This is a genomic window from Bradyrhizobium sp. LB8.2, assembly GCF_040548035.1.
GTDB lineage: Bacteria > Pseudomonadota > Alphaproteobacteria > Rhizobiales > Xanthobacteraceae > Bradyrhizobium.
Window position 1 is genome coordinate 55,968 of sequence record NZ_JBEPQV010000002.1, and the last position, 57,671, is coordinate 113,638.

The window sequence follows — 57,671 nt, forward strand, 5'->3', positions numbered from 1 at the left end:
ACAATCCGTTTGCCGATTCGATGAAGCGTACAGTTGCCTCTCGATCAATCAGCCGCGGGCTGGCCAGGGTCGAACCCGCCGTCTCCAACACGCTGATCGCGTTTGCCGCGAAAGCCGGACTAACCGCACTCGATGGCAACAGCAAGAATAGTCCGTATGCGGCGGCTCTCGTAAAGTACATCGCAAAGCCGGGGCTCGACTTGCGCAGGGCCTTCGGCTTCGTCCGCGATGATGTCTTGCAAGCCACGGGCAACCGACAGGAGCCCTATGTCTACGGCTCGCTGGGCGGCGAAGACGTTGCACTTGTTCCCGCTGCCAAGGCTGATGAGCCGGTGCAAGCAGCCAATCCCCAGGCAGAAATTCGTCGCGATTACGAATTGGCCTTGCAGCTACGCAACAAGCCCGCTCTGAACGCGTTCCTCGACCAGCATCCGGACGGATACTATGCAAATCTGGCGAAGCTGCAGCTTAATCAGATCGATGCTGAGGACGCACGCGTCGCGGCAACAGCGAAGGCGCAGCAGGCTGAACAGCAGAAAACTCGACTGATGTCGCAGGGCGCCCAGCGTGCCGACCAGGAGAAGGCGGCCGCGGATCTGAAGGCTGCGGAAGAGGCCCGAATTGCCGCCGAGAAGGCGAAGCAGGCGGCGCAGGAGCAGGCCACCGAGGCGGAACGGAAACGGACTGCGTCCGAATCTACAATCGTCGCTGCTCTCTCCGGGAATAAGCCGGCTGTTGGGAGTGCCTTCGCGGATAATCCTACAGCCGCTGCACCCGCTGACGACAATACGCAGCCAAAGCTTGCCGCACTCAGCGCCGAGCCGCGCCAGACCGATATCGCAAAAGCCGATATCACCAAGTCCGTACAAAGCGAATTGAACCGCGTCGGCTGCTTCATCGGTACCATAGATGGCCAATGGAATGCGGCCTCACAGCGCTCGTTGGCTCTGTTCAACCGGCACGCGGGAACGAAATTTGATGCCAAGCTCGCAAGTCTCGACGCGCTTGACGCAATCAAACTCAAGCCAACCCGGGTCTGTCCCGTGATCTGCGATCATGGCTACAAGGCTAACGGCGACCAGTGCGTCAGGATCACGTGTGCCGAGGGCTCGTTCCTCAACGATGACAACGAATGCGAGAAGCGGCGCGGAAAGAAGCCAGTTGCCAAGCGCAACACGGACGAAGGTTCGTCACGTGCCGATCGTTCGGCGCGCCAAAGATCTGAGCCCATGGCAGACGTTCCGCGGCGACAAGCCACTGCGAAGGCAAGTGGCGGAGGCGGCAGCGGCCAGGTTGTTTGTGACCAATATTTGTGCCGTCAGGTCCGTCGCGGCTGCCACCTCGACTACCGTGGCGGGGGAGGCCCCGGTGGCAACACCGGGAATGTCGAGGTATGCAATTAGCAAGGCGCGAGTTCGCCACGCCAATAGGAAGCCGTATCGAGGATATGGCGAACAATTGAGTGCAACATCGGGTCGGCCCAAGTCCACGTCCGATCTGGTCGACGCGGAGCGACCTTCGTGGTGGCGTGTGAGCTCGAACAGAAGGACGCCACCTCCTTTCCAGGGGCGACGCTCTTTACGAAGCGGCTAGCGCCCGGCATGAAGCCGACGGCGGTCTATCTTCCGCCAAAGCACGTAACCACTGCCACCAAGCTCGATGTCGTAATCTGGCTGCATGGCTTCTACGTCAAAGACCACGAATTCCTGTTTCACAACGATCCAGCGCGGCTCCGCGAACAAGTTCGGGATTCCGGCAAGGACGTCGTGCTCGTAGCGCCTTTTCTGGGCTATGAATATGCCGTTGGCGACACCTTTGCTGGAAATTACAGCGTCAAGGATCTGGCAACGTCGAACTGGGGGGAACGCTACCTCGAGGAAATTCTTGGAGCCCTGGCCCAGTTCCTGGGAGGCACTTCGACGTCCATTCCTCAACTCCAAATTGGCAAGCTCATCATCGCATGCCACTCCGGCGGTGGTAACGGCATGCGCAATCTGGTCGGAACGCTCGGAAAGTATCAGGCGGAGCTGACTGCTTGTTGGGGATTTGACTGTCTTTACGGCGCCAAGGCGCGGCCAGACGATGCGACCTTCTGGTATCAGTGGCTGGCTGGACAGAGCGGCCCTGCGCTTGAGATCGTGTATGGTCCGTCAACGCTGCCGCAGTCCGTGAAGTTGGATCTGATGGGACGCGGGCTGGCGATCTCCGACGGCAATCAAGCGCATCCTCAGCGCCCGGCCCTCAAGAACCTCCGCGTGACCGTAGGTCACTACGATCAGTTCCCGGCATTCGGTCAGATGGTCAGAGTCGCCGATCTGGACGAAGCTTTCGTGGATCGGTTCATGCTACCTCAGGTCGCCGACCAACCACGGTTGCATCAGAAGCCTGCGCCGGCGAGTGGTGAGTTCCTCCAACACGCGATTTCCAATGCTCGCAGCGCGTTTCCCTTCCCCAGCGACATTCATTACATGATCGCCCGCGGCGGCTTCTTCAGCCGGCTCAGCAAGCTTTGAGCTGGGCGACTCGTCCGGACGAGTTCACCTGATGGAATAGGGTTTGACGTCGAACGACCAATTGTTCGGCAACAGCTTTCCGCTGGCGTTGTCCAGCACGCGCAGCTCACTGGTCCAGGCCGATAGATAGCTCAACGCGTCGGCCTGACCTTCCAGCTTGCGGGGCATGTCCGGCAAATCGAGCAATTGCACGCGCTGCTCGCTCAGGATGGCGATCATGACTGCGGACCCCGTCGGCGGTGCGACGACATATTCAAAACCACGCTGCCGCGCCGCCGGAGCAGGGACGACAAATTCGACACCCGGCTTGACGAGATTAATATTGCGTTCGTTCGATTGCGCCAATAGCTCGGGCGTCGGAAAGATCTGGGACATCCGCCCTTCCGCGTCGACGTCGACCAAAATGAGATATCCAGGCTTCCTGGCGGTGACGCCGAACGAGACCTTGCCGCCGACGTTGACGGTCTGACTCGGCAGGATCTGAAGGGACACACTCGCGGTATTGGTCTGCCTGCGCACCGCTTGTACGGGCCAAAGCCAACGTGCGTACGTCGTGCCGACATGCAACGAGCCCGTCGGCAACGGTGCTGCGGACGCAGCTCCGCTACCCGCCAGTAGCAGCAGGAATGCGAGCCATGGTCGCTCCTGGCGGATCGGCTGCAATGACGGCATGGCCTGCCCCCTAAGAGTCAGGGAGCACTGAAGAAGCCGATCGAGGCGATTCGCGCGTCCGCGGGCAAGTAACGCTCGAGACTCCTGATCACCTGCCCCGAGGCGCGACGCCGGTTGAACTGCACTAGGGCTGTCTCAAGATCGACCATGCGTTGCTGCGAGGTCACCGCAACGATCTGTTCCGCACCGAACGGCTCGCCGACCCTGAGCGGTAGGCGCAAACTCGCCGATCGGGCCAACGCCGCATCAGCACCCACCGGATACAACAATTGGATGGTGCCATCGCCGGACACATTGAACAGCAGCACCGCCCTTGATGCCACATCAGACAGGTCAACTTCGATGGTCTGGCCAGCACGTTGTTGGCGATCGTCTGGCCAAATACGCATCACCTGCGGCGACCGGGTCGCAATGCGCTTGAGTTCACGAATTGCCGCAGTCCGATCAATCACCGTCGGCAGGCTGGCAACGTCCATCCCATAGGCGACCACATCACCCCAAGCAATCACGTCGTGCGACACTGGATCCCAGATCAGGTCGGGATTATCCGTCGGTTGAACAGCCTGCACGGGAACATCTTTTGGCTTCACGCTTACAAAATAACTCGTCTTGCCGTCGAGCGCCGCCAGCCGGATTGGTGCAGCGAGGCGGAGGGGCCCCGGCGCGTCGCCAGTCGAAAGTTCCTTGGTCGCCCCGGCAAGGGTCGGAACGGCTGGTGCCTTGGCCGTGACAACCGACGGTGCGGGCGCCTGTCCCTCGACGGGCACGGGTACCCCGGCTCCGGCGAGACCCGAGGCCGCTCTCGCGGCCGGCCCCTGAATCAGCACGACACCGCGCGTCAATCCGAAGGCGACGTCGGTATCCGGCGTCTGAGCTGGCGATGATATGGTCACGATGTTCTGGCGCTGGTCCGAGAGCTGATAGACCACCTGCCGAACATTGCTGAAAAGCTCCTTAAGCGTCACCTTCCCATCGTGGTTGATGTCCGCGCTGCCTTCCACCGCACGCGCGACCGCATAGCTCAGAGCCCCGCGTAGGCCATCGATGCCAGGGATGCGGACTTCCGGCGCCTTGGTGTAGCGGTCCACCGCAGCCAGAAACGCCGTGTGGTCAAGGTCAAGTTCAGACTTCGGATCGTTGCTGTCCGACACCGGCTTCAGTTCATCGACCAGCAACGTGTAGCGCGGGACCTGCCGGAAGCTCATCTCAGCGGCACGCGGATCGATATCGCGCACCATACCGCCGCCGTGGCAGGTATCAGCCACGAAGATCACCCTCGCTCCGCGCAGCTCGAACTGCCGGATGAAATGGTTGAACTCGCTGCCCAGAACACGCTCAGCGGACCCGGTTGGCGTGATTTCAAAGCCTGGCAGCAGGAACACGTTCTCCATCCCGTCCGGCTCCGCGCCCTTGAGGCGCTCCGGCTCCTGGGTGCCATGACCGGCGATCGACAGAAAGATGAGGTCGTTGTTCTTGGTCCGCTCCACCAGTGCACTAATCTCGCGCAGGACGCCTGCCCTATCGGCCTGGGCGTTAGTCAGTTCGATGACGTCGTCAACCCCCATGGATTTCAGGCTAGTCACGATGTCCGTGGCGTCAGCGACCGCACCCTTCAATTTGCGCACGTGCTGGTAGTCGTCGATCCCGATCACGAGCGCGCGCACTGCCGCCCCGTCTGGATTGCTGATCGACAAATCTCCTGCCGCATGGGCCTGCGGGATTGTCAGTCCGATCAACGCAGCGAGCCCGACGGTGGCGCATAGCCGCCCGATCCCGCAATCAAGTCCTCTGGGCATCCGCATCGTGATCCACCTCGACATCATGCCTACCCATTTTGTAGCTCTGGCGACACGCTGGGTTCAGCGCCTTTTGCTTGCCGTTTTGCGGCCCGCCGGCGGTTGTTCGGTCTCCTGATAGGCGTCCGCTGAAACCGTCGTCTGATCATCCGCGAACGCCCGAAAGCGGACCGGAACATAGCCGCGCGCGAGCAGGCTCGCCAACGGATAGACGTTGCGACAGACGCGGCCGTTGCAGCCACCGGTCGAGGACTCCATCACCTCGGCCTTGCGATCGGGAGTGAACCGCAGGAACAGCATCACATGCGAGCCCGGCTTGTTCAGCGCATCACCGGGCCTCAGGTCCCAAGGATTTGCCACGGGCGCTGCGATCGCGGGGATGGCGGCAGTCGTGTAGTGGACGGAGAGCCCCCACGCGGCGCTGACGAATGCCGAACAGTCGACGCCAGCCACATCCGGCCGTGGCGCATTGCGAGTGCACACATTGCCAGCCAGCGTTCCGCTCTCGATCCGCTGCCGGAAGTTCGCGAGCGAACCGTGGCAGCCCCAGCAATAGGGTACGCCGCGCACCTCCTGGTTCACTTTTCCCTGCAGATACCACGGCCGACGAACACGGCTGAAGCCACTGCATTGGCTATCGGGATCGTTGCCGTAGTTCGCCTGCGTCAATTTCCACTGGATGCCCTCGAACGCAAACGCGGTCTCGATCGCCTGCTGGCGATTGGACGGCCTCACGGCGGCCGAAGCGTCAAATTTGACGTCGGATTGTGGTGCCGGCGCTGTTGTCGTTCGCGACGGCCGCACGTCGATAATCGAGGCATTGGTCAGAGGTCGGAACCCGACGCCCACCACTTCGATACCGTCCGGCTTGGTTCGCAGGAAATAGACGTCGCCATCACCCGAAACCGTGACGAACCGTCTGGTCAGCGGCGTATTTTCCAGAGGAAGCTCATAGATTCCCTCGAGACGCCCATTCGCGGCATAGCGTGCGACGAACGTGGAGGCGCTCTGTCCCGATGGCGGAACGTCCTCGGCCAGCACGTAGAAGCGGTCGCTGTTGTCGATCTCGAGAAACTCCACCGTGCCGAGTTGGTTGCGCACGCGCAGGCCGAGTTGGCCGATGGTCTCGTTGGTGACCATGGTCTGGATCTCGACCCGTACGCTGGCATTGCCCTTGTCAGGAATGATATCGGCGATCACCGAGCCCTTGCTTCGGGAAGCCACATATTGCCGGTCGGGCTGCCGAGCCATCTTGATGATGGCCGCGCGGGTGTTCTGACCGAGCAGGTCTGCCGCGCTGCCGGGCGCCTGCGATCCCATCTGGGCGAAAGCGGAGACGGCGACCTGGTCGTCCGCGCCGCGGCTCGATACCTCCTCAAGCTGGATCACGTCACCACCGAGTCCGCGGGTGGATTGCCCCGGCGCTGCCTTCAGCGTCCGTACGCCGCCGTCCCAAACCATTATGTCGTCATCGTGGACGACGAGATCAGTCGGCTGGACGTCTTCAGGCATCTTGAGGACGTCAGGATAGGAATTTGGCTGTTTCGGGTCAAACTGGAGGATGCGACCGTTGATCTGATCGAGCACAAAAAGGTTGCCCTGCCCGTTTGCGCTGAGTGCTTGCGGTCCCGCGAGTTCCACGTCCTCGCTGGCCGGGACGATGCCGACCATGGAAGCAGCCGAACCGCCGGCAAAGCTGCGTACGACAGTATCGTCGGCGTGCGCCTTGGTTCCGAAAAGGCCAGCGCCAACGATGAAGACCCAGATCCAATGATTTGGACGAAGCATGTTCGCCTCAATGTACCCCGAACCGATCGCCGCGTCGGATCGACTAATCCGAGATGCCGTTGATGCGGCGCGTCAATTAGTGGTGAGCAATCTCAATCACGTTCAACTCTATCACTGGACGGTGATCGTCCGAAATTTCCTCAGCTTGCGGTGGAAAACCATGGCCCGGAATAGATTTGAGCAAGTGAACGAAGTCCAGTCCGACGCGATCACGCTACTCCTGAAACGCGACAATGACGGCGCCTCCGGATCGATCGTGCTGCCTGCCGCCGCGAGCCAGGGACGGCTGACCGCCGATCAGGTCAGCGCGCAATTGCCGGCTCAGGATGCTTTTCGCGGCGCGATCCGGCTGGCAAACGACGTCAAGCTCGCGCTCGTGGTGTGCGATCCAGACGGGGTCTGGAAGCCCGAGTGGGGCGATCTTTATCAGCCGATCGATTGACCCGCATCGGATGGAGCCAGCATATGCTGCGACGCCGCATAGAGACCAGATTGCCGAACGGACCCTCCACCCGACTGTCGTTCCGGATACGGGCCCTGATGGTCGCGCTGCTGGTTGCGACAGGCTCGCCGGCACGCGCCAACGACTCGGCTGCGGAATTATCGATCGGTGGGCTCCAGTTGGTACGCACCAATGACGTGGCCATGGAGAGCGAGAACCTTCGTATCGCGCTCGACAGGATCAGCGTTCGCTACCAATTCGCCAACGTCACCGCCAAGCCAGTCACGCTTACTGTTGCCTTTCCGCTGCCCGACATCGACCTGTCGGAGGCTGAGAACGTTGCACTGCCGTCAAATGATCCGATCAACTTCGTCGACTTCGAGACCAAGGTCGACGGCAACCCGGCGCCGCTGACCGTCGATCAGCGCGCCATGGTTGGCAACAGGGATGTCAGTGCCCTGCTCCGCGAACTCAAGTTGCCGCTGCTGCCGATTGGTGGCCGCGAGATCCGGGTGACCGATCTACCGGCGGCGACCCGGACCCGGCTCGTGGACGACGGACTTCTGGTGCCTGCCGGAATGAGCGACAACGGTCGCCAGCAATATGCGCCGGGTTGGGTTATCAAGACCTCGGCTGTGCGCCAGCAGGTGTTTCCGCCCATGCGCGCCGTCACGGTCGAACACCAGTACCGGCCGAGCGTCGGCTCCAGTCCTGACACCATTCTGCGCTCGAGGCTGCGCCGCAGCAGCGCACTCGGTCAGGAAGTCGCGCGTTACCGGAAAGAATACTGCGTCCAGGATACATTCCTCGCCGAGCTCGATAAGCGTGCGGGCGGTAACCAGACCAATAGCGCGAATCTGCAGGAGCGGCGCATATCGTACGTGCTCAAGACCGGCGCGAATTGGGCTGGGCCGATCCGGTCATTCAAGCTGATTATCGACCCAGGCGGCAGCGACCGTTTGGTGAGCTTCTGTCCTGGGCGGCTAAAGGCCTCGTCGGCTACTGGAAACATGCTTGAATATACGGCAAGCGACTTCAAGCCGGATGCCGACCTGAAAATCCTGGTGATCGGAACATTCTGAGCGTGCCGGTCAATTGGTGAGCAGCACGTAGCGCGCGGCCGCGATGACAGTCACCTTGTTGCGCTGAGCCTCGCTTAGCGCCTGCAGGAAGAACGTGTCGGCCGCCATCGGTCGCGGCTGGCGCAATGAGTCCAGAACCTGCGGGACCGCCACGACCAACAGCAATTGCGGACCGCTCGCGCGCGCTGTCGGGAGCGTAAACGAAAGTGAGTCGATGCCCGGCTTCAGAAGATAAGACAGGCTCTGGACTTCGCCGCGATCCGACACCATGAGCAGCTCCACCACGCGGTTGGCAAAGTTCTCAATGGTCCCATTGAGGGTTTCACCGCCCTTCAGCTCTGTCGCTGACAAGGTGATGCGTGGCATTCGCGCCTGATCGCTCCCGACCTGATTCAAGAACTTAACGGCTGGGCATTGCGCTTGGGTCACTTGCCTGACGCCGACCGAAGCTTCGAAACCCTGATCACGCCGAAACGCTTTGTCGAAGGTGTCGAATGGGGCGGTCGAGGCACCGAACCCTTCGATGACAGCGGCATTTGGGCTCACGGCAATCGGCAAGACGAAGAAGCAGTCACCGCCGGAATATTGGGCCACGTATTTGCGGATGCGCTCAGCGCGCCCGGACCCATCGAGTGCCCCAGACTGCGTCGCCGTCGGCTGCGCGGACAGCTTCTCCGGCTCTTGGCGTCCGGGCTGTGGTCCAGCGGGCTCGATCTTCGGCGGCGCCATTGTTCCGGCGAGTTTCGGAGGTGGCGGCAAAACCGCGCGGCCTGGCGCTGACCAGACCAGCTTGTAGAAGGCATATCCACCGCCGACCAGCAGCAACAGAGCCGCGACGCCTGCCCCCAGCCGTAGGCTGCGCGGACTCCGCGCGGTCGACGGCATACGGTCCTGCGGCGCCGGCGCCGCGCTTTCCGGCCGCCGTAGCGGATCGAAGCCAAATAAAGGCGCGGCCGGCGTCTGGGCCGAACCGGTTGGCGTCCAGCTGTTGACCTCCCCCATAGTCGGGCGCAATGCCGGATCAGGCTGCAGCATCCGCTCCAGCAAAGGCCGAATGCGCATATCCACCGCGCCGAGATCGGGCACTCGCCGGCGCTTCTCCACCAGTTGAAACTGGCTGCCGCCCATGTCGAGTTTCTGTCCGGTCAGTGCATGGAACAGCACAAGCCCGAGGCTGTAGACATCGGATTTCGCCGTCACGTCATTGCCGTACAACCCTACTTGCTCCGGCGATGCGTAGTTGTCCTTGCCAGCGAAGCCCGAGCCGATGATGGTCTTGTCACCCATCTGGGTCGACCGGGCGATGCCGAAGTCGATGATCTTGGCCCGCCTGACGTCGTCGAGCGGAACGATGATGTTGTCCGGAGACACGTCGCGATGGATGATGCCGTGCTCATGGGCGGCCTCCAGTCCCGATGCGACACGCTGCATCAGCCTGATCAGCGCCTCGAAGGTCAACGGCCCATCATCGAGCATGTTCGAGAGCGAGCGGCCATTCACGAACTCCATCGCGAGATAAGGTCGCTGCAGCACCGGCTCCACGGTAAACAGGAAGTAGCGAACGATCGCGTCATGCGGAAGATTGTGGAGTGCCGCGGCCTCTCGACGGAACAGCGCGAGCGCGGCCTCGTTATCAACCACGTCGGGCAGTAGCATTTTCACCGCAACAGGCGATCCAGTTTGGATCTCACGGCATTTGTAGACCTCACCCATGCCGCCTGCGCCGATCACCGCTTCGATCTCGTAAATGCCGTTGAGACGGGTGCCGGGCGGCACGCCGTGATAGGACGATCGGAACGGATCGTTAGGAGTCATGGTTGCGGCTCCCGATTGAGCGGAGATCTTGTCGTCTCCTGAGATCGTGGCGTCAGCAGTCGCACGATCACAATCGTCAAATTGTCAAGCCCGCCACGAACAAGAGCCAGCGCGAGCATGTCATCGCAAGCCGCCTGGGCGCGTCGCGTAGCCGCGTGCTGCAGGATCTCGTCGTCCTGCACGTGCCTGGTCAGGCCATCGCTGCAGATCACGAAGATATCCTCCGGCTCGGCCGGGCCTGTCACCACCTCAAATTCCGGATCATCGGCGACACCGACGGCACGCGTAATGGCATTGCTCGGCCAATCATTCACGTCTTCGCGCGACAGCGCACCTTCTGCGATCAGCTCCTCCAGTTCGCTGTGATCATGCGACACCTGGCGAATTGCGCCGCGACTGATAAGGTAGACCCGGCTGTCACCCGCCCATATGCAGGCATAGTAGCTATCGCGAACGAGCAGAACCGCCGCTGTGGTCCCGACGGTCGCACCCTGTCGTTCATGACTAAGCGCCAGTATCTGCTGGTTTGCGCTGAAAAGCCGCTCCTCGCATTCCGCCAGCAGTTCTGCGGCTGATTCTGGCGTGCCGATCGCGTCAAGCGACTGCACTACGATGCGACTGGCGAGATCACCGGCCTCGTGCCCCCCCATACCGTCGGCGACCGCCCACAGGCCAACGTCAGTTCGTACCAAACATGAATCCTCGTTCCGCTCCCGCACCCGTCCGGCATGGGTGACGCTACCAACATCGAACAAGGACGGAATATGCACCATCGCGCGTCATCCATTCCCCGATGCCGCGAGGCCGAGACCACCAGTCAGCAGCGTGACGTAGTGAAACGGATCTGGCAATCCGCGACAACTCAGCGCCATTGGCGGGAAGCCTTCCCCTCCGGCGGTCCACCAGAAGCTAGCCGCGGCGTAGACCTGTGGGTTGGCAGCGCAAAGTGCTGCAAACGACCCCGCGAAGGCTTCGACCGCCGAAGCCCTCCCCATTGCCGCAGTACCAAGCGACGTGACCGGCGGATCGCCGGCGATGGTCTCCTGCAGTCGTGGCACCGCAAGCCGATCCAATGCATCGGAGATCTGCTCGAAGGTTGCGGCCCGATCCAGGGTCGAAAGCAGGAACGCCTCCACTTGCCCGAACCATTCGTCCTGCGGATCAATGCTCGGCGGCGGCAGCGAGACGGCCTCGCCGGTCACCGCATGCAGGGTCAAGGGATAGTATCTCCCCACCCCATCGAGCGAGGGCATGATCGCACCCGCCACTGTCGTGCCGCAGATCGCGGCGCCGAGCCAAAACCGCCAGACCGGCGCGGTCAGAAAGGCCTGCTGCCATCCTGGGCCAAGCTGGTGGCGACTTGCTGACAGCGCAGCCTGTACCCATGGCTCCCAGGCTTCCAGGAAGCTGCGCGGGGTCGCGATCGCGATGAAATCGCGCTTCGCACCGATTTTGCCGAATATCCCGCAACGCATGGTCATATCCCGGTCGGGCAACGAAACTCGCGCAGCACTGACAGGTTCAGCGGGTTGCGCAACGATCCAGTCGAAATTTGATAGTTGAGCTCGCGCCCGGCGACGATGAAACTCGCGCTGGCCGTTTCCGCTTTCACCACTAACGAGCCTGCCTCCAGCATCCGAAACAACGACCAGGGACCAATGCGCTCAAGCACGGATGGCGGGCCGGTGTCGTTACTGACTGAAATTGCCGTTCGCGGCGCTGGGCCCGGCCATAGGACGGTAGTCGGCGAGTTGCTCTGCGGCTGTGGCGGTGGCGTAGGTTGCGGGCCGCCGAACAAGGACGAAGGGGCCGATCCGGGAATGGTTGGGCTCGCAATCGTGGTGCCACCGATCTCGGTCTTAACTGTCACGCCTGGCCCCGGTGCCCCAGGGGGTCGGATCGCGAATGAAACGGCGGGCACACCGCCGCCCGTCTGGAAGAACGCATCCCGGATATAAGCCGCATTCTGGAATTGTTTGAGCGTGTCGGGCGAGAACGACCGACCAACGGGGCTCTCCTTTCGCCAAGCCCAGTCCGACCGCGACGTGTCGGCATAAGGTGCCAGGTACTGGGTGAAGAACCTGTCCATAACGCCATTCGGACTAAACAATTTGGCAAAATCCGCGAGCGGAACTTCCTGGCCGCTGCCGCGGATAAACGGGTAGCGGTTAGTCACGGTCTGTTGGCAGACCGGCGTGACCTGATCGCGCAACGTTTGCAGGATTTGCCCGGCGGTCGAAGCCGCGATGCTGCCTTCGAACTCCGCGGCTGCTGCTCGCAGCATGTCGGAGAATGGCGGCGGCATGCGCGAGGCATTGTTGCGGAGCGCTGCGACCTGGGTCTGAAGCGCGGCTGTGGCCTGTGCGGCCAGTTGGGGATTCTCGATGATTAGCGTCAGGTTCTGCGCGATGTCGTTCAGGTTCGCGACGGTCGAGTCGATCGGCCGGCGGGTGCTCTCGCCTTCGAGCGCCGCGTGGTAAGGTTTGAACTGCGCCTCGATCATCGCGCCAGGCGGTCCATCCTGGGCATTCGTGAAGAGTGCTGGCGCCGGTGCGGCAGCTGGAGCCGAAGCGCTCGCCGGCTTCGCCCGTTCCTTGGTCAGCACCGTCTCGTCGCGCACCGATTCCAGAATTTGCCGCATCGGCGAGGTCGGCGCCGAAAGCGCCCGCAGCACCTCATATTTCGGCTTGTCGGCGAGCAGCTTCTTCAGGCGCAGGCTCCCGAGCGCCGTTCGCCAGGTCGTCACGAAATCGTTGGAATAGATGCTGAGCAGATCGCCGGCCAGATTGTCGTACTGCTGGTCGATGGCCGACTGCTGGCCGGCATCTCCCAAAACCCATCGCTCCCGCTTCATCCGCTCTGACAATCCGGACAGCCGGGCAACGAACTTCTGATGGAAGCCGTTATACGTGAAAAATTCAGGTACCCGTACGGCGTCCAAAGGCTGCCCCGTCGTGGTTTCGAACACGACACCCATATCGGGGCCGCCATGGCGGCTGGCGATCCAGTCGCCGGCGATCGATGCGCGAGCCTCTGATTTCAGAAACTCGTAGGCTCGTTGCGACACGCTCAGGCGCGCCAAGGAGCTTTGGGCCTGCTTGATCAACCGGCCGTCGAGTTCGACCAGCGGCTGCTGTTCGGTCTCGAGGTCGAACATTGCCACGAGGTTCTCGTCGAGCAGACGCCGCCCTTCCGCGTTGGTGGCGCCAGGATAGAGGTTATCCGCCCAGTCACGTTGCATCCAGGAGCGGATCAGCTCGCGGTCCGGCGACTGCAGGCCGCCGACCATCAGATAGACCTTGAGCGCCTCATAGACGAAAGCAGGCTCGTTTATGCGCGCATTGAGCTGCTCCTCCAGGCGATACAGCAGGCGCGGCCGGAACATGCGCTCAAGCGCGGTATGATAGGCCGCTTTCGAGGGCGACAGCAGCCGGGCGTGCTGACTGAGCCCGTAGCGAGCCGACAGAGGCACCGACTCGCCGCGCGATCCGTAGCCTGCGGGGGCGTTGCGGAGGCGGTAGAGTAGCGGCAGCACCTTGTCGAGATCGTGATCGGCAATCAACGTCTGCTTGATAAGTGGCGCGCCGGCGACTGCATACTCGCTATCCGCCTGCAGGCTTTGCTCGATCAAATCGGAATTCCGCTTGTAGCTCATCAGCCAAGCTGCGATCAGTCCGATCGAGACCAGACCGATCAATGACAGGGCCGCGGCCTTCAGGATCAGCGCGCGGCGCACCGCGGCACGGTCGGTCGAGACCCAGTCGGCCTCGCCGATGATGACCTTGGAAATCAGATCGGCGAGGAAGAAGCTCTTGCCCGTGCCCGAATAGGATCCGGAACTGACCTCCTCAGCGCCGAACGTGCGTGCCAGCGACCCGATCAATTGATCGATCGGCGTGCCCTGCTGCGTACCCGAGGTAAAGTAGAAGCCGCGCAGGTTCGCGTTCACGTGATAGCGCGTCGGCTCGAAGATCAGGTTGAGAAAATCGTGGATCTGGGGCTTGAGCCGCGCCATCTGTGCCGGAAAGCCGAACAATTGCACGCGGTGCTGGGGCGTCGGCTCGTCCTGCAGACGGTCGAGCGTCTCCTCGCTCAGGCGCTCCAGCAGACGATCGAACTCGACCGGGATCTGCCCCACGAGATTCTGGGTTTTGTCGGCGGTCTGGAACGTGGCACCCCAGACCTGGCGGCGGCCGGCCTCCCCGAGATAGGCGAAATACTCGGTGAAGCCGGCAACGAGATCCGCTTTGGTAAATAGCGCGTAGACCGGGAAGCTGACCTTGAGCCTCTGATGCAGCTCGAGCAGGCGCATCCTGATGGCATCGGCATGAAGTGCGAGCTCCTGCTTCGGCAGCGTCAGGATGTCTTCGATACTGATGGCGACAAGGACGCCGTTGATCGGTTGGCGCGACCGGCTTTTCTTTAGGATGTCCAGGAACGCCAGCCAGCTGTCCTTGTCGGCCTTGCTGTTGGAGTCCTGGGTGGTGTAGCGGCCGGCGGTATCGATCAGCACCGCCTCCTCTGTAAACCACCAATCGCAGTAGCGGGTACCGCCGACCCCTGCGATCGCCGCGGGCGTCGCCCCCCGTGCGAGCGGAAATTTGAGCCCGGAATTGACCAGCGCCGTGGTCTTGCCGGCGCCGGGCGGACCGATGATGACATACCAGGGGAGATCGTAGAGATAGCCCGACTTGTTGCCGCTGGCGGTCTTCAGCGTCGCGAGCGCATCCTTCATGCGCTCCTTGAGCACCGGTTCATCGCTGACGGGCTGGTCTGCACCGGCGATGCCATCGGCAATCTCCTTGGCACCCTTGCGCCGCTTGAACAGATTGAGGCCAACGATGCCTGCCACGGCCGTGGTGAGCAGCAGAATAGCGATCTGCCGGACGATATGGTTCTCCAGCGGCCGCCAATCGCCGAACGCGATGAAGGGACCGGCGAAATAGATCACCGCTCCGAGCGAGCTGAGCCCGACTCCGTAGAGAACGATGCGGAGAATGTCCTTGGCAACCATCTAACCGTACCCGTCGCAAACCACCTGATCCGGCGGTGTGTGCCTATTCGCTGCGTTCGATAAAGATCTCGACGCGCCGGTTCTTGGCGCGTCCCTCGGGCGTTGTGTTGCTGGCGATTGGCGCATCTGCTCCTTTGCCCTCGACGTCGACGCGCGAACCATCGGTCAAACCAGGTTTCAGTGCCGCGGCAACCGCCTTGGCGCGCTCGACTGACAACTCGAAATTGGTCGGGAAGCGGACTGTGCGGATCGGCGAACTGTCAGTATGGCCGACGACCCGGATCCGTCCCGGCTCCTTGTCGAGGGTTGCTGCGACGCGGAGTGCGATCGGCTTGAAGCCATCGAGGATGGTCGCCTGGCCCGACGCAAACAAGGCTAGGTCGCAGACCCTGATCACGATGAAGCTGGGGGTCTGGTCCGCCGTCATGGCACAGGCGGTGTTCTCCTTCGCGAGCGCATTGCGGATGCGTTGCAACTGGGTAATGCGATCCGGCGGCGGCGGAGGCGGCGGCGGTGGGGGTGGTGCAACGACCTGACGCTTGAGCTCGATCGGGCCGGCCGGATGGAGCGCGAGCGCCACCTCGGCAGCATTCTCTGCCCGCCCAGCGAGGAGCGTCCGCAGAACGAAATAGGACCCGGTCAGCAGCGCGGCAACGACGGCTGCCACGAGCCAGACCGGAACACGCAGACGCTGCCGGCGTCCCGCCAGCGCCTGCCCGCGCCAGTTGGGCGACAGGTCGCTCATCGTTTTCGGTCGGACCCGGCGCAGCAATTCATAGAGGTTGCGCTGGATCAGTTGCAGGTTCGCAAGTCCGCCCCCTGACGACCGGTGGATGCCCTGAAAACCAAGCGCAAGGCAGGTGTGCTGAAGTTCGAGGACCGGATAGTTGACCAGTGGATCAACCTTCAAATGGTCGAGGATCTCAAAGAAACGGACGCCGCCGACACGCTCGCCGAAGAACCGGCTCAGCATCGAATATTGCGTCCAGACGTGACGCTCTTCGGTTGGGATGTGCTGCACGATATCGTCGGCAGTGGCACACAGGATGTATTTCGCTGTGTTGGTCTGGTGCTCGGAAATGCCCGCTGAACGGATGTCCTTCTCAAAGAATTTGATCGCGTCTGCGACCTGCTCCATCAGGCTGGCGAATGACGCTCGCATGAGCGCCACCCGCAATCGACCGAGCAGTTGCAGCAACGGGCCCGCAGCGCGCATCACCGGATTGGCATTTGGCGCGACCAGATCGTCAACGCGCAACGGCGGCCCTGGCGGCAACATGGGTTGCGGCACGTGGCCTTGCGCGGGTGTCGAGATCCATTCCTCGGCTGGATGGCTGGCCGGCGCGGAGGCGTAGTTCGAGCCCTGTGGAACGGGCGAAAAGGATGATGGTGGCGCTGGCGCGCCGGGAGAGGGTACGGGTGATGGCGAATAGGCCGGGCGTGCTGCAGGCCCCTCGCCCGGCGGAGGCTGAGAGGTCGGCGCCGGCGGCAACTTCCCGCCGGGATTGGGACGGATGATCGTCCGTTCGCCCCGACCGAAAGGATTGACCGGCTTGTCCTTGTCGCTCATGGCCTGTCTTCCAGGATAGCCCAAAGATACAGCTCAAGCTCGGGCCAGTCGCCGGAAAAGTGCATTCCGATCGACGCAGCCGTACTGAACTCGGGCCACAGCGGCGACTTGCGGTCGAGATAGAAATAGACGTGATCCGTGATGGCCCGGATATGCGGCGGCGGCGTCGGCAAATGCGCCAGCGTCAGGCCCGGCAGGTTTGCGTGCACGATCTCGTTCATCTTGGTGTTCGGCCCGACCTTGAACAGGTGCGGGAAATCGTTCTGGATCTCCACAAGCGGCCGCCGTGCGGCAACCTCCAGCACCAGGGTCGCATTTCGGAATAGCGCTCGATCGCGGATCGGCGATACGAACGCATTCTGTGCGCGCTCGATGATCTCCAGGCGGATCGCCCGCCGGCCCAGCCGCGCGCTCAAGAAGTCCTGGATGTCGCTGACCAAGGGTGTGAAAACGTTCTCGATATCGTCGTGATTGTACGCCGGATAGTTGCGCGCCCGCCGTTCCGCCGTGGAAAACGTCGCAAGTTCACCCGCGAACCTCAGCAATTCCTCGTACAGGCGCTCGGGGTGCACGCTGCCGGAGCGCTGGAAATGAGTCAGCACGGGAATGGTACGGTTCAGCACTTGCAGGACCAGATAGTCGACACTCTGCAACCCACCACCGGATGACGGATCGACCGCATAACGCGCCAGCTCGTCGAGTTTAGTCTCAACCCAGCCGATGATGCGGTTGAGCCAGCCATCGATGATTGGATGCGCGGCGCAGACCAGCATCGGCGGCACGAACTTGTCGTCGAACAGGATGTTCTTGTCGCGCACCTCGAGAATGCGCGCGATGCCGAGGCCCATGTATCCGGGCTTGCTCGTCTTGCGCAGTTCGAACGACAAGCGCGGATAAGCGATGTCGATCTCTTCCTCGATGCGTAGCGCCGAGGTCGAGTCAATGAAGGTTTCCGAAGTACGGACATAGCGACTGGCGCTGTCGGTGCGGTCCTCGTCGACCTCGCGGGTGTTTGGCGCCGCGACCGGCATCATCAGCCAGACGATCTGGCCTGCGGCCGTCTCCGGCACATCGATCGATTCGGGTATTGGGCTGTCCGCAGGGATATCGAAGGGCGTACCGTCCGGCATGACGCCGGACGCATTGCGCACCGCGAATTTGCTCTGTTCGGTAAGATCCTTATCGATCTCTAGCTGGGCAAAGCCCCAGGGGTATGGTGTCGTGTAGCGAACGCGCTTTTCCAGCAAGTGTTCGATGTAGCGGTCGTTCTGCTGCAGATGATGCGGCCGCAGAAACAGACCTTCCGACCAGAAAACCTTGCTGTACCAAGACATTCCTACATCCACTTAGAAATTGTCGGCAACCGCGTGGTTGCCGAAAGTTTACTTTGAACCGGGCTTGTCACCGCGGTCGTAATAGTCCGAGAAAAGCAACATAAAAGTTTCGATCGGCGCGCTGTTGTCGCGGCCAAGATGCGCCTTCCAGCGCGTCAAGAACTCGTCCCAGAGTTTGCCCTTGTTCGTGCCGAGCCAGGAGCTTGCGCCACGCTGAAGCTCGAGCTCGCGCGCCATCAGCGTCGGATCTATGCCCGCAATCAGCTCATGGACGGCGTGCTGCATCGCCATATAGGTCCTCAATTGATGTGACTTGAGATCACTGAAGCCCTGTGCAAAGGCGCGCTGTGCGTCGAGATAGCTGCGCGTCGGCGGCCCAAAGAGGATGCGCATCGCTTCTTCCGAGGTCGGCGAGAATTTCAGCGGATTATTTTCGAGCGCTTGGACGGTGGTCTGGCTGGTGCTACGGGTCAGCTGCTTGGCTTGGGTTCGCGCCTGCAGCAGCGCCATCAGATTGTCCACGGTCATACGCAAGATGATGCCAAGCTGTTCGGCGAGTTCGGCATCGGACTTGCTGGCAAAGAAGTTGTCCGGCAATCCTGCAGCGCGCGCCACCAGTCGCGCAAAGTCGGTACCACCGACTGGCTTGGCCGTGACAGGGCCCTCGTCTGCTGCTTGCGCCGGGCGCGGCGTCTCAACCTGCGGGTGCGATGGCGATGCTAGCGGCTGGGCGGCGGCTGATTCATCATCGATCCACACCGACGGCCGGCGTGGAGTCGGAATGGCTGGCGGGCGCTCGACTTGCGGTTTCGGCGCGGTGACTGGACCGGCTGCCCAGTTCATGTCGTCGTCCTGCACGGACGGTTGGTACGGAGACATCGGCGATGACCGTCGAAATGGGTCCACACCCGGCGCCGGGACGCTCGCCGCCCAATCCAGGAACCCCGGATTGACGGGCCGCGGAGCCTCGCGTGGCTTCTTCAACAGTTGCGGATCGATCGGCGGCGGAACGTCACGATCGGCCGTCCAAAGCTCTCCGTAATCCGCATGCTGCTGGCCCGAGGGTTCGTGCAGTTGCGCCTCATGGTGTGGGGTGCGCCCGCCAGCCTCAGCCTCCAGCGAAACTCCGATGATGTAGTGGCCGATCGTGAGCCGATCGCCGTCGCGCAAGCGGTGCGGCCCGCGTATGCGCTGGTCGGCACCATTGAGAAAGGTGCCGTTGGTCGAGACGTCGTGCAGCCAATAGCCACCGTCGCGAAAGTGCACCTCGCAATGCTTTCCGGAAATCGTCCGCGCCGGATCCGGCAGCGTCCAGTCGAGGTGACGGTCCCGGCCAATATCGACCGAACGCCTGCCGGTGACCGTAAACGACACAGGTCCGCCGTCCGGAAGATTCGGTTCGTTCTCGATATTAAAGCGCAGCACCATCACATCGTCTCGTTAGCGCGGAGGGCGCGGTTCGCCGCGTGCCAATTGAATACCATCCTCCAGGCATGACGTCATTATCTGGTCCCGGGAGTCACGGGGGAGCCGGCAGAGGCCAATCAGCAGTGCTGTACGCACCGCCCGTGCGGCCTGATCTGGCTTGGCTTCCACAGGCGCAAATTCCGGGGGAACCACGCTTCCGCCGGACCAGCCGGCCGCCAGCGCCAGCCACGTTGCTGGCTGCTCGGGATCGTTGGCATTGCCGACAGCCAGCGCCTTGTTCCGGGACTGCTCGTCCGGTTGCCGGACCCAGGTCTCCACAATATTGAGCGACCTGCTATCGCTGGCATCGAAATGGTCGAACATCCGTCGCAGAGAGCGACATCCCCAGCCAATTGCCACGCGCCTTGGAAGCAGGTAGGCACAGTAAGACACGGCGGGGTGCCAATTGCACGCGTCGGCGGCCTCCTGAAGGAAATCCAGCGAAGGCTTGTCAGCGTCGGCTCTGCCGACATCATAGCGCGCCAAGGGATAGGCCTGAAACAGATCCTGTACCGTGCCGAATCTAACCTGCCCCATGATCGTCAACCGACAAGAGTTGGAGTGCCGTGAGCGACCAGCGGACCGCCTGCAGCAAGCGCCATGCCGGCCTGCGCTGTCATGGCGATCGTCGGCGCGTTGATGACGATACCCGCCGGGGTCAGGATAATCTGGCTCGGACCAACCTGCAGGGTGATATTGGCGTTGGCCATGAGCGTGATGCTGATGCCCGCATTGACGGACTGGTCCATGGCCAGCGTGATGTGCTGACCGCCCAATTCGATATCGAGTTTGTCATTGCCTTTCTTGAGCGTGGTCTTGCGGGTGTCGCCGCCGAATGCAGCTTCGCCGATGGTCCGTGTCTCGGTGTCGCGGACCGTCACGTCATGGTCCTTCTCGGCATGCACCGTGATCTTCTCGGATCCCTTCTTGTCCTCGAAATTCCACTCGTTGAAGCCGCCGCCGCCTTTGGTGGAGTCGGACTTCAATCCCGCAATCGTCTTCTTCGACGGCAGATCGTAGGGCAGCTTGTATTCGTCGTTGTACACGGTGCCGATCACCAGGGGCCGGTCCGGATCCCCTTCCAGGAATTCGACAACGACTTCCTGCCCGACGCGTGGGATGATCTGACCGCCCCAGCGCTTGCCAGACCAAACCTGGGCGACACGCAACCGGCACGACCGCTTCTTCTTGCGATCCCAGAAAAAGCGGACGTAGATTTCGCCGAGCGACTCGACGTCGATTTCCTCGCTCGAATTGTCGTCTTTGGTCACCACCTTGGCGGTCTGGATGCCATTGATCCTTGGCTTCGGGGTCAGCATCGGCGCTCGAAACGGCCGATCGCTCGGCAGAAACTCGTAGCTGCCGAAATAAACGTGTTGCCCGGCGTCGCTCGGACCGCCGGTGCGATAAGATTCGATCGAGAACGAGTGCGTGGCTCGCACCACGAGATATTCCACGTTCTGCGAATCCTTGGAGTGCTTTTCAAGCTTCGTTAGCCCACCGGGGAACAGGTTGACGGCGTCGCCATTGCCGCGGCGCCTCCGGTCCATTGCCTGCTCGGCCTGAAGCTGGATTTTCGCGTAGCGCTCGCCGTCGGACTTTTCCTTGAACTTCCCTGGATAGTCGTAAAACTCCATCTCCGACCGAGAGTAGTGCTCGGAGCCCTTGGCGTCGCTGATCATCTGCGCGTTGGGCTTCTGATAGTTGTAGTCGTTGAGCTCGATCTTGCCGGTCCGAAACCGGCGCTCCGAGACCCATTCGTAGATATGCTGCTCCCCTCGACGATCGGCCCCCGTCAATGGGATATAGGGAATCGTAGCAAGACCGTTGATCGGGCTATGCGACGATTTGGAGTCCGCCAACACCAGCGTATGTTTGCCGCCCTCGTGCTTGAAGAAGTAGTAGATGCCGTGCTGTTCCATCAGCCGGCACACGAAATTCAGGTCAGTCTCGCGGTACTGAACGCAATATTCGAGCTTCGGACAGGACCCCTCTTCGGTCAGTTTGGATTCATAATCGGTGAAACCGCGTTCGTTGAAGACCTCCTTGATGATGTCGGGCGCTTTCTTGTCCTGAAAGATCCGACAATCGGTGGTCCGCGACAACAGCCAAAACCAAGGCCTCAGCACGATCCGGTAGCTGAAATAGTCGTTGTTTACCCCGAGCCACTGGGCCTCCGTCAGAATGCCACTGAACTCGCGCTCCTTTTCATGCAGCTTTATCGTCAGCGTACATTGCTGACCAATGGCTCGGTCGAAGTCGAGGTCGGCATCCTCACTGAGACACTCGATGCGATACTCGAACAGTTCACTGAGACCTTCCGAGCCTTCGAATCCGGCAAAAACCAGAACGTCTTTGCCAAGAGGCGTCTTGAGTTCGCAGAGGCGGGTATCCTGAGTAAGCTGGCCCATGTGGGCTTAAACTCCCTCCTTCGATCGAATGACCCGCTGCAAAGAGCTGATCAGACGTTATGCAAGAACCGCGGAAATCCTGCCTGCCACTGGCAGTGCCGGCAAGTCCGCCCCGGGGCTGGGCCTCCTGACGTTTCACGACAGCCGTCCAAAGAACCACCCTGGCCATCAAGTAGTCGGCTCCAAGAGCTTGCCGGTTCACGCGAAAATGGCATCTTCGGAAATGAACCAAGATCAGCAGGCATCTGACCCATAGGTATAGAATCGGATCATACGCCCCCGCGAGATCCCCTAGTCGTCACGGGCTCGGCAGCGGGGCCGTGACCGAGCAGATGGACGATCCTCGCATGCTTGATGTCGCCTCCCTGACGCTGCCCATTACCGCTGACGATCCCTGCGGGCCGGATCTCGACGCCATCGGAGACGTCCAATATCTGAACTTCTTCGCAGGTGCGGAATCCCTGCTGCCAATGTCGTTCTTCGAGGTCGTCAATGCCAATGGGGAGCGTGGACGCTTCGATCCAAAGGCAGTCGATTTTGCCGGCCAATTTGCCGCCGCACAGCCCCTTCTGGCGCGTACCCGCGATCTGCGCCTAAACCTGCTGCTGGCCAAGTTTTCAATCCTCAACCGCGACCTCGACGGCTTTCTTTACTGCCTGAGGGCGACCAACTTGCTGCTGCGCGAGCAGTGGGAAGCGGTGCATCCGAAGGGCGAGGACGGCGACTACGCGCTTCGGGCCGTCACGGTCGAAGCAATCGACGTGTTTCCGACCGTGATCAACCCGCTCCAGTTCCTTCCCCTGATTGAGAACCGCAGACACGGCAACCTCAACTACCGTGCTTATCAAATCGCCCAGGGCGAAATTCCCGCCGGTGACGCCGACGCCGACGGGCTCGATCTCGCGACCATCGAGCGCATCGTCAGCGAGACCGATCTCGACACTCTCAAGGCAACAAGCGCGCGGTGCTCCGCGGTCGCTGCTGAAATCGCAGGCATCAAGGCGACCTGGCGTGAGAAGATGAACTCGGGGCAACCTATCAGCCTCGACAGGCTCTCCGGTTTGGTTAACGGCATGGCTGCCTGGCTTGCGAGTCTTGTCGCGTTGCGTGATCCCGCGGCGATTACCGCAACTGCGGAAGATGCCGGTTCCGTCGATATACAGGTGCCGCTGGACACCACCGGGATGTTGGCTTCATCTGCACAGGCGTCCGCAGCGCTCGGCGCAGCGGCCGCCTATTTTGCCCGAATGGAACCATCCAACCCGGCGCTGTTGCTGGTACGTCAAGCGCAGGAGATGGTCGGCAAATCATTTATTGAAGTGATGCGGATGCTGGTGCCGTCCCACGTGGAGAGCGCTGCGATCAACATCGGGCGGGACAAGGTCTTCGAGCTGCCGATCGAACGGATGGCGGAGCTCGCGATCTCGCTCTCATCGACGACCGATGAGAGCGCCCAAGATATTGTTTTTTCGGTGGAAAACAGAGCGCAGGCCTTGGGTCTGCTGACGAAGGTGGCGTCGTTTTTCCGAACCGCGGAGCCGTCCAGCCCGATCCCCTTTTTGGTCGATCGCGCGCGCGACCTTGCACAACGAGATTTCCTCAGCCTTTTGAATGATGTTTTACCTGAGGGAGCGCTTAAAACAATCGACAGATCGCGTTGAACCGAGCTTTCGGTCGAGGGCACTAATTGGACACAAGCATGTTTGCCGACCGCAGCAACTTGAAGCGCCCTAGTCAATCTGCGTCGCGCAAATTCGATGTTTAAAGCGATTTCGTAGTGAGGGAACCATGGCTACAGACAGCGGTCAAAAATTCATTCGACGAAACCGCGCACCGCGCGTGCACATCACATACGAAGATCCTTATGACGCCGAGCGACTTATAGAACTGCCGTTCGTCATGGGCGTCCTCTCCGACCTTTCCGGCAATAACCCTGGCGTCGAGAAGACGAAGGTCGAGGAGCGTAAATTCCTCGAGTTCGACATGGACAATTTCGACAGCCGCATGGCCGCAATCCAGCCCGGCGTGACGGCGCGCGTCGCCAATCGCCTCAGCGATGGATCCGACGAAAAGATCTCGGTCAACCTGCACTTCAACAAGATGGCAGACTTCACTCCGGTGGCAGTCGCCCGCCAGGTGCCGGCCACCGCCAAACTGCTCGAGGCGCGCGAACAACTCGCCAACCTGCTGCGCTACATGGATGGCAAGGTGGCTGCCGAGGACCAGCTAAAAAAACTTCTCGCCGATCCTCAACTGATGGCAGCGCTGCGGGAACGCGCGACAAGCCAGTCGACCGAACCTGGCACCGAGAGCTAAGGAAGGAATGGGGACCATGGCAAAAGAAGCTGTTCACAAAGAGAGCACTACCCAGGTCAAAACCGTCGAAGCTGATGAGTTTGCCAGCTTGCTGAAGCAAAGCTTCAAACCGCGCACTGAACGTGCTGCAACCGAAGTCGAAAACGCCGTATCCACGCTCGTTCAAGAGGCGTTGAAGGATACGAGCGTCATCAAGTCGGACGTCCTCGATACCATCGAGGAGATGATCGCGCGGATCGACCAGAAACTGACCGCGCAAATGAACGAGATTCTTCATACACCTGAGTTCCAGGCAATCGAAAGTGCGTGGCGCGGCCTCCACTACCTCGTCTTCAATTCCGAGACCGACGCCAACCTGAAGATCCGGGTGATGAACGTCTCCAAGAACGAGCTGTATCGGAATCTGCGACTTTATCCCGATGCACGCTGGGACCAGAGCCCCCTTTTCAAGCAGATCTATGAGTATGAATTCGGCCAGCTGGGTGGCGAGCCTTTCGGCTGCCTGATCGGCGATTATTATTTCAGTCACCTCCCTACCGATGTACAACTGCTCCGCGATCTCAGCAAGATCGCCGGCGCCGCACACGCCCCCTTCTTCAGCGGCGCCGAGCCGACGCTGATGGGAATGGACTCTTGGACCGAGCTGTCCAACCCTCGCGACATCGGCAAGGTGTTCGACACGCCGGAATATGCCGCATGGAAGGGACTGCGCGATCAGGACGACTCGCGCTATCTCGGCCTGTGCATGCCGCGCGCGCTCGGCCGCCTCCCCTACGGCGCGAAATCGGAGCCCGTGGAAGAGTTCGCCTTCGAAGAGGAGACGGACGGACACACCGGCGACAAATACGGCTGGATCAACGCCGCCTACGCAATGGCGGTCAACATCAACCGCGCCTTCAAGGAGTTTGGCTGGTGCACGCGCATCCGCGGTGTGCAGTCCGGCGGCGAAGTTATCAACCTGCCGACGCACACATTCCCGACCGATGACGGCGGCGTCGACCTGAAATGCCCGACCGAAATCGCAATCAGTGATCGCCGCGAGCACGAACTTGCAAAGGCGGGCCTCATCCCGCTGATCCATCGCAAGAACACCGACAAGGCTGCCTTCATCGGCGCCCAGTCACTCTACAAGCCGAAGAAGTACTTCGGCGAAAAGGGCGTGGATGCCACCGCGTCCGACAACCTGTCGTCACGACTACCTTACATGTTCGCAGTGTCCCGCTTTGCGCACTATCTGAAGTGCATGGTTCGCGACAAGATCGGATCCATGAAGGAGAAGGATGAGCTGACGATCTGGCTGCAAACCTGGATCAACGAATACGTTGATGCCAACCCAGCCCTCTCGTCAGAAGCTCAGAAAGCGCGCAAGCCACTGGCCGCTGCGAAGGTTGAAGTCATCGCAAACGAGGAGAATCCGGGATATTACAACGCGCGCTTCTTTCTTCGTCCACACTTTCAGTTGGAGGCGATGGACGTCGGCCTCAGCCTGGTTTCACGCCTACCCGGCCCCGGTTCCTGACGCCGCAACATCGCAACCGTAACCACGCAGAAATTTGAGAGGACTATGCTATGGCTGTCGACATCTTCTTGAAACTCGACCCGATCAAGGGCGAGTCGCTGGACGACAAGCACAAGGACGAAATCGATATTTTGAGCTGGTCTTTCGGCGAGAGCCAGTCAGGCACTTTCCACAGCGGTTCGGGCGGCGGCGCCGGCAAGGTCAGCATCCAGGATCTGCACTTCACGCACTTCGTCGACAAGGCCACGCCGGAGCTTTTCAAAGTCTGTGCGAACGGCAAGCACATTGATACGGCGATTCTCACGGTCCGCAAGGCGGGTGAAAATCCGCTGGAGTATCTCAAGATCGAGATGAAGCACATTCTGGTCTCGAGTGTATCGACGGGCGGATCGCACGGCGAAGATCGCCTCACCGAAAACGTGAGTCTGAATTTCGCGAAGGTCAAGATGACGTACAAGACCCAGACGGAAAAAGGCGGCGCTGGAGCGGCGCCGGTGTTTGGCTGGGACGTTCCCGCCAACAAGGAATGGGCCTGATTGTCGGCTTCTGCTTGGCGCCGGTTGCGATTAGCGCGAACCGGCGCCGCACGGTGCGATTGCGGTTGACGTCTCGGCGGGAGCGGTCGCGAGCCCGACCGCCTGCCGAGGCGACATCATCATGGAGACCAGCTGATGCTCCGCGAAAGGGCATAGCGAGCCTGGCGTCTTGGGGACGGTAAATGACCATTACTCCAAAGAGGGATCGTCTCTCTCCCCCGCTAATGCTGGCCTTTCGCTTGGCTCATGAAGCTCGCGATGCGCGCAAGAAGCTCAATTTGCGCGATGAATTCGGTGAACGGGTCATTGCCGGGCGGCGTAGCGCAGGCCGCTTTCCGATCTCGGAAACGCTGTTGCGGCGGGAGGTCTCTCATGACCTTGAAACACTTCTCAATACCATTGCTCTGGAATCGACCCTGGATCTGAGCGACCGGGATTGCGTCCGGACATCGATCCTGAACTACGGCTTCCCCGATATCGCCCACCGCTCGATCGACGAGGTTACGGACGACGAACTCACCGACGCGTTGCGCGAGACGCTAGCGACCTACGAGCCCAGACTGGATCGCAAGACGATCCGGGTTCGTCGCGACGGCTCGGTCGGTCCTGAGCAGCTGAAGCTGCGCTTCATCGTTCACGCCGACCTCAAAGCTGAGCCGCTCAACGTCCCCGTGGAATTTGTCGCCGACGTCGACCTCGACAGCGGCGACATCCAGATCAATCGACTTTAGCATGAATCGCGAATTCCTCGATTTCTACAATCGTGAACTGTCATTGCTGTACGAGCAGGCGGGAGATTTCGCCGAAGAATATCCAGGTATCGCAGAGCGCCTCGGCGGCCTGATCCGGGACCGCTCGGACCCGATGATCACGGGACTGCTGGAAGGCGCTGCGTTTCTTGCCGCCCGCGTTCAGCTCAAGCTCAAGCACGAGTTCCCGGAATTCACTGCAAACCTGCTCGAGCAACTGGTACCGAACTATCTTGCGCCGACACCTTCGGCCATGCTGGTCACCGCACGGCCACCCTATGCCGACCCGGCACTGCGCGACGGCAGGAAGATCGCGCGCGGCGCCTATTTCGACGCGACCTATCGCGAGAGAGAACGAAGTCTTTCCTGCCGGTTTCGACTTTGCCGCGACATCGTGCTCTGGCCATTTGACGTCACAAGCGCCGAGTATTTCTCGACGGCGGGCGCTCTGCAGGCGCTTGGTATCCCGGTCGGCAGTGATGTCATCGCGGGGCTGAGGCTATCGTTGACCCATCGTAGTGCGGCCCGGCTCGACGAGGAGCCGCCGGACGCAGAGGCCCGGACCAAGCCGGAAACCTGGTTCGCAGGCTGCCGCGTGAGCGAGCTTCCGATCTACCTGTCCGGTGCGGAATCCGACGCCATCGCGCTTTACGAGCAATTGATCTCGAATTGCAGGGGGGTCTACTTCCGGCATCTCGACGACTTCGGCGATCCGGTGGTGACTCGTGCCCCCCATGACAGCGTGCAGCAAATTGGCTTCGACGAGAACGAGTCTCTGTTTGCTAACGACAACCGGATCTTTCGTGGCTCGGAGCTGCTGCGTGAATATTTCATGTTTCCACGCAAGTTCCTCGGCATTAACCTCACCGGACTTCGCAGCGTGATGTCACGGCTGCGCAGCAAATCGATCGATATTGTCTTCGCATTCGATGAACATAATTCACGGTTGGCCGCCTCGGTGCGCCCCGAGACGTTCAGGCTCTATACCGCGCCGGCGATCAATCTGTTCGAGAAGACGAGTGATCGCATTCCGGTCAAGTCGAATACGCACGAGTACCATGTGGTGCCAGATCGCAGCCGCTATCTGGAATACGAACCGCACCAGGTGCTCGAAGTCTACGCGCACCTTCCGGCAGAGAAGGATAAGCGGCCCGTGCGCCCGCTATATTCGGCCGCCGTCGACCGGACCAGCGGGTCGGTCGACGGGCTTTATTTTACCGTCCGCCGCTTACCTCGGCGCCGCACAGTGGAAGAAAAGACATACGGTTCTTCCTCCGACTACACCGGGACGGACATGTTCCTGTCACTGCTCGAGCCCGGTGAATTGAGCGGCAAAGGCTCTGTCGCCGAACTGAGCGTTCGGGCTCTCTGCTCCAATCGCCATCTCACGGAGCACTTGCCGGTCGGCCAGGGCGGCGCCGATTTTCGCCTGCTGGACGACACATCCCTTGATCTGATGTGCGTCGCCGGTCCCACGCCGCCGCGCGAGCCGGTGGTAGCCCAATTGCGCAGCCGCAGCGAAATCGCCAACAGCGGGATTGTCAGCTGGCGGCTGATCAACATGCTCAGCCTCAACTATCTTGGCCTCGTCGAACGCGGTGGCGGCAAGAACGCCGCAGCGCTGCGCGAGATGCTGTCCTTGTTCGCCGACCAGTTCGACGACGCCACGGAGCGCAAGATTCGCGGCGTACGCAGCATAGAAAGCCGTCCTGTGGTGCGGAGGGTGCGCGAGCGCACCGGCAGCGGTGCAGCACGGGGCCTGGAGATTACCGTCACGCTCGACGAGAAAGCATTTGAGGGCAGCGGCGTATTTTTGCTCGGGGCGGTGCTGGAACGCTTTTTCGCCGACTATTCCGGCTTCAACACCTTCACCCAGACGGTCATCTCGACGCCGGAGCGCGGCGAGATCATGCGATGGCCGCCGCGCATGGGCACGCGGAGACCGCTATGACGCTGATCGACCAGATGAAGGCCGAGCCCTGGCGTTTCGATTTCTTCCATACGTTACGCCAGTTCGAGCGCGTCAACCCGGATCGACCGCGGATCGGTGACAGTGCCGCGCGCCGCGACGAATATATCGAACTCGGCCAAGTGCCTTATCTGGAGTTCCCCGCCTCGAACCTCGCGGCAGTGGACGACCAGAGTGGCAGGCTCAGGATACTCGTCAAATTTCTCGGCCTTTTGGGCCCGCAGGGCGCCCTGCCCATTGCCACCACCGATGAAAGTCTCAGCTGGTGGCTGATGCGGGATGACGCCTTCCCGCGCTTTCTTGACCTCCTCAACGGACGCTTCCTGCAACTCTTCTTTCGTGCCTGGGCCGATGCGCGCCCGATCGCGCAGCATGACCGCCCCGCGGAGGATCGCTTCATCGCCTATGTCGGCTCCTTCGCCGGCTTGGGCTCCGCTGTTTTCGCCGATCGCGATACGGTACCTGACATGGCGAAGCTCAGCTTCGCTGGACTGGTCGCGCCCAGGGCGAAGTGTGCATCACGGTTGACTCGGTTCCTGCAAGGACTGTTCGAGGTCAAAGTCGAGATCGACGAATTCGTCGGCACCTGGCTCTCATTCGACCCAAGTCACTGCAGCCGGCTCGGCGGAACGCATGCGAGGCTCGGTCAGGACGCCCTTCTGGGTTCGCGCGTGTTCAGCGTCGAGGACAAGATCAGAGTTCGGGTCTTTGTCAGAACATTTGCTCAGTACGAACAATTCCTGCCGACCGAAACACCCAGCCTGTCGGAGCCACTGGCCGACGCCGTTTTCTTCTATATCGGCGACGAATTGGAATGGGAGGTCGAGCTCGCCATTCCTGCGGGAGAGGTTGTACCGGTCAGGCTCGGACAAAGTGGTCGACTTGGATGGACCTCCTGGGTCTCACCGAACTGGGCCTCCACGGAAGAATATCGCCGCGATGCCCGCTTTCAGCTCGGCGAGCGATTGAGAGCCCGCCGGAGCGCCGCAGCCAATGCCGCGGCGATTTGAACCTATCCATCGCGCTGATCGCCTAATGCTATGGAATTTGAAGCAATTTCCGCGTGATGGCAAGCATCCGCGGAGGAATTGAGCAGGAGGAGCCGCCGTGACCGACATCAGCATTGAAGCTGTAACGGGCAAGCTGAACCGGGCCGGCTATGATGCCTTCATACAGGCCCTGCGCCACGCAAAGAGCGCCGGCAATCGCAACGTCGAGCTTGCGCACTGGCTGTTTCATATTCTGCAGCAGGAGCGCAACGATCTCAGCCTCTCGGTCGATCACTACAAGCTCGACCGCGCGCGCTTATTGTCAGACCTTGCCGGCGTGATCAGCGGCTTTTCTAAGAACGAGACCGACATGCCGGGCGTCGCGAATTCGGTCATCGATCTGCTCGATCGCGGCTGGCACTATGCCACGCTCTTCTTTGGCGAGACCCAGATCCGCACCGGTCATCTGCTCGTTGCAGGCCTGAAATCGAACGATATTCGTCGCGCGCTGAACAACCTCTCGCGGGAATTTGCCAAGGTCAACGTCGACGCACTGGCGGCGGAACGCCGCGCTGTCTGGACCGGCTCCGACGAGGAGACCATGCGGCCGATGGACGGTTCGGGCCTGGTTGGCGCCGGCACGGAAGGCGCGGCCCAAGCGGGTCCGAAGGGCACGACGCCGCTCGACCGGTTCTCCCAGGACCTCACCGCCAAGGCCAAATCGGGCGAAATGGATCCGATCCTTGGCCGGGACGAAGAAATCCGCCAACTGATCGACGTGTTGATGCGTCGGCGGCAGAACAATCCAATTCTCACCGGCGAGGCTGGCGTCGGCAAGACCGCAGTTGTCGAAGGCTTCGCGCAGCGCATTGCCGCGGGCGACGTGCCGCCACCGCTACGCAATGTAAGGCTCTGCGCACTCGACATCGGCCTGATGCAAGCCGGCGCCTCCATGAAGGGCGAGTTCGAGCAGCGTTTGCGGTCGGTGATTGACGAGGTCCAGAGCTCACCTACCCCCATCATCATGTTCATCGATGAGGCCCACACACTGATCGGCGCCGGCGGCGCGGCCGGCACCGGCGATGCGGCCAATCTCCTGAAACCTCCCCTCGCTCGTGGCACGCTGCGCACAATCGCCGCCACTACATGGGCGGAATATCGCCAGTACATCGAGAAGGATCCCGCGCTCACCCGGCGCTTCCAGCCAATCCAGATCGACGAACCTGATGTGGAGACCTGCTGCATCATGCTGCGCGGACTTCTCGGTCCGATGGAAAAGCACCACGGTGTTCGCATTTCGGATGCTGCGATCGTCGCAGCGGTCAACCTGTCCCACCGCTACATTCCTTCGCGGCAGTTGCCGGACAAGGCGGTCAGCCTGCTTGACACCGCCTCGGCACGCGTGGCCATCAGCCAGAGCGCGACGCCGGCCCTGATCGAGGATGCACGCGTTGCGATTGCCGCTCGTGAAGCTGAGAGATCAGCACTCGTCAGCGACAGCGACCTTGGGGTAGATGACAACGAGCGCATTGTCGCGATCGCCAACGACATCGCCGCACTGAAAGACAAGCTGACGAACCTCGATGCCGATTGGGCGGTCGAGCAGGAGCTCTTCAAGGACATCCGCAGCATTCGTGAAATCCTGTCCGGGCCCAAAGAAGGCGAAGATCCGACTGTTAGGCGCGCGGAGCTGCGCGGCAAGTTCGACACACTTGAGACCATCAATCCGGAAAAGCGGATGGTCTATGCCCATGTAGATCAGCAGTCGGTGGCGTCCGTTGTCTCTGATTGGACCGGCATCCCGGTCGGCCGGATGATGCGCGACGAGATCGAAACCGTGCTGAAGCTACCGGAGATCCTCAACCGCCGCGTCGTCGGCCAGTCCCATGGGCTGACGATGATCGCCAAGCGAATTGAGACCAGCCGCGCCAAGCTGGACAACCCGTCGAAACCGATCGGCGTGTTCATGCTGGCTGGCCCGTCCGGTGTGGGCAAGACCGAAACCGCCCTGGCGCTTGCCGAGACTCTTTATGGCGGCGAGCAAAACATGATTACGATCAACATGTCAGAGTTCCAGGAAGCGCACACCGTCTCGACCTTGAAAGGCGCACCTCCCGGCTATGTCGGCTATGGCGAAGGTGGGCGCCTCACCGAGGCCGTCCGGCGCAAGCCCTATAGCGTCATTCTGCTCGACGAGGTGGAGAAAGCTCATCCCGACGTCCATGAAATCTTCTTTCAGGTATTCGACAAAGGAACCATGGAGGACGGCAATGGGCGGCGGATCGACTTCAAGAACACTTTGATCATCCTTACCACAAACGTCGGCACCGATCTGATCATGGGCCTATCACGCGATCCAAAGTATCGCGACGAGCCGGAAGAGCTCGCCAGGATGTTAAGGCCGGAGTTGCTGAAGGTGTTCCCAGCGGCGCTGCTCGGACGCATCGTCTCGATACCGTACTTCCCGCTGTCGGACGAGATGCTGTCCGGGATCGTGCGTTTGCAACTCGACCGCATCGGACGGCGCCTTCGCGACAATCATAACGCGACCTTCGGTTATGACGACGCGGTCGTCGAGCACATTGTGTCGCGTTGCAACGACCCGGACTCCGGTGGGCGAATGATTGACAACATCATCACCAACACCCTGCTCCCCGAGCTGTCGCGCGAATTCCTCAGCAAGTCGCTCGCCAAGGAAGAGGTGAAGGAAGCACGCGTCTCGATCGAGAACGACAAGTTCGCATATTCGTGGAATTGAGCACGATGAACATTCAAGCCGAGCATCGTCACCCGAACATCGGTCCAACGCCATACGACGAGGTCTACTACCCGGGCCATGTTTATGGGCTTACTCATCCCAACCATCTTGCTACCATGGCCGCCGTTTACGGCATGCAGCCGGCGCCGGTCGAGCGTTGCCGGGTGCTGGAGCTTGGCTGCGGCGTCGGCGGCAACCTGTTGCCGATGGCCTTTCAATACCCGGACAGCGAATTCGTCGGTGTCGACCTGAGCGGCGTGACGATCGAGCGCGGCCAGCAAAATGTCGCTACATTGGGCCTGGAGAACATCAAGCTTCTCCACTGCGACATCATGAATGTCGATGCAAGCTTCGGACGGTTCGACTACATCATCGCGCACGGCGTTTATTCCTGGGTGCCACCGGCAGTGCGCGAGAAGATGATGATGGTCTTCAAGCAGAACCTGGCTCCGCGCGGGGTCTGCTACGTCAGCTACAACGCGCACCCATTCTCGCATCTTCGCGACATGGTCCGCGACATGATGCGGTATCACACCCGCCGCCTCACCGGCATGGAGGAGAAGGTAGGGCAGGCCCGCGCGATCCTGAAGTTCCTGAGCGACGGCTCCAAGGCCGACTCGGTGCACGGCGCGGTTATGCGCGACCAGTACAACCGCGTCCTCAAGTCGCCCGACGAGCTTTTATTTCACGACGATCTCGATGATGGCGCCGAGGCCTTCCTGCTGCATGAGGTCGCCGAAGACGCAAGCCGCCATGGCCTGCAATACCTGGGCGACGCTGATTTTTCACGACGCTATCTTGCCGGCTATTCCGAGGAGGTTCGCGCAGCGCTGCAGCGCTTCCCGGAAAGCGAGTTCATGGCGCGCGATCAATATCAGGACTTCATCGACGGCAACGGCTTTCGGCGCACCTTACTCTGCCACGACAGCATTTCGCTATCTCGCCAGATCGACCTCGATTTCGTTACCCGGTTCCATTTGCTGAGCACGACCAACCCGGTCCATTCCGACTCCTGCGTGACAGACGATTCCGCGATGGAATTCGAGAACCAGGACGGCAGCAGGATCACGCTAATCAATCCGCTCTTGAAGGCCGCGTATCTATATCTCGGCCGAGCTTGGCCGCGGGCATTATCATTCGACGAGCTGCTCGATGGCGCCCGCGCGCTGCTGGGCAACCGGCAGGCATATGATGACCAAAAGGTGTTGACTGAGGCGATGTTCATCCTGGCTTGCAGCGGCGAGGTTTCGTTCCTGCTGTCGCGTCCCTTTTTGTTGAAGGAAGCTACGGAGCATCCGCAGGCGAGCCTGCTCGCGCGAAGACAAGCGCAAACAGGTCCGCTGGTCACCAACCTCCTCCACCAAACAGTGCAGTTGGAGGACGACCGGACCAGGGATTTCCTGCAATTGCTCGACGGTGCGCGGACCATCGACCAGATCACGGCCGAAATGACAGAAAAATTCGGCCCTACCATCCGGATAGGCCAGAAGGATGGAGCCGGGCAACCAGCCGAGCCGTTACTGCTGTCAATGCGAGAAAGCGTTCAACGCTCGCTTGCGATGGTCGGCAAGCTGGGCCTGCTGGTCGCGTGACGCGCTCAAGTGCACGGCTCCGTTGGCGATGAACGGCAGGAGTTGGAAGCTCCTGCCGTTTCCTGAAACGGATGCGGTCCCCGGCACTCTAGCCGTCGTGGGTATATTGCTGGCCGAGGAGCCATCCCGTGAGAATACCGCCGGGGCCGCTGGTATAGACCGGATCAAAGCCAACACCTGCGCGCAGCATCTTCCATTCATGCTCCCCGACCCAGGGAATCCCGGGATCGCCCTTCTGATACTGGGACAGCAGTGTTCGGGCGACTTCTGCGGCATTGGCGTAGATCGGCCCGTTGGCCCAGCGAGGGCGGGGCAGGCCAGTCATGCGGCAATAGAGCGCCGTGCAGACATAGGCAGACGCCTCTTCCGCATTGGCATCAAGGCCGGTACGCAACAGATCGTATGCCGCGTGCAGGCTCTCGTGGACGATATAGGCCGCGTCCAGCCGGCCGGTCGCCGACACGACCTCAAGCGTATTAGCCGCAACCGCTGTGCCGTCGGCTCGGGTTCGCGCGACATCGTTATATTGCGCAGCAACACCCGCTGCGAGATCGGTCGGAACCGCGACTGTGACCTGCCCCAACCGGATCGCCCGGGCAACGTGATGAAACGTTTGCGGCGCAATCGTCACGTGGCTGCCGCGGATCGGAAACCGGAAGCGCATGCGTGCGACCGCCGGGCCATTGAGTACGTCTAATACCCTGCTCCGCAGTGACATTGATCGTCCTCACTGTTCACACTACCCCACGGATGGTGGTCGCCGTTTCCGATCGGCAGGTTCAAACACTGCGCTGGCGCGACATGACTTCGCATGACCTGGGCCGGGCGCCAGCTTCATCGAATGCAACGGCATTGAACCCGAACCCGTTCGGGCGAGACTAATCTGAGATTGCCGCGGAAGGCGCCCCATGACGACGACCGATCCGACGACGACCGACACTTACCGGAAGATCGCGGCACGGCTGACCATGTTTCGGCCGCAGATCGATTTGACAAAGTATTTTGCGGGGCCCAACCCGGATGTGCGGCTCTACGACGAAAAGCCCTACATCCGACACCAACTCGAGAAGTATGGTGTCGCGGCTGCGACGAACACACTCGATGGCGTCACCTTCCTGCCGAAGCACTGGCGAGATCTGACCAAGACGCTGCGTATCGCCAAGACGCCGGAAGGATTCGACGCCTTCGCCGAAGGCCAAAGTGCCGAGAAGCCATCGCACTGGGCTCTTGACCTGTCGATGGCCGCCACAATCGGCAAGGGATTTCGGGAGATCTGGCGTCCAAAGCTCTCCGACAGGCCACTCTCAACGCGCGATCTTCCGGGGCGGCACGGTTTCGGGCTTGGACGCGATCGCGGACAGTGGGGCGACGCCTACAGCTCGCAATTCGGCAAGGACCCGCAGCCACAAGACATCACCTCGCTACATTTCGCGGTGGCACCCGATCGGGTAAACGTTCACATCGACGAGACGGGCTTCGCGTTCGAGGGTGTAGGCGGTGCACTGACGGTGGGCCCAAACTTTTTGCATCACGCCGGCAATGAACTGTTCTGGAAGAGCAACAAGCATATACCGCAATGGGCGGCAGAGCATATCGACCTGATTCTGCCGAACAGCGCGAACGACTTTTCGCGCCTGGGCATTTCGGTCGACATGTACCAGCGCAAGGATTTGCGTGTCACGGTCACCGGCTCCTGCGGAATTTTCGGCGGTTTCGAGTGCTCGGGAACCGTGAGCATCAGCGGAACGCATGATCTGCTCGGTTCGAGCTCGAAGGGCCGGCGCTAAAGCGGATATTGTTCGTTCGACATTGCTCCTTGTCTACGCCTTCATGCTACGAATGAAGCTCCTCGATTTGCCACTGCCAGTTCGCGCATCGAATGAATGGAACCATCGAACCGACTCGAGGTAGTGGCGACCAATAGATATTGGTTGCGAGAACGCGTAGTTCCGCAGGAATCAGCAGGGGAGGCTTTGCATTGCCGAACCAGGAAAGGCCCTTGAAGCCTGTCGTCGAAAGCTATGTACCGCCAGCAGGAATCCGGCATGCCGTGACGGCGGGCGAGACTTGGATATCCCTCGCCAAGCGGATCGGCATCGACCCCTGGGACCTCATCGAGTTCAACTTTCCGGGCATCAAGCTCGTCAAACAGCGCGATTTCCAACAAGCCACACGACAGGTGAACTGGTACCTGGCCGAGTATGTAGGGTGCCGCACGATGTCGCCCGACCGCCAGAATTTTGCGTTCTCTTCCGGTACGACCGGCGGGAAAGGTGGGTGGCGAGGGGGATTCATCTATCTGCCGCCAGGTACGCCGCCTCCCCCGCCGATTGCGCCCACTCCACCGGTTGCGCCCACCCCAGCGGCTCCGACCCCGCCGGCATGTGAAGGAAGCCGACCGGACTTCGCGCGCGTGCTGGACGTCAGCGAGCGGAATTTCGCGCGCAACGTCTTTGGCCCGACGCTGCCGCCGTGGGAGACAATTGCGATTACCAATGGCCTGGGAGCAGGCGGAAGACCGTGGACGAACGATGGGCCGTTCTTTAGGGGAAGCAATCCCATGGTGCCAAGCATGCGGTATGCCATCAATCTTGGCAATGTCGCGTTCAGTAACATGGCATCGCCTAACCCCACCTTCGGCCTCTTGTGCGACGACTTCGGTCGCATCTGCGACCTCTTCGTGCACGAAATGACCCACGTGTGGCAGGCGTTCAACGATTCAAACTGGACGATGGCGCGCTCCTTCTGGGCGCAGACAGTCGGTGCCGGCTACGAGTACACGCCGGGCGATTCCTGGGACTCATACAACGTCGAGCAACAGGCACACATCGTTGAAGATTGGCACAAGTACAAGATCAGTGATCCGATGCTTGCGGAGGAACGCTATCCGTACGTCCGGCTCGTGATCCGCTCTGGACGCCTCACTTTTCCTCGCGGGCTGGATCTGGTGGCGTTGAAAAAGGATCTTCAAGATCTGCGCGCAAGGCACCTGGACTAGAAATCTCGGTCACTTCTTGCACCACAAACGAAACATGCCCGGGAGTGGACACCATAGCCGAAGTGATATTTTTCTTTCCAGTGGCATGGAAAGCTTGTCCTTGGACAAGCAACTCGTCACCAACTTCAACGCATGGTGAGAGCACTCGTTCTCGGCATCCCTTCAGCACGTTGAGGCTGCGGTCAGCGCCGGCACTTCGTTGAATTCCGAACGCCTGTTTAAGAGCCTGCGCTATCTGCGACAATGTCGGCTTGGACCGCAATGTCGGACGCCTGCGCTGCGGTTGAAAGCCAGAACCGGGCTTGCCGCATCGCCAAAAACTGCGCTGGCACCGCGTGAGGTTCCGCCTACGAAATTGAACCGTCATCAATCGAGCGGGGACTAACCTTTCAGCGCGGCTGGGTCTGACCGCAAGTGAGAAAAGGCCGCGAAACCGCAACAGCCGAATACCTCATATGGAACGTCTCCATGTCCGACACCCATACACGCGACCCCTCGTGGAAAACCGATCTGATCTGGCATTATTTCCACGCCGTCAGTACGGCGGCCAATGTGCCCACCTATCGCAAGTTCTACAGCAACCAAGACCCGAGCGACGAATTGGACAACCGCCATCGTGTCTATGAAATGCTGGTGGATGAGCCGCTGCACACCCATCCCACGCTGTCGACGACCTCGACGGACGAGTCGATGGAAAATTACAAGAAGAGCAAGCTGCCATGGAACCAGAACAATGGCGGCTTCCTCAAAGCGGTGAACAATGAATATTGGTGCGGTTCGATCCTCAAGATCGTGTTCGTCCGCTATATGGGCTGGAAAATGGCCGAACCGACGGCGCGCGACCAAGTGAGCGTGGGAAGGGATCCCAGCAAAGCGGTGGATTGGACAATCAAGAATCTCGAAAACAAGATGCCGGTACGGGCGTCCCTCGGCGGCGCCCATTATGTCGGCATCGTCGGCCACCGCACTACGGGGGCCGACAACAAGGTCACCGAGTTTCTGTGCCTCGACCCATGGGCCTATGGCATCGACGGCGGCAATCAGGCCATGAAATATGCCGGTACGTCGACCGCCTTTCTCGGGATCAGCAAACGCGACGGCGCGACATGGACCTATAGCAACAAGGCCGTCGCCTTCGTCGAACGGCCATCCTAGGAAATTATGGCAGCGAGTTGCCATCATGCTCGCTCGGCGCCGAGCTGTTTTAGTCGTCTACGAAATAGGATGTTTCTGAAAAATCGCGCTGATCCAGCGGTAGCGTATCGCCAAAGATCTTGTCCGCGAAGCCCGCGAAAAACCGGTAAGCGCGCGCCGCAAAATGCATCTGGCCGTGCGTCTCCCGGATGATCTCCTTGGTCGGAGTTCTCCATGATACGCCATGCGCTCAGTCTACGCGTCGAGCAGGTCGGCGCACGCCCCTCTGGAGCCTGCTCTAACCGATCGGAATAGCTGGCGAGAGCGCTCATTTCTCCGGAGGACGCAGCGGGCCGTCCGCCCACTTGCGCGCTGCAGGATCACGCAGCGGGTCGTCGTCGCATTTGGCGCAGACGTAGCGCAGCCGTCCCTCCGCTGCTTCGTCCGGCAAACCCTTCATTGGCCTGCCACAGCCAGGGCAAGACTTTCGGACCGCATAGCGCCGTGCCATCATTGTTTTATTTTCCCCGCAAGGGCACTCTAGTCCCGCAATGATGGCGAACTCAACCGGATCGCGGAAACCTGTCCGGCTGGGGGACCTTAAATGCGTCTGCGCCGGCCGCCCGGTCCGGATCCTCGGAATTCGCTGCCAGCATGCGCGTGTGCTTCGACGAGATGACGAAAACTAGCCTCGGAGCGCAGGGTCGGTCGCTGTCGTCGCACTCATGGCGCGACCAGTTTCTTCCGGATCGCATAGCGAACAAGCTCCGCCGTCGATGACATCCCGAGCTTGCGCATCGCCGCGGCACGATGGGTCTCGATGGTTTTCACACTCAATTTCAAGATGGCGCTGATCGATTTGTTCGTATGCCCCTCCGCAATGAGCTGGACCACGCTCTGTTCCCGCGAGGTGAGCAGTACGCCCGACTTGTTCTGCTTGTTGAGCTGGAAGTCCCGCAGAAGCTTTTCCAGCAACACGCCAGTGAAGTACGGCCTGCGATCAAGCAGGGCGTCTATCGCGGATATCAGGTGCTCTCGGGCATCAGACTTGAACAGGAAGCCGCGAACGCCGGCCAGAATGGCCTCCGTCAACAGTTCCTCGCTGTCATGCATCGTCAGGATCAACACCTCGGTTCGCGTGTGCATAGCGCTGAGGCGACGACTCACTTCGAGTCCATTCATGAACGGCATCGAGTAATCGGCGATCAGGATGTCCGCACGCGTTTCGATCGCCAAAGCCAGGGCCTGCTCGCCGTCGCAAGCCTCGCCGCCGACGACCCAATCGGAGCGCATTTGGACGATCGCGCGCAGCCCCGACCGTACAACCTCATGATCATCGGCAATGACGATGCGCTTCACGACGGCGCTCCCGTATGTCGACCCAGAACCTATCGGGCAATCAACGGAGATGACTGGCAGCCAAGTCGGCTGACTGTATCGACCCTCTTCCGGAAAGTTATCCCACAAAACCCTGAGATCGGGTCGCGGATGTCCCGATCGCCGGAATGCTCCATCACTCGTCGACCAGTTTGGCTCTAACCGCGTATCGGACCAGACCGGCTGTCGAGTTCACATCGAGCTTCCGCATCGCGGCGGCCCGGTGAGCTTCTGTGGTCTTCACACTGAGGTTCAAGATGGCACTGATGCCCTTGTTGCTGTATCCGTCGGCAACGAGCTTGACGACCAGTTGCTCGCGGGGCGTCAGCCTCGCCTCATCGAGCGGTGCGCAATCCATATGGTCAACCCCGCTTCCAACGCCGAACGACTTGTGAACCAGGAGTGAATCGACAGCCGCAAGCAGCAGCTTGTTCGCCTCCGACTTCGACAAGAAGGCCCGCGCGCCGGCCTGATAGGCCTGCTGCGCCAGCAAGCTAGAGCTGTGAACGGTAAAGATCAGGACCTCGGTGGGGAGCGAGCACTCCCTGATCCGCCGGGTCACCTCAACTCCGGTCATGCGCGGCATGGAGAAATCCAGAATGGCGACATGCGGCCTGCTCTCGATCGCGGCGGCAACTGCCTTTCTGCCGTCGCTCACCTCCGCCACGACCTCCCAATCGGCACGTTGCCCAAGCACCGCTCGGATACCTGAACGGACAGCCTCATGATCATCGGCGATCAGGATACGTTTCATGCAAAGTGCTCCTGCTTCGATCGCCGCCGCTTCGAGTACCGCAAGCCGATGGCCATATCGGAGCGCGACGGTCGCCCGACGGATCTCGTCCTTGGAGATGCGCGTCGGCTCTCATGACTGCAACAACAAGCGCCGCTTGTGCCGCTTCGCCTCGTTGCGAACCGGGATAACCGCGTACAACGTGGTCCCGGAGCTTTCCGGATCGGATCGAATCTCGAGGCTGCCGCCAAGGCGCGCGAGCCTCTCCCTCATGGCGGGAATGCCGACACCCATCGACGTCGTTCCGCCGCCTCGTTCAGCGCGGTGAGCCGCGAAGCCGCGTCCATTGTCGCTGATGGTCAGTCGAAACTGCCCGCGGGTTGCCTGGACGAGGATTTTGACCTCCGTCGCGCTCGCGTGCCGGAATATGTTCGCGAGTCCTTCCTGAACGATCCGCAGCAATGCCCTTTGGCTGTCGTATGACAGCCCGTCCACTCCAGCGTCGACGACGCTCCGGGCGCGCAAGGCGGTGCGCGCAGCAAAGCCGCGGACATAGCACTCGATCGTCGCCTTCAGTCCTTCCTCCATCACGTCCTGTGGATGCAGCAAATATGTAAGCGAGCGGATATCCCTCAGAGCGCGGTCGATCGATGCATCAACGTCGTCGCAAAGCCTATCGACGCCGTTTGCTCCGCCGACGCAGGCGCGGATTCGCATCAACCCAAGACTTGCCGCGACCAAATATTGACAAGTCGAATCATGAAGTTCCGAGGCAATCCGCTGCTGAATACCCTCCTGTATGGAAGCCAAATCACGACCGGTTGGGTCATCCGGCTGTTCTTCAGAAGACTCAAGAACGCTCATCCGGTGTCGACCGAGGCGCTTCGCGGTTCCATGTGGCTTCAACAGGCTCGCAGGAAGGCTGCACGGCTTCATTGGACGCATCCAGCTTTTAAGTCCGTCCTGGACATCGACTGTCGCCAATCGACGACCTAGATAATGACCCGTTCAACATGTCCCATGAGGGCCGCAATTCGACGCGCACCCCTAAGGGAATGACGTGCACTATCATACCTCCTGGTTTTCCGTACAACCAAGGGGTTAATTCATAATACTTCAAAACCTGCGCATGACTGACATGAGTTTTCGTCCGGTATATGCAGTTTGTGCCAATCGCTGGAACCAACGCGATAAAATGAGACAATGACTGCTAAAATTCTTCGTCGCGCATCCGGACACGACCGAACGTCGCCTTACGGTCCAGACCATCAGGGACGAGCTTTATGGAAATGCAAGTGGCGTCGTTTCTGGCACATCGCCAGATGCCCGAACTATCGCACGACGACGCCCTATCGACCGCTATCTTTGGCTGAGCCAGACTTCTTCTTCGTCCGAGAGAGCGGAGGAGTTTGCGGGGCCGGTACTATCACCAGTGGATGAGCGGGAACTCGCAGGCGATTCTGCCCGATGTCATCCCGGAGTGCGTCGGTATCCATGCGCTGGCTCCGCTCGACGGAGTCACGGGGGTCCGCCAACGCGGCGGTTGCCGCCGTCATTCCGAAAACCGCCCACAGCAGGACGAAGAGTCGTCTCGTTGACATTTCGTATTCTTTCTCAGAAGGCGAAGTCGAGCCGCGGACCGATCCGAAGATCCCTGTAGTGCCGAATCGGAACGTTGGACGTCCGGGCCTCGTACAGCACCGTGGTCGTGAGCGACAGATTGCTCGCGAAATTATACTTCAGACCGATATCCGCCGAATAGAGCTGGTCCTGCCGTCCTGAATTCAATCCATCGGTAAACCAATAGGCTTCGAACAGAGGCGTGCTCACGACCGACCATTTGGGGTCGAGCTGCACTTCGATTCCGAGAACGGCATCGAAGCGCCAGCGGCGCGCTTCCGCAAGATCGGAAAACCGGTAGGTCAGCAGCAACAATGGGGACAGGGTGACGTTGTTGATGCGAAAGTCGCGGGCCACCGATCCCATCACGTCGTTCGAGGTAAACGCGAGGCCGCGGTAGACGCCGTCGAAGTCGTAACGATTTTCGTAGATCGCAGAGAACCGCCAGCCATTCCAGTTCTCGGTCAATCGTCCTCCCAAGCGGGCGATTGCGGCATTCCCGTCCTTCTCCGTTGCGAATGCCTCATACTGCGCGCGGGCGTAGAGGCGATAGGACAGTTCGTTCGTTAGGTATCCGTCCAGTCTGGCGCTGATATCGGGCTCGTAATAACCGTCCGACTTGCGGGCGTCGCGTGTGAACAGAGCGTTGTCGGTAAACATCGACGACACGGAACCGACCACACTCCACGAAGGCAGCGGCAGTGCCGGCGGATCCGCCCTGAACTCTTTCAGGTCCACGTCCGCGGCCATTGCAGCAGTCGCACCCAAGGCTCCAACCAGCTGCAGAAGAACTCCAGATACACGCATCTGAACCTCGAGACTGTCGACCCCGCCTTCCCCAACGACGCGACCATAGGCCCCGCAGTAGTTGTGTCAAGCGACGCCGACAACGCACGACCCTTTCGCGGAATGTTGTTACTGCGTGACCACACAATCTCGGATCACACAAGCTCGGAGACTGCCGAAAGAAACGTGCACATCACTTCCTAAACCGCGCCACCGTAGACCGGCGCAGATTCATTCTGGGAGAGGTCCATCTCCGAGCATCAATGAAGCAAGCCATCCGACTGCCAGACAGATCGCGAGGATGACGATGCCGATGATCAGTGAGCGGCGCCCGGCCTTAAACAGCGCCTGCGTGGGGTCGAGCGTGTGAAACAGCTGCAAGGAAGGCGAGAGCCTCGTGACGATCCTGCCCATTGCGGGCTCGGGGCCGTCGATGCAAGCTCCTGCATGTGCCGAGTCCGCTGAACGGCCGCGAGGCCGGCCGAGCTTCCCGAACTCACGGCCTACGATGCCTTGGGCTTCGCCCAGGCTTCATCCTGGCTTCACCCGCCAGGGTGCCTCTGCGCTAGTAGTCCACGGCGTCACGGATGATCGGGCACGTCATGCAGTGGCCGCCGCCGCGACCACGGCCCAGTTCCGCCCCGACGATGGTGATGACCTCGATACCTTCTTTGCGCAGCAGTGTGTTGGTGTAGGTGTTTCGATCGTACGCGTACACCACGCCTGGCGACGCACAGACGAGGTTGGCGCCGCTGTCCCATTGCGTGCGCTCGCGCTGATAATCGCTTCCTCCCGCCTCGACCACACGAAGCTTTTTAAGACCCAGCGCTTCCTCGACGACACTGACGAATGGCTTGTTCTCGGGGTGCAACTCGACGCCACTCGGTTGGTCGCTCGGGCGATAGGAGTAGGCGCGGGTCTGATTGATGAAGTCGGGCGCGGTCAGTACGCAGTCGCGGTCGGCGAAGGTGAACACAGTGTCGAGATGCATGGCTGCGCGGATCTTGGGCATCGCCGCGACGATCACGCGTTCGGCCGCCTTCTTCGCAAACAGCGTCGCCGCGAGTTGGCTGATCGCCTGACGGGATGTACGTTCGCTCATCCCGATCAGCACGACTCCTTTGCCGATCGGCATCACGTCGCCGCCCTCCAGAGTAGCCAGCCCATGGTCGTGCGTGGGGTCGCCCCACCAGACATTGACCTTGCCGGCGAAATCAGGATGGAACTTGTAGATCGCGGTTGTGAGGATCGTTTCCTCGTGTCTGGCCGGCCAATAAAGCGAGTTGAGCGTCACGCCTCCATAGATCCAGCAGGTGGTGTCGCGCGTGTACAGCGTGTTCGGCAGCGGCGGCAGCAGGTACTCGGTGGCACCCGCCGCCTCCTTGACCATCTTGATCGCCTGGCCGCCATGCTCTTCAGGAAAGTCATGAGTCGACAGGCCACCGATCAAGGTTTCCGCAAGCGCGCGATTGTCGAGGCCGGAAAGGTAGCTCCTCAATTCGTCGATGAAGCCGAGCCCGACCTGATTGGGCACGACCTGATTGTCGAGTATCCACTTTTTACCCTCTGGTACCGCCACCGTTTCGGCCAGAAGGTTGTGCATTTCCACCACATCGACGCCCCGGTCGCGCATCTTGGTGACGAAGTCGAAATGGTCACGCTTGGCGTTCTCCACCCAGAGAACATCATCGAACAGCAACTGATCGCAGTTCGACGGCGTGAGCCGCTGATGCGCCCGACCTGGCGAGCACACCATCACCTTCCGGAGCTGACCGACCTCCGAATGAACGCCGAAGGCTGAGGAATTCGCCATTGGTGGCTCCTTTCGTACTGGGGCTAGATGCTGATATAGCCGGTAGCGAGGCCATGGATACCGACGACACATCCGATCACCGCCACCGCGAACAAGACCCATTCGGCCGGCGTGAAGAGCTGTTTGCCCTGCTCTTTCCGCGTGATGTAGTACAGGATCGTGCCGGGGGCGTAGATGATGAAGCCGAGCAGCAGGAACTTCGTCCCGCCGGCGAACAACAGGAATATCGTGTAGATCGTCGCCAGAACCGCAATGATGGTGTCCTTGCGGAGGTCGCGCGGGTCCTTTTCGTAAGTCTCTCTGCGAAAAACCAGCATCAACGCAAAGGCCGCTGACAGAAAGTACGGAATCAACGAGAGGTGGCTGCAGAGCGACAGCGCGAAGGTGAAGGCGTCGTCTGAGAACAGCGTGGCGACGAGCACCACTTGAATCAGCAGCGTGGTCATCAGCAGCGCCGATGACGGCACTTGATTGGCATTCTCTCGTGCCAGGAACGCCGGCATGTCCAGTTTTTTGGCGGCCACCGAAAGCACCTCGGCAGCCATCATCGTCCACGCCAGATAAGCGCCAAGAACCGAGACGATCACGCCGGCCCCGATAAACACCGCTCCCCAATGGCCGACCGCGGCCTCGAGCACGCCACCGACAGAGGGCTGGCGAAGCTGCGCGATCTCCGTGCGTGGCAGGACGCCGTAGGCCAATATCGACACCGACGCGAACAGCGCCAGCACGCCGAGAAATCCCGTGACGGTAGCGACACCCACGTCCTCGCGCTTCTCCGCGAAGCGCGAATAGTTGCTCGCACCCTCGATGCCCAGGAACACGAAGACGGTCACCAGCATCGTCGCCTTGACCTGCTCGAACAGGTTACCATAGTCGCCCGCCGCGCCGCCCCAGAGGTTGTCCACGAACACGGACGGCTTGAGGAAGAAGATCGACAACACCAAGAACAGCAGCAGCGGAATGATCTTGGCGACTGTGACGATGGCGTTGATTCCGGCTGCTTCCTTCACGCCGCGCAGCACCAGTAAATGGAATGCCCATATCCCGACCGAGGAGATCAGGACTGCGGTCAAGGTATTGCCCTGGCCCAAAGCGGGAAAGAATGCGCCGAGCGTCGACTTGATCAGGATCCAGTAAGACACGTTGCCGACGCAGGCGCTGGCCCAGTAGCCGAACGCCGAAAAGAAGCCGACATACGGCCCGAATCCCGCCCGCGCATAGGCGTAGACACCGGCATCGAGATCCGGCTTGCGGTTGGCCAACGTCTGAAACACGAAGCAGAGCATCAGCATGCCGGCACCGGCAATGGCCCAGGCGATGAGGGCCCCGTAGATGCCCGTCGCCTGCGCGAAGTTGCGCGGTATCGAGAATACGCCGGCACCGACCATGCCGCCGACCACCATGGCTGTCAGGGTCCGCAGCGGCAATCTTTGGACGTCCTTATCGGTGGTCATTGGAAGCGTCCCGATTTATCTGTCGTCACAGATGCACCCATCACGGAGCAGAAAAACATAGGGTTGACTACCTAGCCGATGACGAGGATTCCCCTATCCGGCTTTGCTTTGCCCCTCTGACGGCTTGCGCAGAGCGGCGCCGCCGGCCCGCTCGGTCGCGCCGAACCACGCGACGTAAATCGTCGGCAAGAAGACGAGCGTAAGGACCGTCGCCACCAGCAAGCCGCCCATGATCGCGAATGCCATCGGTCCCCAAAACACCGTCGGCGCGATCGGGATCATCCCGAGGACGGTGGATACGGCCGTCAACATGATCGGCCGGAACCGGGAGCTGCTGGCGTCGACTGCGGCGTCCCAGGGCGTCTTGCCGAGGGCGCGTTCCGCGTCGATCTGACCGATCAGGATGACCGCGTTCTTGCTGATCATGCCGAGGAGCGCGAGGACCCCCAGAATGGCGACGAAGCCAAGCGGCCTCCCGGACAACATCAACGCTGCGACGACCCCGATCAGCCCAAGGGGAGCCACGCTCAAGACCATGAACAGTCGAGGGAAGCTTTGGAGCTGCACCATGAGGACGGTGAACATGACCAACAGCATCACCGGGACGACGGCCAGCACGGATGCCTGCGACTTCTGACTTTCCTCCACTGTCCCGCCCACCGCCACGCTGTACGATGGCGGAAGCGTCTTCTGGAACTTCTCGATCGCCGGCAATAGCGAGGCGACCACGCTTTCCGGCAAGCTGTCACCGGCGATGGCGGCTTGGACCGTCAAGGTCGGAACCCTATCTCGCCTCCAGATGAGCGGAAACTCCTGATCATACTCGAAGGACGCAAATTGACTGAGAGGAACCGTTTGTCCGCCCGGCAGTCCTACTTGCAGATTGCGCAGACTGTCCAACGAGACCCTCTGCTCGTCGGTAGCCCGCGCGACCACGTTGACCAGGTAGATATCGTCACGGACTTGGGTGATGGGCGTGCCCGTGATGACGGCGTTCAGGACGGCCGCGGTTGCCTGCGAACTCAGGCCGAGTTGTCGCGCCTCGTTCTGGTCGACGCGGATGCGCACCTGTCGGTCGGGCTCCATCCAATCGAAATTCACCTGCTTGGTGTCCGCACTGGACGCGACGATTTTCCCGACCTGCAGCGCGATCTCGCGCACCCGCTCGACGTCAGGCCCGCTGACCCGATACTGGATCGGCCAACCGACCGGTGGCCCGAGCTCGAGCGGAGATACGAACGCGATAGCCTTGGGAAATTCTGCGGCGAGCAGCTTTTCAAGCTTGGCATGCAGGCGTTCGCGTGCGGCGACATCCTTCGCGATCACGACGGTCTGCGTGAAGAAGTCGTTCGGGAGCTGGACGTTGAGGGGCAGATAGAAGCGGATCGCCCCCCGTCCGACGTAGGTGCTCCACCGCGCCACATCGGGATCGCTCGCGAGCGCGCCATCGAGGCGCTTCGCCGCAGCTTCGCTCGCGTAGATCGAAGCGTTCTGAGGCAGGCTGACATCGACCAGCAGCTCCGGCCGATCCGACGAGGGAAAGAACTGCCGCGGGATCAACGGCATCGCCAGAACCGAGGCGACGAAGAGCGCCACCGAGATCGCAATGGTCAGCCATTTCGCGCGCATCGCCGATGTTAGGAAACTGCGGTAGATCCGGAAAATCCTGCCCGGGTCGGCTGAGTTGCCTTGTTTGGGCGGGACGAGGATCGCAGCGCCAAGCAGCGGCGTGAAAATGACCGCGACGAACCACGACACCAGCAGCGCGATCGTCACCACCGCGAACAGCGAAAACGTGTATTCGCCGGCCGAGCTTGCCGCAAAGCCGACCGGGATGAATCCCGCGATCGTCACCAGCGTGCCCGCGAGCATCGCCATCGCATGGGTCCGGTAGGCGAAGGTTGCCGCCTCGACTTTGCTGGCGCCCTCCGCCAGTTTGGTGAGGGTCGCGTCGGTCGTCGTCATCGCATCGTCGACCAGCAACGCGAGCGCGATAATCAGCGCGCCGAGCGATATCCGCTGCATGTCGATGCTCAGCAGACCCATGATCGGCAAGACGATCGCCAGCGTGAACGGTATGGCAAGCGCTATGATCAGGCCGGGTCGCACGCCGAGGCTGATGAAACTCACCACCATGATGATAGCGATCGCCTGAAGCAGCGAGACCATGAACTCCCGAATGGCGTGGTTGACCACGACGGGCTGATCCGCGACCACGCTTGGCTCGATCCCGATCGGGAGGTCCGCGGTAATTTGCGCCATCGCCTTCGTGATGTTCGCACCCAGCGCAAGAATATCACCGCCGTCCCGCATGGCGATTGCGAGTCCTATCGCCGGCTTCCCATTGACCCGAAACATCGGGTGGGGCGGGTCCGTGTAACCGCGACGCACCCGCGCGATGTCGCTCAGGCGAAGCATACGTCCGCTCGCGGAAAAATTGATGTCGGCGATGTCCCGTTCCGACTGAAACCCGCCAGATACCCGTATCGAGATGCTGTCGGCGCTCGTCTGTATCGTTCCGGCCGGACGTACGATGTTTTGCGACTGGAGGGCCGCAATAAGGGCGGACCGGTCGACTCCGAGTGCCGCAAGCTCCTTCGTGGAGAACTCGACGAAGATCACCTCGTCCTGTTCGCCCAGGAGCTCGATCTTCGACACGTCGGGCACGAGAAGCAGCCTTGAGCGGATATCTTCGACCCGGTCGCGCAGCTCACGCTGGCTGAAGCCGTCGCTGGTAAAGCCGTAGATAATTCCGAAAGTATCGCCAAATTCGTCGTTGAACCCAGGCCCGATCACTCCGGCGGGTAGCGTATGGCGCATGTCGCCGATCGACTTGCGCACGTGGTACCAGGTGTCTGTGACCTCTCGTGCGCTGGCACTGCCTTTCAGATTCACGAAGACGGTCGAGACGCCTGCCCTGGTAAAACTTCGCAGGAAGTCGAGATGCGGCGTCTCCTGCAGGCGGCGTTCGAGGCGCTCCGTCACCTGCTTCATCGTTTCCTCGACGGACGCGCCCGGCCAAGCGGCCTGAACGACCATGGTCTTGATGATAAAGGCCGGATCTTCGTTGCGACCCAGGCGGAAATAGAACAGCCCACCCGCAACCACCGCGATGATCATCATATAGACAACCAGCGAACGGCTTTTCAGCGCCCAATCGGACAGATTGATTCCGCTCATTGCTCTGATCCGAGAACCCGGACTTTCTGGCCTGGATGAAGCGCCTGCACCCCAGCCGTAACAACGATCTCGCCGGTGTCCAATCCTTGCGAAATCACCGCCTGGGCCTCGTCGAACCGCAGAACGTCCACATTGCGCACCGACACCGTACCGGCGGTTGGATCGACGATCCACACGGCGGGTCGCTGGTTCATCCTCGTCAGGGCTGAGGCCGGAATATCGATCATCGGCCCCGCGCTCGTGCTCACCCGCCCGACGACCGTCGCACCAAGGCGCATCGCCGGCGGTGGGTCGGTCAGGCCGACCCTGACCTCGAAGGTCCTGGTCACGGCATTGGCCTGCGCGCCAACCTCGCGGATGCGCCCCTTGGCCTTGATGGTCGGATCATCCGCCAGGCTGACCTCGACCTCTGGATCGGCCGAAGCCGATCTGACCAGTTGAGAGGGAACGTCGAAGACGGCATCGCGACCGTCTTGCCGCGCGATCCTCGCGATCATCTGTCCGGCCTGCACCACTTCGCCGGCTCCCTGACCGGTGGCGGTGATCACGCCTGGGGCATCGGCTTTCAGTTCGGTGAAGCCGACGAGGTCATGCGCGGCACTCAGCGCGGCTTCGGCGGCGTCGACTTGCGACCGCGCCGTTTGCTGGGCCTGCGTCGCGGCATCGTAGTTGACCCGTGTGGTCCAACCCTGCGCCAGGAGCGTCTCCTGACGGTCGAAATGATTGCGCGCCTGTGTCAGCTGCCCTTGTGCCGCGGCAAGCGACGCCTGCGCCTGGCGCAGCGCGTTCAACTCGTTCTGGGACTCCAATCGCGCCAGCACCTGACCGGCTTTGACCCGATCGCCGATCTTGGTGTCGTTGTTCAACAGCCGACCCGAGATCCGGAATGCCAGATTGACTTCATCTTCGGCTTCGATCCGTCCGGAGAACGTCAGGGGCGTCGTGAGCTTGCGCTTTTCCACGGTCGTCGTGCGCACTATACGAGGCGCTGGCGTGTCATTCGCTGCCGTTTCCCTCCCGCAGGCTGCCAGCACCGGCGATAGCGCCGTCAAAATGACCATAGCTCTGATGCGTTTGAAAGAGGAATGGCTGCCGCGGTTGAACATGAGCTCTTCCGTTCCGGTGTGAAACGCCGCCTGGCAAATCGGCTTTCCGCAGGCCTCGGTCTTCTGACGATCCCCGCCGCCATTTTCGCCGGAAGCGCTGGTCCCGGACATCGGTAAATCTACCCGATGCATCCGGATGTAATCGCGGTTTGCCCGAGTTCGTGGCTTGGGAGATTCCTGAGACCCGATCAGGCAATCACCCGATATCGCCGCCTACGCCCAGGACACATGATGGAATCGTCCGGCGAAGCACCGGCACGCTGGCGCCGGACGAACGACCTATGATGTATCGCTACGCGCGGTCGCGTCCCAACGCGAAGGCTGATCCCTTCAGGTACCCTGAAGCTTGACGATGCGATGTGATGCCGATGGAGGATTTCCAGCATGAGCGGATCCTCAGGACGACGAAACGTGCCGGCGGGCACCATCACCCGAGGGTGGTGGTCGAGCGTTGCTTCGCGTGCGGTCGGGTTCGGCTGCCTCTGGCTCGTGCTCGCTGGCGCTCAGGTCGGAGACGTTCCTGCCGCAGCGGTCGCAATCGCGGTAGCAACCTGGACAAGCTTGTACTTGCTGGAGCCGGGCAGTTCGCGGCGGTCGCTCCCAGCCATTGCCCGTCTGGCGTCGCTTTTCCTGTATCACTCCGTCGTCGCCGGAATAGACGTGGCAGGCCGCGCGCTGAACCCCCGATTGCCTCTGCGTCCCGGGTTCGTAGCCTATCCGACGCGGCTGCCGCGAGGCGTGCGGCAAAACGTTTTCACGACACTGACCAGCCTGCTGCCCGGAACAGTGCCTGCCGGCGAGGAGAATGGACAGATCATCTATCACTGCCTCGATGTCACGCAGCCGGTCCTTGCCGATCTCGCCGCCGAGGAAGCGGCGCTCATTCGGGCCCTCTACAATGACTGAATTCCTGACCGCCGCCGTCGGCTTGATCCTGACGCTGCTGGCCCTCGGCCTGGTCTCGATATTGCGCGGTCCGGGCGATGCCGATCGGATGATGGCTGCGCAGCTGATCGGCACCGCGGGCATTGCCGTGCTGCTGCTCCTCGGCACCGTGACAGGCGTCCGGGCGGCCGTTGACGTGGCGTTGATCCTCGCGCTGCTCGCCACTTTCGCGTCCATCGCGTTCGTTAAAAAAGGGCTGTCCCGCCTGGAAAGCGACGGCGTCGGTTCGGCGGAGGGCAAATGAACCTCGCGCGGGACATCATGACGATAGCGTGCGTGTCGACGGGCGCGTTCTTCTTCCTGGCAGGTACAGTGGGCCTCCTTCGCTTCCCCGACACCTTGACCCGCCTCCACGCGCTGACCAAGGCGGACAACCTCGGCCTCGGATTCGTCGTGCTCGGGTTGCTCCCGCAAGCTGAAGGCCTTCGCGACGGGCTGAAGTTGATCAGCATCTGGATGTTCGCACTGCTGGCGGGCGCCACCGTCTCGCAATTGATCGCGCGCGCGGTGCGCCGAAGCGGGGCCAGATGAGCATCGCAACGGTTTTCGAGATCGCACTCGCCGCCGTGGTACTGGGCCTCGCCATCTGGACCATCGCCGTCCCCGAGACGTATTCGGCGACCGTCGGTTTCGTCGCCTACGGTCTCCTGGTTGCGCTGATCTGGGTCCGTCTCGACGCGGTCGATGTCGCACTGACGGAAGCCGCCATCGGCGGCGGCTTGGGCGGCGTTGTGCTGTTGGGTGCGGCTGCCCGGTTGCGCGATGCCGAGGCGACGGCAGCCGAACGACCAGACCGTTCTACACGTCTGATCGCCGCCATCCTGTCCGCATCGATCGCGGCAGCCCTGGCGTTCGCGATCCTGATCCTGCCCGATTATGCTCCGACGCTGGCACCGGCGGTCGTCGCGAATGCCGGGGCGACCGGAATGGCCAATCCGGTCACCAATGTCCTCATGGCATTTCGAGGGCTGGACACCATGCTCGAGAAGGTCGTGCTCCTGTTGGCCGTCGTGGGCGTATGGTCGCTCGCGTCGGACCGGGCCTGGGGCGGCCGTCCGGGACCGCGTCACGAAGCCGACCCAAATGGCGTTCTCGCCTTCCTCGCCCGCCTGTTGCCGCCGGCGGGGATCGTCGTCGGCATTTACATGCTGTGGACAGGCGCCGATCACCCCGGCGGAGCATTTCAGGGCGGTGCGGTTCTCGCGTCCATGTGGCTGCTGGTCATCATGGCTGGATTGGCGGACACACCACCGGTGAGCAGCCGATGGCTACGGTTTATCCTGGTCGCCGGGCCCTGCCTGTTTCTTGTCGTTGGCCTCGGCGGGCTTTGTTTCGGAGCGGCCTTCCTCGCCTATCCGGTTGCGTTCGCCAAACCGCTAATTCTCGGCATCGAGGTCGCGATGATCCTCACGATCGCAGCGACCCTCGCCCTCCTCCTCGCCGGCGCGCCGGAAAGGAATACATAGCGATGAGCAGCGTATCGGTGTTCGGATTGTGCGCGGCCGCTGCGGTCGGGCTTGGGCTTTACGGCCTGATCACGAACCCGCAATCGCTCCGCAAGATCCTCGCGTTCAACTTGCTCGGTAGCGGCGTGTTCCTTCTGTTCGGGATCGTCGGACGGAGGGGGGCTGCGGCGGGTGTTGGCAACGATCCGGTGCCGCAGGCCCTGGTAATCACCGGGGTCGTGGTCGCGTTTTCCGCGACTGCAATGGCGATCGCCCTTTTGCTGCGGTTATTCCACACCAGCGGCTCCACGACGCTCGGCAGTCGCGCGCCGACGAGCTCGCGTTCCGACGCGCCCGGCGGCTGATGATGGCCACTCCCTCCGCGCTGGCGACGACGACGGCAGATCTCCTGCTGGTGCTGTTGATCGTCGTGCCAGTCGCGGGCGTGCTGCTGGCGTTCGCGCTCGGCGACCGCTATGTCCGGCGGGTCGCCTTCACAGTCATACCGGTCGGCCTAGCAATTTCCGGGGGCGTTCTCTTGGCGTTGCCGCAGAACGACGGTCACATGGTCTATCTGCTCGGTGCCTGGCCACCACCTCTGGGGGTGGCCCTGCGCGCGGACGGATTGTCGGCGGTGATGCTCGCCGCCACGGCCATCGTAGTCTGTGCGGTCGCCATTTTTGCCGCAGCCGATTTTCGTCTTGCAGCAGGATACGGCCGGGCACCGTTCGCATTCTGGATTCTTCTGCTAGCGGTTTGGGCGGCGCTGAACACCATCTTCGTCGGAGGCGACCTCTTCACCCTTTACGTTGCCTTGGAATTACTGACGTTCGCCGCGGTGCCGCTGGTCTCTCTGGAGGGCCAGGCGGAGACGCTTCAGGCAGCGTTGCGCTACCTTCTCTTCGCGTTGGTCGGGTCCGTCCTCTACCTGATGGGCACGGCGCTGCTCTACGGCCTCTACGGCACGCTCGATATCGTGCTGCTGTCTCATCGCGTCTCCACGGAGCCCGGCGCGCTGATTGCGGCAGCGTTGATGACGACCGGCCTCCTCGCCAAGACCGCGCTGTTTCCGCTACACCTCTGGCTGCCGCCCGCTCACGCCGGCGCCCCGGCCGCAGCGAGCGCGATCCTGTCCGGCCTGGTCGTGAAGGGATCGTTCTTCATCCTCCTGCGGGTGTGGTTCAACGTGCTGCCCGGCGTGCCCGGCTTTGCCGCTGCACAATTTCTCGCAGCGTTGGGAGCCGGCGCGATCGTGGTCGGAAGCATCGTCGCCCTGCGGCAGGAGCGCCTCAAGCTGCTCGTCGCATATTCGACAATGGCCCAGATCGGGTACCTTTTCCTGCTGTTTCCACTCGCTCTCGATGCCTCAGGACGGCTCGAAACGGGACAGGCCTTGGCGGGCGGATTGATGCAGGCGATCTCCCACGCCGCCGCGAAAGCGGCAATGTTCCTGGCAGTCGGGTCGATCTACGCAGGACTGGGCCATGATCGCATCACCGGGATCCGCGGCGCCGCACGCGCCCTGCCCTTGAGCGTCATGACCTTCGGGTTAGCCGGCTTCGCACTGATGGGAATTCAACCGAGCGGCGCGTTCCTCGCGAAGGAGTTGTTGCTCCAGGAGGCGGCGAGGACGGGACAGTGGTGGTGGGCTGGCGTGCTTCAGGTCGGCGGGATGTTCACGGCCGCCTATGTCGTTCTGGTACTTGCCCATGCGCTTTCGCCTTCGGATCAGCCGGTCGCCCTCGTCGCGAAGCTGCCACGCGGCAGCGGTTTGGCGGCGCTTGCCTTGGCACTCTGCTCACTACTGCTTGGCCTGCTGCCATGGGAGCCGTATTTGCCGATCACATATACCGTGGAATCGAAACTGTTCGGAGTCGAAGCGCTCGTCAAATTGTTCGTAACCGTGTTCGGAGGTGCCGCGCTTGCGATCCTGCTCAGCCCCTGGCCGCATCCCCTGGCGTTTTCGGCAGCCGGGAAAACGATCATGCAGCTGATCGCCCCCTTGCGGCGAACCTGTATCGGACTCGGCAGCCTCGTCGAAACGGGCGACGGCGTTCTTCGCCAATGGTCGACGGCCAGCATATCCCTCCTCCTGGTCGCGTTGCTGCTCGCCGCGCTGATGTTCGCCGCCAATTGAATCTCTAAGGCCGGCGAAGGAATCGCGTTCCGGCAGGTCCGGAACATCCTCCCTGCCCCCGAGGGTTTTCTCGGATGCCGGGCTGGCCTCTCACCTTCTAGTCTCGATGTCGCACCGTGCAGCCGGGATCAGTCCCTTCTGGACGAGCTACCTCAATGTGAACGGAGGCCTCCATGTCTGATCTTGTCGCGATCGTGTACCCGAGCGAGGCGAAGGCCGAGGACGTCCGCCAGCGGCTGCTCAAGTTGCAAAAAGAGTATCTGATCTCCATCAGCGATGCCGTCATCGCTGTGAAGACAGAAACAGGCAGCGTGAAGCTGAACCAGCTCGTCAACACCACGGCGACGGGCGCGATCTCCGGCAGCTTCTGGGGCCTCCTGATCGGCGTCCTCTTCCTCAATCCGATCATCGGTGTGGCGCTCGGCGCCGCGTCCGGAGCGCTGGGAGGCGCATTGACCGATTTCGGCATCAACGACGCGTTCGTGAAGGAGCTTTCGGCATCGCTCCACCCCGGCAACGCGGCCCTCTTCGTCCTGATCAAGAACATGACCGCCGACAAGGTCCTCAACGAGATCAAGGACGCCGGCGGGGTCGTGCTGAAGACCTCTCTGGACGAGACCAAGGAAAAGATCCTGCGTGACGCGCTCGCCAGCGCGGCGGAGCGACCGGCTTCCTGAAACCGCCGGTCTCTGCTTTCCAGCGTCGACCTGAGGTGAGGCGCGCCAGTCATTTCTCGTGCTTGAGAGGGAGGCCCTGGGTAGTCGCACAGGCGGCGCGCGCGGCTACGTTCGGTGCCGTGGATAAGCTCCTCGTCGTCGACATGGATGCAGTCGTTTCGGTCATTGATCGACGAGCAGGATAGCAAAGCCGGTCCGCGACAACGACCGCTCGAGCTTAGCCTTCAGCGCCGACCGCCCAAGAGGCGCAGGAGCATCATGAACAGATTGATGAAGTTCAGATAGAGCGACAGCGCCCCGATCACGGACTTGCGACCTGCCGTGGTCTCGTCGTCCCTGTTGTCATACATCGCCTTGATCCGCTGGGTGTCGTAGGCAGTGAGCCCCGCGAAGACACCGACGCCGACGATCGAGATCAACCAATCGAGTCCCGTCGACCTCAGGAAGAGGTTGATCAGGCTTGCGACGATGACGCCGATCAGGCCCATGAACAGGAAGCTCCCAAGCCCGGACAGATCTCGCCTTGTGGAGTAACCGAAGATGCTGAGCGCTCCGAACATTGCGGCCGCGATAAAGAAGACGCGCGTGATCGAGGCACTGGTGTAGATGTGCAGCACGATCGAGAGCGAGACACCGACCAGCGCGGCATAGACGAAGAACAACAGCCGCGCCGTTGCCGCCGACAGCGTATTGATGCGCGCTCCGATAAAAAACACCAGCCCGAGCGGAGCTAGAATGAAGACCCACATCAGCGGGCTCTCCAGCAATGCGGGACCGGTAACCTCATAAGTCAGCCACGCAACAACGGCGGTCAGGCCAACGCCCGCGGCCATATAGTTGTAGATGCGCAGCATGTAGGCGCGTAATCCAACGTCGATCGCAGGCGACGTGCCAGCCGTGGTCGAGAAAGTCGCGTTCGGATCATAGTCGGACATCGCTTGGCCTCCTCGCGTCTGGGCAGGAAGTATGCACAATACCGGCCGGCCTGCGATTGGAACATCAGCTGATCACCCGATCGCAGGCAGATACAATACCTATCTCCGGACGCTGGTGACCCGCGAGCCATAGCGTGCGCGCGAGTTCCTTATCCATTTTGCCTAGATTCCTTACACGTTTGTCACTGGTAGCTCGCGGCACAGCGGCTTACTCAATCCGCATGCGCTACTTTTTTCATATCGTCGACAAGTACGGGCTCTGCCTGGACGGGACCGGATATGAGCACGTGGATCAGGAAGCCGCGGTCGTGCACGCCGGACGTATCGCAGCAGAACTCGCAAAAGCAGGCGAATTCTGCCGCGCCAGCTTCGTGCTGATCGTCGCCGCGACGCCTGGACCAGCCAGTCGGCATTAGAGCACAGCTTCCTTCCCCGCCGGCGTCACACCGCTGCCGCGGGGTCGCGGTCGGGCCGATTTCCGACATTGCCCTCTACATGGAATCCCTGATGTTCCGACCGGGAGGTCGCTTCTAAGATCTCGACCAAGAGTGGCCGGCCCGTCCCGTTTCATTTCGAGGTCGCGCCCACTTCATCTCCGGCCGGAAAGCCATTCTCCTCATGGCTCCTTCGTCGAACGAGGTCGACCAAAAGCTTTCGCGTAGCGCGCTCATCGCGCTCGTGATCGGGTCGATGATCGGCTCCGGCATCTTCGCGCTGCCCGCATCGTTTGGACACGCCACGGGCGTCCTCGGGACGTTGATCGCCTGGATCATCGCGGGCACCGGCATGCTGATGCTCGCCTTCGTTTTTCAGGCGCTCTCCCGTCGTCGGCCGGACCTGGACGCCGGCATCTACGCCTATGCCAAGGCTGGCTTCGGTGAATATATCGGCTTCGCTTCGGCGGCCGGCTATTGGATCGGATGCTGCCTCGCGGACGTCGCCTGCCTCATCCTGATCAAGGCGACAATCGGCCAATTCCTTCCGATCTTCGGCGAC

General features: G+C 61.3%; 48 protein-coding genes (2 of these 48 cut by a window edge). 25 read left to right on the forward strand and 23 right to left on the reverse strand.

Going from position 1 to position 57,671, the window contains the following annotated elements; all coding sequences use genetic code 11:
• Nucleotides 1-1,403: the 3' portion of a caspase family protein gene (locus ABIB06_RS02755; protein WP_354043864.1), read on the forward strand. The gene continues 463 nt to the left of window position 1, outside the view; the window shows 1,403 of its 1,866 coding nt (coding positions 464-1,866); its start codon lies off the left edge, out of view; the stop codon is at nucleotides 1,401-1,403.
• 117 nt (nucleotides 1,404-1,520) lie between these two features.
• Nucleotides 1,521-2,513, forward strand: coding sequence for a hypothetical protein (locus tag ABIB06_RS02760; protein ID WP_354043867.1), 993 nt, complete (start codon nucleotides 1,521-1,523; stop codon nucleotides 2,511-2,513).
• 24 nt (nucleotides 2,514-2,537) lie between these two features.
• Here the strand turns inward: ABIB06_RS02760 and ABIB06_RS02765 are convergent, their stop codons facing one another.
• Genes ABIB06_RS02765 through ABIB06_RS02775 form a run of 3 tightly spaced genes read right to left on the reverse strand, consistent with a single transcriptional unit; the run spans nucleotide 2,538 to nucleotide 6,769 of the window.
• Nucleotides 2,538-3,185: a DUF4384 domain-containing protein gene (locus ABIB06_RS02765; protein WP_354043871.1), complete on the reverse strand. Its 648-nt coding sequence runs from the start codon at nucleotides 3,183-3,185 to the stop codon at nucleotides 2,538-2,540.
• Nucleotides 3,186-3,202: 17 nt separating this feature from the next.
• The gene (locus ABIB06_RS02770) at nucleotides 3,203-5,008 is read right to left on the reverse strand and encodes a caspase family protein (RefSeq protein WP_354043874.1); all 1,806 of its coding nucleotides are present in this window, start codon (nucleotides 5,006-5,008) and stop codon (nucleotides 3,203-3,205) included.
• Between the two features lie 36 nt (nucleotides 5,009-5,044).
• Nucleotides 5,045-6,769: an NHL repeat-containing protein gene (locus ABIB06_RS02775; RefSeq protein ID WP_354043878.1), complete on the reverse strand. Its 1,725-nt coding sequence runs from the start codon at nucleotides 6,767-6,769 to the stop codon at nucleotides 5,045-5,047.
• Here ABIB06_RS02775 and ABIB06_RS02780 point away from each other — a divergent pair.
• Both ABIB06_RS02780 and ABIB06_RS02785 read left to right on the forward strand, forming a co-directional pair.
• On the forward strand, nucleotides 6,768-7,211 hold the full coding sequence (locus tag ABIB06_RS02780; protein ID WP_354043882.1) for a hypothetical protein: 444 nt from the start codon (nucleotides 6,768-6,770) through the stop codon (nucleotides 7,209-7,211). The two genes, ABIB06_RS02775 and ABIB06_RS02780, sit on opposite strands and share 2 nt — an antisense overlap.
• A 98-nt stretch (nucleotides 7,212-7,309) precedes the next feature.
• Nucleotides 7,310-8,293: a DUF4424 domain-containing protein gene (locus ABIB06_RS02785; protein WP_354043886.1), complete on the forward strand. Its 984-nt coding sequence runs from the start codon at nucleotides 7,310-7,312 to the stop codon at nucleotides 8,291-8,293.
• A gap of 9 nt (nucleotides 8,294-8,302) precedes the next feature.
• On the opposite strand, the gene ABIB06_RS02790 is transcribed toward ABIB06_RS02785, so the two are convergent.
• The 9 genes from ABIB06_RS02790 to ABIB06_RS02830 are packed head-to-tail and all read right to left on the reverse strand — an operon-like array spanning nucleotide 8,303 to nucleotide 21,904.
• On the reverse strand, nucleotides 8,303-10,108 hold the full coding sequence (locus ABIB06_RS02790; RefSeq protein WP_354043889.1) for a serine/threonine-protein kinase: 1,806 nt from the start codon (nucleotides 10,106-10,108) through the stop codon (nucleotides 8,303-8,305).
• Nucleotides 10,105-10,881: a PP2C family protein-serine/threonine phosphatase gene (locus ABIB06_RS02795; RefSeq protein ID WP_354043892.1), complete on the reverse strand. Its 777-nt coding sequence runs from the start codon at nucleotides 10,879-10,881 to the stop codon at nucleotides 10,105-10,107. The genes ABIB06_RS02790 and ABIB06_RS02795 overlap by 4 nt, the downstream gene beginning before the upstream one ends.
• A 6-nt stretch (nucleotides 10,882-10,887) precedes the next feature.
• Nucleotides 10,888-11,589 (reverse strand): type VI secretion system-associated protein TagF, encoded by a 702-nt coding sequence (gene tagF / locus ABIB06_RS02800; RefSeq protein ID WP_354043896.1) that lies wholly within the window; start codon nucleotides 11,587-11,589, stop codon nucleotides 10,888-10,890.
• Nucleotides 11,586-15,122 (reverse strand): type VI secretion system membrane subunit TssM, encoded by a 3,537-nt coding sequence (tssM, locus tag ABIB06_RS02805; protein ID WP_354043899.1) that lies wholly within the window; start codon nucleotides 15,120-15,122, stop codon nucleotides 11,586-11,588. The genes tagF and tssM overlap by 4 nt, the downstream gene beginning before the upstream one ends.
• Before the next feature lie 43 nt (nucleotides 15,123-15,165).
• Nucleotides 15,166-16,692 (reverse strand): type VI secretion system protein TssL, long form, encoded by a 1,527-nt coding sequence (gene tssL / locus ABIB06_RS02810; protein WP_354043903.1) that lies wholly within the window; start codon nucleotides 16,690-16,692, stop codon nucleotides 15,166-15,168.
• Nucleotides 16,689-18,026, reverse strand: coding sequence for a type VI secretion system baseplate subunit TssK (gene tssK, locus ABIB06_RS02815; RefSeq protein ID WP_247448080.1), 1,338 nt, complete (start codon nucleotides 18,024-18,026; stop codon nucleotides 16,689-16,691). The genes tssL and tssK overlap by 4 nt, the downstream gene beginning before the upstream one ends.
• A 48-nt stretch (nucleotides 18,027-18,074) precedes the next feature.
• Nucleotides 18,075-19,454, reverse strand: coding sequence for a type VI secretion system-associated FHA domain protein TagH (gene tagH / locus ABIB06_RS02820; protein ID WP_354043909.1), 1,380 nt, complete (start codon nucleotides 19,452-19,454; stop codon nucleotides 18,075-18,077).
• A 12-nt stretch (nucleotides 19,455-19,466) separates the two neighbouring features.
• Complete coding sequence (locus ABIB06_RS02825; RefSeq protein ID WP_247340882.1) at nucleotides 19,467-20,030, reverse strand: DUF6931 family protein; 564 nt, start codon at nucleotides 20,028-20,030, stop codon at nucleotides 19,467-19,469.
• A 5-nt stretch (nucleotides 20,031-20,035) separates the two neighbouring features.
• Nucleotides 20,036-21,904, reverse strand: coding sequence for a type VI secretion system Vgr family protein (locus ABIB06_RS02830; protein ID WP_354043915.1), 1,869 nt, complete (start codon nucleotides 21,902-21,904; stop codon nucleotides 20,036-20,038).
• A 347-nt stretch (nucleotides 21,905-22,251) separates the two neighbouring features.
• On the opposite strand from ABIB06_RS02830, the gene ABIB06_RS02835 reads away from it, so the two are divergent.
• From ABIB06_RS02835 to ABIB06_RS02875, 9 genes are all read left to right on the forward strand, one after another.
• Entirely contained in the window at nucleotides 22,252-23,565 is a 1,314-nt protein-coding gene (locus tag ABIB06_RS02835; RefSeq protein WP_354044572.1) for a type VI secretion system protein TssA, read from the forward strand.
• Nucleotides 23,566-23,692: 127 nt separating this feature from the next.
• On the forward strand, nucleotides 23,693-24,220 hold the full coding sequence (gene tssB, locus ABIB06_RS02840) for a type VI secretion system contractile sheath small subunit (RefSeq protein WP_354043919.1): 528 nt from the start codon (nucleotides 23,693-23,695) through the stop codon (nucleotides 24,218-24,220).
• A gap of 16 nt (nucleotides 24,221-24,236) precedes the next feature.
• Nucleotides 24,237-25,739, forward strand: coding sequence for a type VI secretion system contractile sheath large subunit (gene tssC, locus ABIB06_RS02845; protein WP_247340885.1), 1,503 nt, complete (start codon nucleotides 24,237-24,239; stop codon nucleotides 25,737-25,739).
• 50 nt (nucleotides 25,740-25,789) lie between these two features.
• The gene (locus ABIB06_RS02850) at nucleotides 25,790-26,275 is read left to right on the forward strand and encodes an Hcp family type VI secretion system effector (protein ID WP_247340886.1); all 486 of its coding nucleotides are present in this window, start codon (nucleotides 25,790-25,792) and stop codon (nucleotides 26,273-26,275) included.
• 182 nt (nucleotides 26,276-26,457) lie between these two features.
• Complete coding sequence (gene tssE, locus ABIB06_RS02855; protein WP_247448075.1) at nucleotides 26,458-27,006, forward strand: type VI secretion system baseplate subunit TssE; 549 nt, start codon at nucleotides 26,458-26,460, stop codon at nucleotides 27,004-27,006.
• Nucleotide 27,007: 1 nt separating this feature from the next.
• Nucleotides 27,008-28,975: a type VI secretion system baseplate subunit TssF gene (gene tssF, locus ABIB06_RS02860; RefSeq protein WP_354043927.1), complete on the forward strand. Its 1,968-nt coding sequence runs from the start codon at nucleotides 27,008-27,010 to the stop codon at nucleotides 28,973-28,975.
• Nucleotides 28,939-30,003 (forward strand): type VI secretion system baseplate subunit TssG, encoded by a 1,065-nt coding sequence (gene tssG, locus ABIB06_RS02865; protein ID WP_354043930.1) that lies wholly within the window; start codon nucleotides 28,939-28,941, stop codon nucleotides 30,001-30,003. Before tssF ends, tssG begins: the two co-directional genes overlap by 37 nt.
• Before the next feature lie 97 nt (nucleotides 30,004-30,100).
• A complete protein-coding gene (gene tssH, locus ABIB06_RS02870; RefSeq protein ID WP_354043932.1) occupies nucleotides 30,101-32,740 on the forward strand; it encodes a type VI secretion system ATPase TssH in 2,640 nt (879 codons plus the stop codon).
• A gap of 5 nt (nucleotides 32,741-32,745) precedes the next feature.
• The gene (locus tag ABIB06_RS02875) at nucleotides 32,746-34,332 is read left to right on the forward strand and encodes a class I SAM-dependent methyltransferase (RefSeq protein ID WP_354043936.1); all 1,587 of its coding nucleotides are present in this window, start codon (nucleotides 32,746-32,748) and stop codon (nucleotides 34,330-34,332) included.
• An 88-nt stretch (nucleotides 34,333-34,420) separates the two neighbouring features.
• Here ABIB06_RS02875 and ABIB06_RS02880 read toward each other — a convergent pair whose 3' ends face one another.
• The gene (locus ABIB06_RS02880) at nucleotides 34,421-34,996 is read right to left on the reverse strand and encodes a hypothetical protein (RefSeq protein WP_247340895.1); all 576 of its coding nucleotides are present in this window, start codon (nucleotides 34,994-34,996) and stop codon (nucleotides 34,421-34,423) included.
• A 244-nt stretch (nucleotides 34,997-35,240) separates the two neighbouring features.
• On the opposite strand from ABIB06_RS02880, the gene ABIB06_RS02885 reads away from it, so the two are divergent.
• From ABIB06_RS02885 to ABIB06_RS02895, 3 genes are all read left to right on the forward strand, one after another.
• Complete coding sequence (locus tag ABIB06_RS02885) at nucleotides 35,241-36,119, forward strand: hypothetical protein (protein WP_247340898.1); 879 nt, start codon at nucleotides 35,241-35,243, stop codon at nucleotides 36,117-36,119.
• A gap of 212 nt (nucleotides 36,120-36,331) precedes the next feature.
• Entirely contained in the window at nucleotides 36,332-37,330 is a 999-nt protein-coding gene (locus ABIB06_RS02890) for a hypothetical protein (protein ID WP_354043944.1), read from the forward strand.
• Nucleotides 37,331-37,744: 414 nt separating this feature from the next.
• The gene (locus tag ABIB06_RS02895) at nucleotides 37,745-38,485 is read left to right on the forward strand and encodes a hypothetical protein (RefSeq protein ID WP_354043947.1); all 741 of its coding nucleotides are present in this window, start codon (nucleotides 37,745-37,747) and stop codon (nucleotides 38,483-38,485) included.
• Nucleotides 38,486-39,187: 702 nt separating this feature from the next.
• Here the strand turns inward: ABIB06_RS02895 and ABIB06_RS02900 are convergent.
• The 9 genes from ABIB06_RS02900 to ABIB06_RS02940 form a co-directional block, all read right to left on the reverse strand.
• Complete coding sequence (locus ABIB06_RS02900) at nucleotides 39,188-39,823, reverse strand: response regulator transcription factor (RefSeq protein ID WP_354043950.1); 636 nt, start codon at nucleotides 39,821-39,823, stop codon at nucleotides 39,188-39,190.
• Between the two features lie 154 nt (nucleotides 39,824-39,977).
• Nucleotides 39,978-40,595 (reverse strand): response regulator, encoded by a 618-nt coding sequence (locus tag ABIB06_RS02905; protein WP_247340904.1) that lies wholly within the window; start codon nucleotides 40,593-40,595, stop codon nucleotides 39,978-39,980.
• Nucleotides 40,596-40,706: 111 nt separating this feature from the next.
• Nucleotides 40,707-41,438: a sensor histidine kinase gene (locus tag ABIB06_RS02910; protein WP_247340905.1), complete on the reverse strand. Its 732-nt coding sequence runs from the start codon at nucleotides 41,436-41,438 to the stop codon at nucleotides 40,707-40,709.
• Nucleotides 41,439-42,188: 750 nt separating this feature from the next.
• Nucleotides 42,189-42,944 carry an outer membrane beta-barrel protein gene (locus ABIB06_RS02915; RefSeq protein ID WP_247340906.1) on the reverse strand — a complete coding sequence of 252 codons (756 nt, stop codon included), beginning with the start codon at nucleotides 42,942-42,944 and terminating at the stop codon, nucleotides 42,189-42,191.
• 267 nt (nucleotides 42,945-43,211) lie between these two features.
• The gene (locus ABIB06_RS02920) at nucleotides 43,212-43,394 is read right to left on the reverse strand and encodes a hypothetical protein (protein WP_247444833.1); all 183 of its coding nucleotides are present in this window, start codon (nucleotides 43,392-43,394) and stop codon (nucleotides 43,212-43,214) included.
• 151 nt (nucleotides 43,395-43,545) lie between these two features.
• Complete coding sequence (gene arcA, locus ABIB06_RS02925; RefSeq protein ID WP_247340908.1) at nucleotides 43,546-44,793, reverse strand: arginine deiminase; 1,248 nt, start codon at nucleotides 44,791-44,793, stop codon at nucleotides 43,546-43,548.
• A gap of 23 nt (nucleotides 44,794-44,816) precedes the next feature.
• Nucleotides 44,817-46,250 (reverse strand): basic amino acid/polyamine antiporter, encoded by a 1,434-nt coding sequence (locus ABIB06_RS02930; protein WP_354043961.1) that lies wholly within the window; start codon nucleotides 46,248-46,250, stop codon nucleotides 44,817-44,819.
• A 93-nt stretch (nucleotides 46,251-46,343) separates the two neighbouring features.
• Nucleotides 46,344-49,430: an efflux RND transporter permease subunit gene (locus ABIB06_RS02935; RefSeq protein WP_354043965.1), complete on the reverse strand. Its 3,087-nt coding sequence runs from the start codon at nucleotides 49,428-49,430 to the stop codon at nucleotides 46,344-46,346.
• A complete protein-coding gene (locus tag ABIB06_RS02940; RefSeq protein ID WP_502916514.1) occupies nucleotides 49,427-50,491 on the reverse strand; it encodes an efflux RND transporter periplasmic adaptor subunit in 1,065 nt (354 codons plus the stop codon). Before ABIB06_RS02940 ends, ABIB06_RS02935 begins: the two co-directional genes overlap by 4 nt.
• Nucleotides 50,492-50,920: 429 nt before the next feature.
• On the opposite strand from ABIB06_RS02940, the gene ABIB06_RS02945 reads away from it, so the two are divergent.
• From ABIB06_RS02945 to ABIB06_RS02975, 7 genes are all read left to right on the forward strand, one after another.
• Nucleotides 50,921-51,442 (forward strand): Na+/H+ antiporter subunit E, encoded by a 522-nt coding sequence (locus tag ABIB06_RS02945; RefSeq protein WP_354043972.1) that lies wholly within the window; start codon nucleotides 50,921-50,923, stop codon nucleotides 51,440-51,442.
• Nucleotides 51,435-51,725, forward strand: coding sequence for an MrpF/PhaF family protein (locus tag ABIB06_RS02950; RefSeq protein WP_247340912.1), 291 nt, complete (start codon nucleotides 51,435-51,437; stop codon nucleotides 51,723-51,725). The genes ABIB06_RS02945 and ABIB06_RS02950 overlap by 8 nt, the downstream gene beginning before the upstream one ends.
• Nucleotides 51,722-52,012, forward strand: a complete 291-nt coding sequence (locus ABIB06_RS02955; protein ID WP_247340913.1) for a cation:proton antiporter — start codon at nucleotides 51,722-51,724, stop codon at nucleotides 52,010-52,012. Before ABIB06_RS02950 ends, ABIB06_RS02955 begins: the two co-directional genes overlap by 4 nt.
• Nucleotides 52,009-52,947, forward strand: a complete 939-nt coding sequence (gene mbhE, locus ABIB06_RS02960) for a hydrogen gas-evolving membrane-bound hydrogenase subunit E (RefSeq protein ID WP_247340914.1) — start codon at nucleotides 52,009-52,011, stop codon at nucleotides 52,945-52,947. Before ABIB06_RS02955 ends, mbhE begins: the two co-directional genes overlap by 4 nt.
• A 2-nt stretch (nucleotides 52,948-52,949) precedes the next feature.
• Nucleotides 52,950-53,291 carry an NADH-quinone oxidoreductase subunit K gene (locus ABIB06_RS02965; protein WP_247340915.1) on the forward strand — a complete coding sequence of 114 codons (342 nt, stop codon included), beginning with the start codon at nucleotides 52,950-52,952 and terminating at the stop codon, nucleotides 53,289-53,291.
• A 2-nt stretch (nucleotides 53,292-53,293) separates the two neighbouring features.
• Nucleotides 53,294-55,063: a complex I subunit 5 family protein gene (locus ABIB06_RS02970; RefSeq protein ID WP_354043982.1), complete on the forward strand. Its 1,770-nt coding sequence runs from the start codon at nucleotides 53,294-53,296 to the stop codon at nucleotides 55,061-55,063.
• A gap of 173 nt (nucleotides 55,064-55,236) precedes the next feature.
• The gene (locus tag ABIB06_RS02975) at nucleotides 55,237-55,740 is read left to right on the forward strand and encodes a DUF1269 domain-containing protein (protein WP_247444838.1); all 504 of its coding nucleotides are present in this window, start codon (nucleotides 55,237-55,239) and stop codon (nucleotides 55,738-55,740) included.
• Nucleotides 55,741-55,964: 224 nt separating this feature from the next.
• Here the strand turns inward: ABIB06_RS02975 and ABIB06_RS02980 are convergent, their stop codons facing one another.
• The gene (locus ABIB06_RS02980) at nucleotides 55,965-56,675 is read right to left on the reverse strand and encodes a Bax inhibitor-1/YccA family protein (RefSeq protein ID WP_354043987.1); all 711 of its coding nucleotides are present in this window, start codon (nucleotides 56,673-56,675) and stop codon (nucleotides 55,965-55,967) included.
• Nucleotides 56,676-56,896: 221 nt separating this feature from the next.
• Here ABIB06_RS02980 and ABIB06_RS02985 point away from each other — a divergent pair, with 221 nt between their 5' ends.
• Both ABIB06_RS02985 and ABIB06_RS02990 read left to right on the forward strand, forming a co-directional pair.
• Nucleotides 56,897-57,091: a DUF6894 family protein gene (locus tag ABIB06_RS02985; protein WP_354043990.1), complete on the forward strand. Its 195-nt coding sequence runs from the start codon at nucleotides 56,897-56,899 to the stop codon at nucleotides 57,089-57,091.
• A 202-nt stretch (nucleotides 57,092-57,293) separates the two neighbouring features.
• A protein-coding gene (locus ABIB06_RS02990) for a basic amino acid/polyamine antiporter (protein WP_354043993.1) crosses the window boundary here: on the forward strand, nucleotides 57,294-57,671 show its start. 1,062 nt of this gene lie beyond the right edge of the window; 378 of the gene's 1,440 nt are visible here — the first part of the coding sequence; the start codon lies at nucleotides 57,294-57,296; its stop codon lies beyond the right edge, outside the window.

Excerpts from the sequence above, each read along its gene's own strand:
- ABIB06_RS02765 (WP_354043871.1), bottom strand. The coding sequence starts at position 3,185 with ATGCCGTCATTGCAGCCGATCCGCCAGGAGCGACCATGGCTCGCATTC.
- ABIB06_RS02770 (WP_354043874.1), bottom strand. The coding sequence starts at position 5,008 with ATGATGTCGAGGTGGATCACGATGCGGATGCCCAGAGGACTTGATTGC.
- ABIB06_RS02780 (WP_354043882.1), top strand. The coding sequence starts at position 6,768 with ATGTTCGCCTCAATGTACCCCGAACCGATCGCCGCGTCGGATCGACTA.
- ABIB06_RS02775 (WP_354043878.1), bottom strand. The coding sequence starts at position 6,769 with ATGCTTCGTCCAAATCATTGGATCTGGGTCTTCATCGTTGGCGCTGGC.
- ABIB06_RS02785 (WP_354043886.1), top strand. The coding sequence starts at position 7,310 with ATGGTCGCGCTGCTGGTTGCGACAGGCTCGCCGGCACGCGCCAACGAC.
- ABIB06_RS02790 (WP_354043889.1), bottom strand. The coding sequence starts at position 10,108 with ATGACTCCTAACGATCCGTTCCGATCGTCCTATCACGGCGTGCCGCCC.
- ABIB06_RS02795 (WP_354043892.1), bottom strand. The coding sequence starts at position 10,881 with ATGGTGCATATTCCGTCCTTGTTCGATGTTGGTAGCGTCACCCATGCC.
- tagF (WP_354043896.1), bottom strand. The coding sequence starts at position 11,589 with ATGACCATGCGTTGCGGGATATTCGGCAAAATCGGTGCGAAGCGCGAT.
- tssM (WP_354043899.1), bottom strand. The coding sequence starts at position 15,122 with ATGGTTGCCAAGGACATTCTCCGCATCGTTCTCTACGGAGTCGGGCTC.
- tssL (WP_354043903.1), bottom strand. The coding sequence starts at position 16,692 with ATGAGCGACAAGGACAAGCCGGTCAATCCTTTCGGTCGGGGCGAACGG.
- tssK (WP_247448080.1), bottom strand. The coding sequence starts at position 18,026 with ATGTCTTGGTACAGCAAGGTTTTCTGGTCGGAAGGTCTGTTTCTGCGG.
- tagH (WP_354043909.1), bottom strand. The coding sequence starts at position 19,454 with ATGGTGCTGCGCTTTAATATCGAGAACGAACCGAATCTTCCGGACGGC.
- ABIB06_RS02825 (WP_247340882.1), bottom strand. The coding sequence starts at position 20,030 with ATGGGGCAGGTTAGATTCGGCACGGTACAGGATCTGTTTCAGGCCTAT.
- ABIB06_RS02830 (WP_354043915.1), bottom strand. The coding sequence starts at position 21,904 with ATGGGCCAGCTTACTCAGGATACCCGCCTCTGCGAACTCAAGACGCCT.
- ABIB06_RS02835 (WP_354044572.1), top strand. The coding sequence starts at position 22,252 with ATGCTTGATGTCGCCTCCCTGACGCTGCCCATTACCGCTGACGATCCC.
- tssB (WP_354043919.1), top strand. The coding sequence starts at position 23,693 with ATGGCTACAGACAGCGGTCAAAAATTCATTCGACGAAACCGCGCACCG.
- tssC (WP_247340885.1), top strand. The coding sequence starts at position 24,237 with ATGGCAAAAGAAGCTGTTCACAAAGAGAGCACTACCCAGGTCAAAACC.
- ABIB06_RS02850 (WP_247340886.1), top strand. The coding sequence starts at position 25,790 with ATGGCTGTCGACATCTTCTTGAAACTCGACCCGATCAAGGGCGAGTCG.
- tssE (WP_247448075.1), top strand. The coding sequence starts at position 26,458 with ATGACCATTACTCCAAAGAGGGATCGTCTCTCTCCCCCGCTAATGCTG.
- tssF (WP_354043927.1), top strand. The coding sequence starts at position 27,008 with ATGAATCGCGAATTCCTCGATTTCTACAATCGTGAACTGTCATTGCTG.
- tssG (WP_354043930.1), top strand. The coding sequence starts at position 28,939 with ATGGCCGCCGCGCATGGGCACGCGGAGACCGCTATGACGCTGATCGAC.
- ABIB06_RS02875 (WP_354043936.1), top strand. The coding sequence starts at position 32,746 with ATGAACATTCAAGCCGAGCATCGTCACCCGAACATCGGTCCAACGCCA.
- ABIB06_RS02880 (WP_247340895.1), bottom strand. The coding sequence starts at position 34,996 with ATGCGCTTCCGGTTTCCGATCCGCGGCAGCCACGTGACGATTGCGCCG.
- ABIB06_RS02885 (WP_247340898.1), top strand. The coding sequence starts at position 35,241 with ATGACGACGACCGATCCGACGACGACCGACACTTACCGGAAGATCGCG.
- ABIB06_RS02905 (WP_247340904.1), bottom strand. The coding sequence starts at position 40,595 with ATGAAACGTATCCTGATCGCCGATGATCATGAGGCTGTCCGTTCAGGT.
- ABIB06_RS02910 (WP_247340905.1), bottom strand. The coding sequence starts at position 41,438 with ATGAGCGTTCTTGAGTCTTCTGAAGAACAGCCGGATGACCCAACCGGT.
- ABIB06_RS02915 (WP_247340906.1), bottom strand. The coding sequence starts at position 42,944 with ATGGCCGCGGACGTGGACCTGAAAGAGTTCAGGGCGGATCCGCCGGCA.
- ABIB06_RS02920 (WP_247444833.1), bottom strand. The coding sequence starts at position 43,394 with ATGGGCAGGATCGTCACGAGGCTCTCGCCTTCCTTGCAGCTGTTTCAC.
- arcA (WP_247340908.1), bottom strand. The coding sequence starts at position 44,793 with ATGGCGAATTCCTCAGCCTTCGGCGTTCATTCGGAGGTCGGTCAGCTC.
- ABIB06_RS02930 (WP_354043961.1), bottom strand. The coding sequence starts at position 46,250 with ATGACCACCGATAAGGACGTCCAAAGATTGCCGCTGCGGACCCTGACA.
- ABIB06_RS02935 (WP_354043965.1), bottom strand. The coding sequence starts at position 49,430 with ATGAGCGGAATCAATCTGTCCGATTGGGCGCTGAAAAGCCGTTCGCTG.
- ABIB06_RS02940 (WP_502916514.1), bottom strand. The coding sequence starts at position 50,491 with ATGGTCATTTTGACGGCGCTATCGCCGGTGCTGGCAGCCTGCGGGAGG.
- ABIB06_RS02945 (WP_354043972.1), top strand. The coding sequence starts at position 50,921 with ATGAGCGGATCCTCAGGACGACGAAACGTGCCGGCGGGCACCATCACC.
- ABIB06_RS02950 (WP_247340912.1), top strand. The coding sequence starts at position 51,435 with ATGACTGAATTCCTGACCGCCGCCGTCGGCTTGATCCTGACGCTGCTG.
- ABIB06_RS02955 (WP_247340913.1), top strand. The coding sequence starts at position 51,722 with ATGAACCTCGCGCGGGACATCATGACGATAGCGTGCGTGTCGACGGGC.
- mbhE (WP_247340914.1), top strand. The coding sequence starts at position 52,009 with ATGAGCATCGCAACGGTTTTCGAGATCGCACTCGCCGCCGTGGTACTG.
- ABIB06_RS02965 (WP_247340915.1), top strand. The coding sequence starts at position 52,950 with ATGAGCAGCGTATCGGTGTTCGGATTGTGCGCGGCCGCTGCGGTCGGG.
- ABIB06_RS02970 (WP_354043982.1), top strand. The coding sequence starts at position 53,294 with ATGGCCACTCCCTCCGCGCTGGCGACGACGACGGCAGATCTCCTGCTG.
- ABIB06_RS02975 (WP_247444838.1), top strand. The coding sequence starts at position 55,237 with ATGTCTGATCTTGTCGCGATCGTGTACCCGAGCGAGGCGAAGGCCGAG.
- ABIB06_RS02980 (WP_354043987.1), bottom strand. The coding sequence starts at position 56,675 with ATGTCCGACTATGATCCGAACGCGACTTTCTCGACCACGGCTGGCACG.
- ABIB06_RS02985 (WP_354043990.1), top strand. The coding sequence starts at position 56,897 with ATGCGCTACTTTTTTCATATCGTCGACAAGTACGGGCTCTGCCTGGAC.